Source organism: Streptomyces sp. NPDC048441 (assembly GCF_043200235.1).
Taxonomy (GTDB): Bacteria; Actinomycetota; Actinomycetes; order Streptomycetales; family Streptomycetaceae; genus Streptomyces.
In genome coordinates this window covers 482969-540639 of record NZ_JBICXM010000004.1, presented here as the reverse complement: position 1 = coordinate 540639, position 57671 = coordinate 482969, and the positions used below count along the sequence as shown (strand labels likewise).

Here is a 57671-nt window from a genome sequence, read left to right as displayed (position 1 = left end):
TGGTGGCGAGCTGGGGGGACGTACCGGTGAAGTCGACGGTCGCCGAGCGTGCTTCGCGGTCCACCGAGACGTGGACCCGGATGACGGCTCCCGAGTCGGTTGGATAGGCGAACTCGCCCTCTTCCAGGGCGTCGATGACACGGCGTACCGCTTCCTCGGCGTTGTCCTGGACGTGCCTCATGTACGCCTGGACGACATCGAGCCCGAAGTTCTCGATCATGCGGGCTACTTCGTCGACGCCCTTCTGGTTGGCGGCGATCTGGGCGCGCAGGTCGGCGAGGTTGGTGGCCGGGTTGCGGGAGGGGTACGGGGCGTCGGTGAGCAGGCTCAGGGTCTCGGCCTCGCGGAAGCGACCGCCCTCCACAAGAAGCCAGTTGTCGAAGAGGATGCCTTCCTCCTCGATGGTGCGGCTGTTCGCGGGCATGGAGCCGGGGGCGATGCCGCCGATCTCGGCGTGATGCCCGCGCGAGGCCACGTAGAAGAGGATCCGCTGCCCCCGCTCCCCCGCAGTGTCGAAGACCGGGGTGATGACCGTGACGTCAGGGAGGTGGGTCCCTCCGTGGTACGGGTCGTTGACGGCGTAGGTGTCCCCGGGGCGCATACTCGCGCCACGCCGTTGGATCACCTCCTTCACGCTGGTGCCCATGGAGCCCAAGTGCACCGGGATGTGCGGGGCGTTGGCGACCAGGTTGCCGTCCGGGTCGAAGAGCGCGCAGGAGAAATCGAGCCTCTCCTTGATGTTGACCGACTGGGCCGTGGACTCCAGGCGGGCGCCCATCTGTTCGGCGATCGACATGAAGAGGTTGTTGAAGACTTCGAGGAGTACGGGGTCGGCCTCGGTGCTCGCGCTGGAACCCTCGGGCACCGCCACACGTTCCATGACCAGGTGTCCCTCGCGTGTGATGGCCGCCTGCCAGCCGTCGTCCACGATCGTCGTGGCGCTGGCCTCGGTGATGATCGCGGGTCCGGTGACGGTCTCGCCGGGCGGCAGTTCCTCGCGCCGGTGCAGGAGGACGTCGCGCCAGATGCCGCCCGTGTGCAGGCTGACGGTCTCCGGGGTGCCCTGCCGGGTGGCGACGACAAGCGTGGAGAGGTCGGGCTGCTCGGTCAGTCCTGTGGCCTCCACGGAGAGGGCCTCGACGACGACAGGGCGGTCCAGGGTGAAGGAGTAGGTGGTGCGGTGGTTCTCTTCGAAGACGCGGGTCATGGTGTCCGGCTCCGTGAGCTCCACGGTGAGCGTGGTGTCGGTGCCGTCGTAGCGCAGTTGGGCGCGTCGGGTGACGCGGATGCGTTCCTCGGGCACGTCCTCCGCGCGGAGTTCGGCGCGGGCCGCTTCCTCGAGGTCGTCGGCGGTCTTCAGGACGTGGGGCATCGCGGACGGTTCGAGGCGGGCCTCCACGGACTGTTCGCGCATCGCGGTGGTGTCGGCGAGGCCGATGCCGAGCGCGGACAGCACGCCTGCCATCGGTGGTACGAGGACGGTGCGGATGCCGAGCGAGTCGGCGACCATGCAGGCGTGCTGGCCGCCCGCGCCGCCGAATGTCGTGAGGGCGTAGCGGGTGACGTCGTGGCCTTTCTGGACCGAGATCCGCTTGACGGCGGAGGCGATATTGGCGACCGCGATCCGTAGATAGCCCTCGGCGACCTGCTCGGGAGTGCGGTCGTCGCCGGTGCGGTCCCTGATGTCGCGGGCCAAGACCGCGAAGCGGTCGCGTACGAGTGTCTCGTCGAGCGGCTGATCGCCGTTCGGCCCGAATACCCGGGGGAAGTGGGCGGGCTGGACGCGGCCGAGCGCGACGTTCGCGTCGGTGACCGTGAGCGGGCCGCCGCCCCGGTAGCTCGCCGGGCCCGGTGTCGCGCCCGCCGAGTCGGGTCCCACGCGGTATCGGCTCCCGTCGAAGTGCAGCACGGAGCCGCCACCCGACGCGACCGTGTGGATGTCCAGCATCGGCGCACGAAGCCGCACGCCCGCGATCTGGGTGGTGAAGACCCGCTCGTACTCGCCCGCGTAGTGCGACACGTCCGTGGATGTGCCGCCCATGTCGAAGCCGATGACGCGGTCGAAGCCCGCACGGTGCGACATGCGGGCCATGCCGACGATGCCGCCAGCGGGCCCGGACAGGATCGCGTCCTTGCCACGGAACTGGCCCGCTTCGGTGAGGCCGCCGTTCGACTGCATGAACATCAGCCGCACGCCCCGGAGTTCATCGGCGACGTGCTGGACGTAGCGGTGCAGGACGGGCGAGAGATACGCGTCGACGACGGCCGTGTCCCCGCGCGGGACCAGTTTCATCAGAGGGCTGACCTCACTGGAGAGTGAGACCTGCGGAAAGCCTGTGCGGTCCGCGAGTCCACCGATGGCCCGCTCGTGGGCGGGGTACAGATGGCTGTGCATACAGACGACCGCCACGGCCCGGATGCCGTCTTCGTAGGCCTGGCGCAGTGGCGCGGCGAGCTGCTCCAGGTCGGGGGCGCGCACGACGTCCCCTTCCGCGGTGACGCGTTCGTCGACCTCGATGACCTGGTCGTACAGCAGCTCCGGGAGGACGATCTCGCGGGCGAAGATCTGCGGGCGGTTCTGATAGGCGATGCGCAGGGCGTCGCCGAAGCCGCGGGTGATCACCAGAGCGGTGGGCTCGCCCTTGCGCTCCAGGAGGGCGTTGGTGGCGACGGTGGTGCCCATGCGGACGGCGTCGATGCGTACGTCTGCCGGGTCGTCGGGTACGCCAGGGGCGGCGCCCAGGAGTTCACGAATGCCCGCGACGGCCGCGTCGGCGTAGCGGGACGGATTGTCCGACAGGAGCTTGTGCGTGAGCAGGTGCCCGTCGGGACGCCGCCCGACGACGTCCGTGAAGGTGCCGCCCCTGTCGACCCAGAACTGCCAGCCAGTCACGTCTCACTCCCGCTTCCGCGCTGTTCAGAGCGCCCGGAGGCCGTTGATCACGTCGCGCAGAATACTCTCGTCGGGCAGTTCCGCCGGGGGTACGGGACGTGTCACGTGCACCAGTTCGTCGTCGACCAGATCGCCGATGAGGACGCGGATCACTCCGATGGGAAGGTCGAGTTCGGCCGCCAGTTCGGCGACCGACTGAGGGCTGTCACGGCAGAGCCCGACGATGTCCACATGCTCCGGAGACAGCGTCCTGTCGGCCTCCGGGTCACCGGCGCGGGCCTCCGCGATGACGACCGCGATCAGATCGAGGCGGTGCTGGGCCGGGCTCGTGGTGCGGCCGCGTGTCATCGCGTACGGGCGCACCACGGGCCCGGCGTCGTCGTCGAACCAGCGAGGCGTCCCCTGTGTCCCTTGACCGTCTTCGCTCATACCCTCCCGCTACCCTCCCGTGGTCAGGTCGGTGCGTGGCGCCGTACCCAGATGCACACCCACCCTCTTGACCAGCAGCGTCATCTCGTAGGCGACCAGACCTACGTCGGAGTCCGCGTCCGCGAGGACGGCGAGACAGCTGCCGTCGCCGGCAGCCGTGACGAAGAGGAACGCGTCGTCGAGCTCGACCACGGTCTGGCGGACCCGGCCCGCATCGAAGTGGCGCCCGACGCCCTTGGCGAGGCTGTGGAAGCCGGAGGCGACAGCCGCGAGGTGCTCGCTGTCCTCCCTGGTCAGATCCTTCGATACGCCGGTGGGCAGACCATCGCCGGAGAGCACGAGCGCCTTGCGGATGCTGGCGACCCGCTGCACCAAGTCGTCGAGGAGCCAGTTCAGCTCTCCCGATCCCCCGGATGTGGCGGTACGTGCGTCGGCCTTCGGTGCGGTCATCGACCGTCCCCCTCAGATGTGGTTCCTGGTGCTGTGCCGTCGGAGGCGTCTTCGCCCGCGGCGTTCTCTTCACGGCCACGCTGCCAGCCACGCTGGAGCGAAGCCATCCGGCTGCGAACCTCATCGGCGTCGCGCTCTTCCGGCCTGGTCGTGGCCGGGGCCGAGTCGCGTTCCGTGCGGTGCTCCGGCCCGTCCTTCAGCTGCGGGGCGAGGTTGGCCTGACGGACGCGCCGTGGCAGTCCGCCGGGGGCTGTGGTGGACACCCGGTCGGCGTCCGGTGACGTCCCGGTGCCGGTCCTGGGCTCCGGGCGGGGCTGGGGCTCCGCCCGCCGGTTGCGCCTGGGGAGGTCCGGCGGCGGGTCGCCGGCCGAGGTGACGTCATGATGCGGCGGCGAGAGGTCGGGCCAGGCGGACTGCGGCTCGGGGCGGCGCGGCAGGTCCACTGCCTCGGCTGCGCTGCGGCCGCTGGTCCTGTCCACCACGCTTTCCCTGTCCACCGCGCCGCCCTGAGGACGTCCCGCAGAGGCCCCTGAGCGCTCCGGGCGCTCCGGGTCCTCGTCGGCGTCCCCTGCCGCCCCCCGGGGCCTCGTGTGCGTCACGGGGCGGCCGTGCGAGGAGACCAGCTTCGGGGTCCTGCGGCGGGGCAGCGCCACGGGGTCCCCATGGTCGCCGGATTCGCCTGAGCCGCCGGAGTCACTGCCGCTCGAGTCACCGAAGCCGCTGCCGCCTGGTGCCGAGTCGTCGGAGCGGGTGGGTTCGCGCTCGCCCGTCTCCCGCTCGTCGCGGGCCTGCTGGTGCTGTTCGTCCCCCGGGACCCCGGCCATGCGGCGGCGCGGGCGGAAGAGGCCGCCGCGCTCGCTGTCGTCGTCGCCGATCGCGCCGGGGAAGGGGTCCAGGCCCGCCATGCCGACCGGCGCCTCCAGCTCGACGGGGCCGTCGAGGAGGGACGCGGGCAACCCGGGCAGCTGTACGGGAACTTGGCCGAGCGCGGCTTTCCTGTCCCCTGCGCTGTCGCGGCCCACGGCCTCCTTGGGCTGCGGCCGGTCTAGGCGGAATCCGATGCCGTTCGTGTCCGGTACGTCGTCCGTGAGCAGCGTCTCCGGGATGAACACGACGGCGGTGGTCCCGCCGTACGGAGAGGGCTGCAAGGAGACGCGTACGCGCTGCCGCTGGGCGAGTCGGCTCACTACGAAGAGGCCGAGTCTGTCGGTGTCGGAGAGTTCGAACTCCGGTGTCTCCGCGAGGCGCAGGTTGGCGTCCAGGAGTGCGTCGGCCGCCATGCCGAGACCCCGGTCGTGGATCTCCAGAGTGAAGCCGTTGGCAACGTGCTCGCCGAGGACTTGCACCGCGGTGTGCGGGGGCGAGAACACCGTGGCGTTCTCCAGGAGTTCGGCCATCAGGTGGGTGAGGTCGGCGACCGCGGGCCCGGTGACGGCGATGCGCGGCAGGCGGCGCACCTCGATGCGTTCGTAGTCCTCGACCTCGGCGACGGCAGCGCGGACGACGTCCATGAGCTGGACGGGCTTGCGCCACTGCCGGGACGGGGCGGCGCCGGACAGGATCACGAGGCCCTCGGCGTGCCGCCTCATGCGGGTGGTGAGGTGGTCGAGGCGGAAGAGGTCGGCGAGTTCGTCGGTGTCCTCGGTCCTGCGCTCCATCGTGTCGAGCAGGGTGAGCTGCTTGTGAAGGAGCACCTGGCTGCGCCGGGCGAGGTTGACGAACACCTCGGAGACGCCGCGGCGCAGGTCGGCCTGTTTGACGGTGGCCTCGACCGCGGCGCGCTGCAGCGTGTTGAGTGCCTGGCCGACCTGGCCGATCTCGTCCTTCTCGTACGTGAGGCGGGGAGCTTCGGTCTCGACGTCCACCTGTTCGCCCGCCGCCAGGCGGCGCAGCACGCCGGGCAGCCGGACGCCGGACGCCTCGTGGGCCTCCAGGCGCAGGCGGCGCAGGTCGCGGATGAGGCTGCGGCCGATGCGCATGGACATGAAGATCGAGAACAGCAGCGCGAGCAGGCCGAACACGCCCGCCACGGCGACCCGGATGATCACGCCGACGGCAACCGGCTCGACCCGGTCCTGGAAGCGGTCGCCCGCCGCCTTGTCGCGCTCGGCGAGATCCTTGAGCGCCTTGCCCGAAGCGGAGTCCCAGCGCGCCGACGTGACGACGTGCGGCGTACCGGGCGCGGCCTCGATGACGTCCTTCTCGGCGCCCCTCAGCTGCGTCGTCTCGGCGCCGTTCCAGTAGCGCTCGTACGTGGCGCGTTCGTCCTCGGGCAGCTGGGCGAGGTTGACCTCGTACAGGAGCGTGCGCTGGGCCCTGAGGTCGGAGATCTCCCGGATCTCCTTCTTGGTGAGGCGGCGCGCGACCAGTGCGGAACCGAGCAACGCGTCCTCTCGGGAGAGCAGTTCACGCGCGCGTGACACCCCGACGAGCGCCCGGCGCTGCTCGTCCATCGTCACGTCGTCGAGACCGTGGAGGGTCATCAGGAAGCCGTAGCAGGGATCGATCAGCTTCGTATACATCTTCAGGGCGCCGGCCCGGGTGATCGTGCCTTCCTCGACCGTGCGGCGCAGCGACTCGATGCCCTCGAAGGAGTCGAGGAGAGAGGCGAGCCGGTCCGCCGACTGTCCGGTGACCTCGTCCCGTACATCCGGGTCGGCCGCGTTGTCCACGACCTTGGCCACCGTGTCATCGGTGGCCGTACGGCTGCGGCGCAGTGCGGCGAGCGCGTCGGACGCGCGGGGGTCGGCGAGATAGACGAGGGTCTGGCGGCGTTCCTGCTGGACGACCCGGGCGGTGTCCTCGATCGGGTAGCCGATCTTGTCGACGACGTTCGAGGCGTCGATGAGGTCCTTGGCCGACTGGCCGGTGAGATAGGTGGCGAAACCCCACATCGCGGTCAGGGAAATGAGCGGCACCAGCAGCAATGCCACGATCTTCCGGCGGATGGACTTCCCGCGAAAGCGCATGGCCTCCCCCAGATCGGCCCCCTTCGGCCACGCAATGGCCAGGGGCACACATGTGCGTCAACAAACGGCGTGAGCCTACTACTGACCCAGGAGCAACTCGAAGGCGCGTCCGGACGGAATTCAGCCGTGACGTGAAACGGACGTCCCTAGTTGTCCCTCCAATTCGGGAGATTGCATCCCGCGTGTGGCACATGCCACTCGGCACAATCACCCCTACCGATCGACCCAGTTGGCCGGATCTCTTCGCTCTCCCGAAACCGCTCGGGAATCTTCCCGGCCCCTCGTTCGTCTTTCAGTGCGGGAGTTGGGGACAGCGGGCACCAGAGACCGCAGGGCGTGCCGAGGTGGCGTAAAGCTGCGTATACCGGGCAGCCAATGGGAGAGCGGGACCGCCGACATCTCAGCGAGCGGCATCGGGGGGAGTGACGAGTTGATGGGCACGGCAGAGCGCCGACAAGCGCCTGAGGAGCGGTACGAGGCATCCGGGCGTCCGTACGGCGAGAGCGGCAGGGATCTGTGGGTCGAGGAGCCGGCGAGCAGGCGCCGGTTGCCCGATCCGGTGCGCACGGCAGCGGTGCGGGCCGTCATCATCGTGGCGCTGACCCTCATACAGGCGATGACGGCGTTCCTGAGCGCCCTTGCGGGATCCTGGCTGTCCTTCCCGATGGTGCTCAGCAGCGTGGCCAGCACGGTGGTGGCCACCTGGGGCGTCCTCGATGTGTGGGTGACCCGCCAGGTGTGGAACCAGCGGCACGGGGTGATCTCGGTGCCGAGCAGCACGGCGCGTCAGCTGCGACGCGAGCGGCGCCGGGCCCGTCGGCAGGCTCGGGTGGCCGCGCGGGGCGAGGGACGCATACGGAGGCGGGGCGGAGCGGGGCAGTTGTCGCACTCCTAGGAGTTGTTGCACTCCTAGGAGTCGTCGCCCTCCTCAGGGTTGTCGACCTCCCAGGAGTCACGCACCCTGGCCTCAGACCCCCGCGGGCACCCCTGCCGGCGCCGGTACCGCCGTCGGCTCGGCCGCATCCGCCTTCAGTTCGCGCCGCTTCCGCATGAACGGACGCGGCCGGTCGATCGCGAGCACCGCCGTGGTGCGCCCTTCTCGCTCGTACGCGGCGAGGAAGCTCCCGTCGTCCGGCGCCCCTTCGAGGATGCGCACGGTGTCATCGACGTGCCGCCGTCCCGCGAACTGGATACGGGAGCCGTACTGGTCGGACCAGAAGTACGGGAGCGGGCGGACCGTCTCGACGGTGTGGCCTGCCAACAAGTTCCGGACGGCGACGCGCGGTTGCTCCGTGGCGCTCGTCCAGTGCTCGGCCCGCGTGGCGCCCACGCGGGCGACATCGCCCACAGCGACGACGTGCGGAAGGCTGGTGACACAGCCGTCGTCGCAGAGGACTCCGTCGGCCAGGGCGAGGGTCGAGCCCGCGAGCCAGCCGGTGTTGGGGGCTGCCCCGATGCCGACGACGACCACGTCGGCGGGGATCATCCGGCCGTCGGACAGCTCCACTGCGGTGACGCCGGTGATGGGGGCGGTGGTGTCGCCGGTGATGTCCTTGTTGCCGGGGACGCCGGTCGCGCCGCCATGCAGCGCGGCCACGCCGGTGCCGGTCAGCAGCTCCGTGCCCCCGCGCTTGTGCAGTCCGGCGCACACCGCCGCCATGTCCGCGCCGAGTTGCGGGAGAAGCGGCAGCGGGGCCGCCTCGACGACCGTCACGTCGTGCCCGAGCGCCACGCACGAGGACGCGGTCTCGGCGCCGATGAACCCGCCGCCGATCACCACGACCCGCAGCGGGCCGATGGTCAGCTCCGCGCGCAGGGCGCGGGCGTCGTCCAGGGTGCGCAAGGTGTGGACCCCTGCCAGGGGCGGCCCCGGCAGCCGACGCGCGGACGCGCCGGTCGCGATGACCACCCCATCGCTCGCGACGGTCCTGCCGTCTTCGAGGACCACGGTGCGAGCGCGCGGGTCAAGACCGCGGGCGCGCACCCCGAGCAGCCACTCGGCGGCGATCTCGGCCGTCTCCTCGCCGTCGGACAGGGCGAGTTGATCCTCATCCGCCTTGCCGGTCAGGAAGTCCTTGGAGAGCGGCGGCCTGTCGTACGGTGGGTGCGGCTCGTCGCCGATGATCACGAGCCGTCCGTCGAATCCCTGGGCGCGCAGCTCGCGCGCCGCGTACAGCCCGGCGAGCGAGGCGCCCACCACGGTAATGGTCCTCATGCGGCGGAACCCTCCTCGGCCACCAGGTGGACATGGATCGTGCCGTCATCGACGCTCACCCGGTGGGTGCGCACGGCGCGGCGGGCGGGCAGGCAGGTCGGCCGCCCGGTACGGAGATCGAATGAGGCGGCGTGCAGCGGGCATTCGACCAGACAGCCCTCGAGCCACCCCTCCGAGAGAGAGGCGTCCTGGTGGCTACAGGTGTCGTCGATGGCGTAGATCTCGCCCTCGGCGTTGAACACCGCGATGGGTGGCGTGGTGTCGATGCGGACGGATTCGCCCGCGGGGAGGTCTTCTAGGCGGCAGACGGGAATCATGGGCCCCCCTCTTGATCTCTCTCGGCCCGGTCCTGACGCCTTCCCGGCACAGGACCCTTCGGTAACATGATGTTTCGCATGGCGCACGAGGGAGCGCTATACGCAACAGAATCCGGTCGGGATGCCCATCACGTCAAGGGCTTCCCGAAGACGCGGCTTCAACGGGCCGCCAGGTGGTGAGAGTGGACATATGACCGGTACGCGGAAACAGCCTGATCAGAACGAGAAGCCGCGCGAGAACCGGCCCGAGAACCAGCCCGAGCCACGCGAGAAACAGCCGAAAGCCGCACCGGGATCCGTCCAGTCCGTGGACCGCGCGGTCAGCGTCCTGGAGATACTCGCCCGACTCGGCGAGGCCGGAGTCACCGAGATCGCCGACGAGCTGGGGGTGCACAAGTCGACGGCGTTCCGGCTGCTCGGAGTCCTGGAGAACCGGGGCCTCGTGGGCCAGGCCAAGGACCGCGGGAAGTACTTCCTGGGGGCCGGCGTACTCCGCCTCGCGGGGGCGGCGGCAGTGCGTCTGGACATCTCCCAGGAGGGTGGCCCCGTCTGCCGCGATCTCGCCGACGAACTGGGCGAGACCGTCAACATCGCGATCATCGACGAGGACGCCGCGGTCAACATCATGCAGGCCCGCGGCCCCTCGTCGGTGACCGCGCAGAACTGGCTCGGCAGGCGCACCCCGCTGCACGCCACCTCCAGCGGCAAGATCCTCCTGGCCCACCTCCCGACGACTCTGCGCGAGGGCCTGATCGCGCGTACGCTGCCGCGCCTGACCGAGCACACGGTGACCGGAACGGTGGCGCTGCGCGGCGAGCTCGAGGTCGTCGTCGACCGGGGGTACGCCATCGCCGTGGAGGAGCTCGAAGTGGGCCTGGCCGCCGTCGCCGCACCGGTGCGGGCGCACGACGGCAAGGTGATCGGGGCGCTCAGCACGTCAGGGCCCGTGTACCGCCTGACCGAGGACCGCCTCACCGAGCTCGCCAAGCGCACGGTCGCCGCCGCACTCGAGCTGTCGCGACGGATGGGCTACGGCTTCTGACGGGCCGCCGCTAGACGCCTGATACGAGGGCGGAGCCAGGGATTCCCGGCTCCGCCCTCCTTGCGTGTGCCAGTGCGTGTGCCAGTGCGTGTGTCGGTCACGTTTCGCTGTGCCCAGGTGATTTGCGAAGGCTTAACTCCCACCCCTTGACGACCTCTTGATGGCGTTCCCACTATGTCTCTCATAGCGCAACCCGTCGTGCAGTGCGCAACAGCAGAGGAGCCTGGCCGTGCCACACGAGGTCCGTGCCGTCGTCGCCACGAAGAAGGGCGCACCCGTCGAGGTGCAGACGATCGTCGTGCCAGATCCAGGACCGGGAGAGGTCCTCGTCTCTGTGCAGGCCTGCGGGGTCTGCCACACGGATCTGCACTACCGGGAAGGCGCGATCAACGACGACTTCCCGTTCCTGCTCGGCCATGAGGCCGCCGGTACCGTCGAGGCGGTCGGCGCCGACGTCACCGACCTCTCCCCCGGCGACTATGTGGTGCTCGCCTGGCGCGCCCCCTGCGGAGCCTGCCGCTCCTGTCTGCGCGGTCGCCCCTGGTACTGCTTCGACTCCCGTAACGCCGCCCAGCCCATGACCCTCCTGGACGGCACCCCCCTGAGTCCCGCCCTCGGCATCGGCGCCTTCGCCGAGAAGACCCTGGTCGCCGCCGGGCAGGCGGTGAAAGTGGACCCGGCGGCACGCCCCGAGGCCGCCGGTCTCATCGGCTGCGGGGTGATGGCCGGATACGGGGCCGCCGTGAACACCGGCGGGGTGGGACGCGGCGACACCGTGGCTGTCATCGGCTGCGGGGGCGTCGGCAACGCCGCGATCGCCGGGGCCTCCCTCGCGGGAGCGCGCCGCGTCATCGCCGTCGACATCGACGAGGCCAAGCTCGACGGGGCGACCCGGTTCGGCGCCACGCACACCGTCAACTCCCGTCGCACGGACCCGGTCGACGCGGTCCGCGAGCTCACCGGCGGTTTCGGGGTCGACGTGGCGATCGACGCGGTCGGCACCCCGTCGACGTACAAACAGGCCTTCTACATGCGCGATCACGCGGGTGTGCTCGTGCAGGTCGGTGTGCCCGACCCGCGGATGACGATCGATCTGCCGCTGATCGATCTGTTCTCGCGCGGGGGCGCCCTCAAGTCCTCCTGGTACGGCGACTGTCTGCCGACGCGGGACTTCCCGATCCTCGTCGACCAGTATCTGAGCCGCAGGCTCGACCTCGGCGGGTTCGTCTCCGAGACCATCACGCTCGACCAGGTCGAGGAGTCGTTCGGCAGGATGCACCGCGGTGAGGTCCTGCGTTCGGTGGTGGTCCTGTGAGCGACACCGCCTCCGCGCCGCAGGCCGACGCTCCGGCGCTCCAGGCCGAATCCCCGACACCCCGCGTCGTCATCGTCGGCGCAGGCATCGTCGGCTGTTCCCTCGCCGACGAGCTGACCGCCCGCGGCTGGACCAACGTCACCGTCCTCGAACAGGGCCCGCTGGCCGCCCCGGGCGGTTCCACTTCGCACGCCCCCGGTCTGGTCTTCCAGACCGGCCCTTCCAAGACCCTGACCACGTTCGCCACGTACACGATTCAGAAGTTCGGGGCGCTCGAAGTGGACGGCCTGTCCTGCTTCAACCCCGTCGGTGGCCTCGAACTCGCCACCACGCCCGAGCGCTTGGCCGACCTGCACCGCAAGGCCGGATACGCCGCCTCCTGGGGCATCCGCGCGGATCTGGTCGGACCCTCACGGTGCAAGGAGATGTGGCCGCTCATCGACGAGGGCAAGGTCCTGGGCGGTCTGCACACCCCCGACGACGGGCTCGCCCGCGCCGTGCTCGCCTGCCGTGCGCAGATCGAGCGGGCACGCGCGCGTGGAGCGCGTTTTCTCGACCGGCACACCGTGACCGGCGTGGAGCAGGAGGACGGCCGCGTCACCGCCGTCGTCACCGACCGGGGCACCTTCCCCGCCGACCACGTCGTATCGGCGGCGGGCTTCTGGGGTCCGGTGATCAGCCGGATGGCCGGTGTCGACATACCCCTGCTCCCGCTCGCCCACCAGTACGCGAAGACGGAGCCGCTCCCCGAGCTCGCGGGCGTCAACGACCCGCGCGCGGAGGCTTCGAAGCCGATCCTCCGCTTCCAGGACCGCGATCTGTACTTCCGTGAGCACACCGACCGCATCGGCATCGGTTCGTACGCCCACCGCCCGCTGCCCGTGGACGCGTTCACGGTCCCGGCGTACGACGACGCGAAGGAGATGCCGTCCTCTTACCCCTTCACCGAGGAGGATTTCGCGCCGAGTTGGGAGGACTGCCGCTGGCTGCTGCCCCCACTGCGGGACGCCGAGATCGCGGAGGGATTCAACGGAGTCTTCTCCTTCACGCCGGACGGGATGCCGGTCCTCGGCGAGTCCCGTGCCCTGCGCGGCTTCTGGCTGGCCGAGGCGGTGTGGGTGACGCACTCCGCGGGCGTGGCCAAGGCGGTCGCCGAGTGGATGGTCGACGGGCAGCCCTCCATCGACGTGCACGACTGCGACCTCACGCGCTTCGAGGATGCCCAGCGCTCCCCTTCGTACGTCGCCGACCGCGGGGCACAGCAGTTCGTCGAGGTCTACGACGTGCTCCATCCGTTGCAGCCCATGGAGCAGCCGCGCCCCCTGCGGGTCAGCCCCTTCTATGCTCGGCAGCAGGAGTTGGGCGCCGTCTTCCTTGAGGGCGGCGGCTGGGAGCGCCCGCACTGGTACGAGGCGAACGCCCCGCTCCTCGCGGACGTCGAGGTCCCCGAACGCGACGCCTGGTCGGCCCGCTACTGGTCGCCGATCGCGGCCGCGGAGGCCAAGGCGACCCGCGAGAAGGTCGCCCTCTACGACATGACGCCGCTGCGCCGCCTGGAGGTGTCAGGCCCCGGAGCGCTCACCTTCCTCCAGCGCATGACCTCCAACAACCTGGCGAAGAAGCCAGGTGCGGTGACGTACACCCTCCTCCTCGACGAGTCGGGCGGCATCCGCTCCGACCTGACAGTGGCCCGTCTCGCCCCGGACCGCTTCCAGGTCGGCGCCAACAGTCCGGCCGACCTGGACTGGCTCCTCCGGCACGCCCCCGGAGACGTCCAGCTGCGCGACATCACCTCCGGCACCTGCTGTATCGGCGTCTGGGGCCCGCTCGCCCGCGCTCTCGTCCAGCCGCTCACCCGCGACGACTTCTCGCACGAGGCGTTCGGCTACTTCAAGGCGAAGGAGACGTACATCGGGCATGTGCCCGTGACGGCGATGCGCCTCTCGTACGTCGGTGAGCTGGGCTGGGAGCTCTACGCGAGCGCCGATACCGGGCTCCGGCTCTGGGACACGCTGTGGGAGGCGGGGCAGGAGCACGGCGTGATCGCGGCCGGCCGGTCCGCCTTCAACAGCCTGCGCCTGGAGAAGGGTTACCGCGCCTGGGGTCACGACATGACCACCGAACACAACCCCTACGAGGCGGGCGTCGGCTTCGCGGTCCGCATGGACCGGGGCGACTTCCTGGGCCGTGCCGCGCTCGAACAACTCGGCGCCCCCGCCCGGAAGCTGACCGCCCTGCTCCTCGACGACCCGGCCGCCGTCGTCCTCGGCAAAGAGCCGGTCTACGTAGACGGGGTCCCGGCCGGTTACGTCACCAGCGCCTCGTACGGCTACACGCTGGGCCGTTGCGTCGCCTACGCGTGGCTCCCACAGCTGGAGACGGGCGCGGGCGTGCACATCGAGTACTTCGGCGAGAAGGTGCCCGCCACGGTCGCCGAGGAGCCGTTGTTCGACCCGAAGATGACCCGCATCCGCCGCTAGAGGCCCATCAGCCGCTGTATTGGAGGAAGCCCTGTGTCCCCCACCTATGACGTGATCGTGATCGGTCTCGGCGGCATGGGCAGCGCCGCCGCCCACCATCTGTCCGCGCGTGGCGCCCGTGTCCTCGGCCTGGAGAAGTTCGGGCCCGTGCACAACCGCGGGTCCAGCCACGGGGGTTCGCGCATCACCCGGCAGTCCTACTTCGAGGACCCCGCGTACGTCCCGCTCCTCCTGCGCTCGTACGAACTCTACGCACGCCTGGAGCGCGACACCGGGCGCGAGATCGCCACCCTGTGCGGCGGCGTGATGCTCGGCCGCCCCGAGAGCCGCACCGTCTCCGGATCGCTGCTCTCCGCACAGCAGTGGGACCTCCCGCACGAGATGCTCGACGCCCCCGGGATACGCCGCCGCTTCCCGACGCTCAGCCCGCGCGACGACGAGGTCGCGCTGTACGAGGCGCGGGCCGGCCTCGTCCGCCCCGAGAACACCGTCGCCGCACATCTTCAGCTCGCCACGCGGCAGGGCGCCGACCTGCACTTCGAGGAGCCGATGACGCGCTGGGAGCCGTATCGGGACGGCGTCCGCGTGCACACCGCCGAAGACACCTACACGGCGGGCCAGCTGGTGATCTGTCCGGGAGCCTGGGCGCCGCAGCTGCTCACCGACATCGGGGTGCCGTTCACCATCGAGCGGCAGGTCATGTACTGGTTCCAGCCGACCGGCGGCGTGCACCCCTTCCTGCCGCAGAACCACCCGATCTACATCTGGGAGGACGCCGACGACGTGCAGGTCTACGGCTTCCCGGCGATCGACGGCCCGGATCTCGGCGCGAAGGTCGCCTTCTTCCGCAAGGGCACCGCGTGCACTCCGGAGACCATCGAGCGCACGGTCCACGCGCATGAGGTCGAGGCGATGGCCGGGCACATGGCACGCCATATCCCGTCCCTGCCGGGGCAGTTCCTCAAGGCCGCGACCTGTATGTACTCCAACTCGCCCGACGAACACTTCGTCATCGCCCGCCACCCGGCCCACCCGGATTCGGTCACCGTCGCGGCCGGATTCTCCGGGCACGGCTTCAAGTTCGTGCCGGTCGTCGGCGAGATCGTCGCCGATCTGGCGCTGCGGGGCGCCACCGAGCACCCCATCGAGCTCTTCGACCCCAGCCGCCTTGCCGCCGCGCCCGCTTGAGCCGCCGCGCCCGCTTGAGGAGTACGCCACCGTGACGACGACCCCTGAGGCCCCGTCCACCGCCAGCCTGATCACCACGCTGCCGGGCCACTTCTACACCGACCCGGAGATCTTCCGGCAGGAGCAGGAACGTGTCTTCGAGTCCCTCTGGTTCTGCGCGGTGCGCTCCGCCGACCTCGACAAACCCGGCGCCTTCCGGACCGTCCAGATCGGCCGCGAGAGCGTACTGATCACCCGCTCGCGGTCCGGGGGCCTGCGCGCCTTCCTCAACATCTGCCGCCATCGCGGCGCCCGCCTCTGCACACAGGAGTCGGGCGAGGTGCGTCGCGCACTCCAATGCCCGTACCACGCATGGACGTACAACCTCGAAGGCAAGCTGATCGCCGCGCCGAACCTGGTGAAGATGCCCGACGTCGACCGCACAGAGTACGGCCTGGTCAAGGTCGCGCTGCGGGAGTGGCTCGGCTATGCCTGGGTTTGTCTGGCCGACGAACCGTCCTCCTTCGAAGAGACCGTCATCGGTGCGGCCGTGGAGCGTCTCGGCAACTCGGCGTCCATCGAAAATTACGGAACCGAAGGACTCGCCCTCGGCAAGCGCGTCACGTACGACGTGCGCGCCAACTGGAAGCTGATCGTCGAGAACTTCATGGAGTGCTATCACTGCGCGACCATCCACCCCGAACTGACGGAGGTCCTTCCGGAGTTCGCTGACGGGTTCGCCGCCCAGTACTACGTAGGGCACGGCGCATCCTTCGGTGAGGAGGTCAGCGGTTTCACCGTCGACGGCAGCTCGGGCTTCGGCCGTCTGCCCGAGATCGCCGACGACCAGGACCGCCGCTACTACGCGATCACCATCAAGCCGACCGTCTTCATCAACCTCGTCCCCGACCATGTGATCCTGCACCGCATGTTCCCGCTGGCCGAGGACCGTACGGTAGTCGAGTGCGACTGGCTGTACACACCCGAGGTCGTCGCGTCCGGCGTCGACCTCGACAAGTCCGTGGAGCTCTTCCACCGCGTCAACGAGCAGGACTTCGAGGCCTGTGAGCGCACCCAGCCCGCGATGGCGTCACGCGCCTATCGCGGAGGCGGGGTGCTGGTGCCGACCGAGCATCACATCGGGCAGTTCCACGAGTGGCTGACCGGTCGGCTCGCCTAGGACTCACTAGCCTCGGACTTACGAGGTCGAGGCGGCAGGGCGCTTGTACATCCGCGTCGCCGTGATCTCCCCGTGCACGGTCTCCTCGCCCGGGTCCTGCTGCGGCAGGCCCGGCCTGAGGTGTTCTTCGACGCTGATGTACTTCAGGCCCGCACGCAGGTCCGCGTCGTTCCGCAACCGGATGACCAGCGGGAACTCGGCCAGCGCGGTCGTGTCGAACAGCCCTGTCGTGTAGAGCAGTTGCACGCCGAGCGCGTCCGACACGGCCCGCTGGAGCTCCAGGAGGTACGTGGCGTTGGCGCGGCCGATGGGATTGTCGAGGAAGAGCGTGCCCGCGTGGCGGTGCTTGTCACGGCCCCGGTCGTTGCTGCGCAGGGCGGCCATCGTGCAGTACAGGGCGATGGCGGCGGTGAGCAGCTGGCCGCCGGAGAAGACGTCGCCCATCTGGCCGACCGGCACGCGCTCGGCGCGCAGGACGGCGTCCGGCTTGAGGATCTCGACGGCGATGCCGCGCGGCTCCAGGGCGGCCTGAACTCCGCGCAGCAGCAGGGACATGCCGTCCCGCCGCATGTCGGAGTTCTTCTTGACGGCGGCCCGTGTGGCGTCGTCGATGACCTCGCCGAGGCGCTCGGTCAGAGTCGCCTGGTCGGGCTCTTCGAAGCGGACGCGCAGGAACTCCTGGCCCGACCACTCCCCCAGGCCCTCGGGCAGCTGCGAAAGCCGCTGTGCCGACCTGAGCGTGGCGAGCGAGGACTCCACGAGCCCGCGGAGCCGGTCCACGATGCTGTCGCGGTTGCGCTCGAGCTGCTCCAGCTCGTCGGTGAGCACGCGCAGGCGGGGCGCGAAGGCGTCGGCCCACTTCTTGGCGTGCTCCGGAAGGGCGGATGCGGGCAGTTCGCGGATCTGCTGGCGGGCGGGGGTGCGCACCTGCTCGTAGCGGGTGGAGTTCGCGTGCCGTACGAGGATGTCACTGGCCTCGCGGACAGCGGCCTCGGCGGAAGAGAGGTCGGCGGCGCAGCCACGCAGGGAGCGGCGGGCCTCGGCCGCGGACTGGCGGGCCTCTTCGAGGGAGCCGGGGTAGGGCTCGGGCTCTTCGGTCGTCTCTTCCTCGTGGTGCTGCTCGCGCAGCAGGTCGCGCAGGAGGGCCGCCGTCTCGTCGAAGCCTCCGGCGGCGTCCTCCGTGGCGCGGTGGGCGTGCAGGAGGGTGGCGTGCGCGTCCTTGGCCTGGCTCAGCGCATCGGTGTGGGCGGCCAGTTCGCCGGTGGCGGTGCGCAGGAGGGTCTGCGCCTGCTCGGCGTCGGCGGGGACAAGCTCTTCGGGGAGCTCGGTGTGCGCGTCGCCGTCCTGCGGGGCGAGCCGCTCGGCCTCGCCGCGGAGCCTGCCGAGCTGCTCGCTCGCGGTGGATGCGCGGGTCTCGATGAGCTGGACCTGGGCTTCCGCGCGCGCGGATGCGGCCTGCCGGGAAGGACCGTCGGAGCCGTCCGTGCCCTCAAGGAGCAGGGCGGCACGGGTGCGGACCTTGTTGCTGAGCCGGTCGAGTTCGGCGAGTGCACTGCTCTCGTCGCTCTCGGCGCGGGCCTGTTCGGCGCGCAGGTCGGCGCCGACGCCGACCTTTTCGTAGAGCTGGGACGCGGCGCGGTAGGCCTCGCGGAGTGCGGGCAGGGAGGTCTTGGGGGCGCCGGTGTCCTCCGGCAGCTCCTCGGGGGCGCCTGCGATCTCGGCGCGCTCGGCGCGCAGGGTACGCGCGGTGCGGCGGGCGTCGTCGGCAGCGCGCTGGGCGGCTCGGCGGTCCTCGTCGGCGGCGCGTGCACGATCCAGGCACGTCTGGGCGCGGGACTCCGACTCGACGGCGTCGTCGGCGAGTTCACGCAGCTTGGTCTGCCAGCCCGCGCGCTCGCGCAGGCGGAACGCGAGCCCCGCGAGGGCGTCGGCGACGCGTCGTGCGCGCTGGGTGGCTTCCTGCCGCTCATCACGCGCGCGTGCCCCTTCGGCCGCCGCCTCGTCGGCCTCGGCGCGGACCGAACGAACTTCGGCGAGCTCGGTCTCGGCCTCCTCGGCGAAGGCACGGGCGCTCCGTGCGGCGACGGCGAGCTCGTCGAGCCGCCCTGCCGGGCAGCCGCCGCGCCAGGAGGCGAGCCGTGCGGCGAGCTCACGGTCCTTGGCGAGCCGGACGGCGAGCGCCCTGATCTCCTCGTCGCGCTGCGCCGCCCGCGCGCGGAGCGTCTGCCGCTCCTCGTCGGCGGCATGCTCGTCGTGCATGGCGGGGTTCGGCGGTACGAGGAAGACATCACCGCCCTGTGCGTCTTCACCGGGGGTCGGGGCGAGGAGGGCGGCAGCTGTGCCCACGGCCACGGCTGACCGGGGCAGCAGGGCGGCGCCGGCGAGCGCTTCGCGGGCCCGTGCGTGCGTGGCGGGGTCGGTGATAACGACGCCGTCGACCAGCTCGGGCCGGGCGGCGAGCACGCGCGCGTGGTCGGCGGGGTCGACGGCCTGGGCGAGATAGCGCCAGCCGGGCAGGGCGGGGATGCCGTGCTCGCCGAGGAACTCGACGGTGGCCAAGACGTCAGGCCCCGGCGGGAGCAGCCCGCCGTCACCGAGGGCGCCCAGGATCCGGGCGTCGTCGGCGGCGGCGGTGCGCAGTTCGAAGAGCTGCCGCTCGGCGGAGGCGACGCCGTCTTCGAGGAGCGTGCGGAGGTCGTCGGCGCTGCGGTCCAGCTCCGGGATGGAGAGGGTGTCTTCGGTCACGGAGTGCGGGCCGGTGCCGGGTCCCCCGTCCCCATCGGCCGGACCTGCGCCGTGCCGAGGCTGCGGCACCCCGCCCAGGGAGCCGGCCCCCGGCAGACCGAGCAGCTCGGCCAGGCGTTCGTCCCCCGCGATCGACTCCGCGGCCCCGCGCTCCGCGTCGTACGCGTGCTCGGCGGCGTCCGCAGCGTCCGACGCGCGGGCCGCGGTGAGTTCGGCACGGGCCTCGGCCGCGGCGGCCTCCTTGGCGTGCTCGGCGGCGCGCAGGGACGTCTCGCGGGCGGTGTCCCAGGCGGCCACCGTGGTCTTCTCGGCATCGCTGGCGGCCAGTGCCGCGCGCGCCGGGTCGGCGTCCGGCGCGGTGTCGTCGAGCCACCCCGCGCGGACCGCCTCAGCGGTCTCCTGCTCGACCTCGGTGAGGCGCTGACGCAGGTGCCCGGCCTCGCTGCGGGCGCGCTGTGCCTCGGTCGCGGCGGCGGTGGCGTCCCGGTGGGCGACTTCGCCGGTCTCCTGGAGCGCCGCCGAGCGCTCCTCCTCTTCGTTCGCGACTGACTCGGCGCCTTCGGCTGCGGTGTGCAGGACTCGTACGAGATCGGCCGCCGCCTTGGCGCGTGCGGCGAGCGCGGGGGCCGCGTCCCGCTCGGCCTCCAGGATCGCGGAGGCCACGCGCGCGGAGCGGTCGGCGGCCGCACGGTGGCGCAGAACGGCCTCTGCGGCTTGCCACGCGGAGTGCAGCTGGCGTGCGTCGGCGAGCTCACGGCGCTGCGCGGCGGCTGCCTTCTCGGCGACGGTGAGCGCCAACGATGCGTGCCGGAAGGCGAGTTCGGCGGAGATCAGCGCGCACCTGCCGCGTGCCTCCTCCGCCGTGGTGACGGTGTGCGCGGCGGCGGTGACCCGCTCGGCGAGCTCCCCGGCGCGGCCCCGCTCGGCGACACCACGCGCGGAGAAGCGGCGGGCGAGCGTCCTTGTGCGCCGCTCGGCACCGGCATGGACGTCACGCGCGCGTGAGCGCGTGTCGGCGGCGTCGACGATCCGCCCGAGCAGGTCGACGGAGCCCGCGGTGAAGTCGCGTTCGGCGATGAGTTCGGAGCGGCGCCCCAGCTTGTTGCCGAAGCCGTGGACGAGGTCGGCGAGGCCGTCCGTGTCGCGCGTGTCCGTGACGGCGCGCAGCAGCAGGTCGGTGAAGTCGGAGTCCTTCTTGACGGCGAAGAGGCCCGCCGCCTCGCCCTCGTCCGCGTTCATCTCGCGCTGGTAGCGGAAGAGTTCGGGGTCGAGGCCCAGGTCGCCGAGGTGTTCGATCCAGCGGTCGTGGGTCTCCTCCCAGTGCACTTCGAGGTGGGGGTACACCTTGGCCGCGTCGGTCAGCGCATCCCGGAAGCCCTTCATGGTGCGCCGCCGCCCCTGCGCGCCCGACACGCCCTCTACGGACGGCCGTACGGCGGTGGCCTCGGCGACCGGCAGCGAGTCCAGGCTCATGCCGGGGCCCGGCCGGAAGGAGTACCAGGCCTCGGCGAACTTCCGCGGGTCGTTCGAGACCTGCCGGCCACGCCATTCGCTGACCTTGCCGACGACGACGCACTCGCCGGTCAGCGTGTGCTGCCATTCCAGGGCGACATGGCCGCAGTCGTCGGCGAGGAGGAACTTCCGCAGGACTCCGGAGCTCGCGCCGCCCAGCGTGTTCCGGTGGCCCGGCAGCATCACCGAGAAGATCAGCTTGAGCAGGACGGATTTGCCGCCGCCGTTCTCCAGGAAGAGCACGCCCGCGGGCGCCGGGCGGCGTGGGGGACCTACCGGCTCGTCCTCGAAGAACTCCGCCTGGGCGGGCGCGGGGTCGGGCACCTCAGCGCCGACGCCGCGCAGGTCAAGCACGGTGTCGGCGTAGCGCGCACCGGCGGGGCCGATGGAGTAGAGGCGGACCCGGGACAGCTCGTACATGGCGGCGGACTCTCGTCGTAAGTCGTGCGGAGAAGCAGGAAGGTGCGGGGTGACACCGGGAGTGGCGTCAGGCGGTGGCGTCAGGAGTGGAAGGGCAGACCCGCGTCGGCGGCCAGTTCCAGATCGTCGGTGTCATCAGGGGGCAGCAGGGTCGCGGACCCGTCCGTGACGGGCACGATGCCGAGCTCGATGAGCTCGGCCATGGCGGCGCCGCCCGCCATGTCGCGCACCTGCAACTGATAGCGGGCCGTAGTGCGGTACGTCCCCCCAGAGTCGTCTCCCGTGCGTTGCAGGAACCCGGATTCGGTGAGGAACGTGACGGCCTTGCCGATGATGCCGGTGGTCGATCCGGCGAGACGGCGGGCGTCCTTGGTAGCGCCCGTCGAGCTCCGCCGCGCCCAGATCCGCCAGGCGGCCTCCAGGCTGGGAGCGTCGGTCGCCGGGTCGGTGTTCTCGCCCTGTTCGTCGGCGCGCTCCTCCAGGCGGTGGCAGGCCTGGCGTACGAAGGCGTCGACTCCATTGACCGTGACCCGGCCGATGTACCCGTCGTCGGCGAGGTCCTCGGGGCGGGGGAACGCCAGGGCGGCGACGGCGAGATGTGCGAGGCCGTGCAGGAAGCGGTCGGTGGAGTCGGCGGTCGTACGGCGTGCGTAGTCCCCCATGCGGACGGCGAACACGGAGTCCTCGGCGGCCGTCACGGCCATCCCCGCGCGCGGGGACACCTCCAGGACGACGAGGCCGAGCCCGGCGGCGACGGCGTCGGCGAGCCGTGCGAAGGGCGGGTCCTCGCGATGCCGGCGCAGCAGCTCGGCGTACTCCTGGTCGCGGGCGGGCTGGAGCTTGGGCTGCAGTCCGAAGGCGACCAGGCGCGCGGCGTCGGCGGCGTCGGCCGGGGTGATGGCGGCGGTCGCGGCGGGCGCTGCCGGTGACTCCGGCTCGACCCACGCGGCGTGCTCTGCGGGGTGCTCGGTCACGGCTTGTGCTCCTTGCGGCGGTCGTCCGGGAGGGTCTTGAGAGGCGGGAGGGTCTTGAGGGGGTCGGGAGTGCTCACGCGGCCTCCGTCCGTCCTGCCGCCATCCCGGCGGCGTCGAGGAGCGCGGTGCCCACGATGAGGTCGGCGCCGCCGAACTCCGGATCGTCCAGTTCGGTGCCGTCGTCCACGGCGAACAGGAGCTTCTCCTCGCCCTGGCGGTAGGCGGTGCCGACCGGTGGGCTCGCGGCGTGGACCGCCAGGAGAGCGACCAGGTAGGGCAGTTCGGTGTCGCGGCGGCGGGCGTCGGCGAGCAGTCCGGAGAGGCGCCTCGGCGCGTCGGACGGCAGGTCGAGCAGCTCCATGGCACTGGCGAGTTGCGCCTCGCTGAACCGGCTGTCGTCGGGGGTGGCGATGAGGTCGGGCTCGGGCATCTCCACGCCCAGGTGCTCCCGCTCCAGCGGCGGCGTGAGCAGTATGTCGACGAGGTCCCCCATACGAACGGAGACGGGCGTGCGCAGCCCCGTCCCGCGCGCGAAGAAGGCGTCCGTCACGCGGCTCGCCTGCTCGACGGGGAGCGGCAGGAGGGGCGCGACGAGCTGGCCGTACAGATCAAGACCGGTCCGCGCGGTGGGCGTCGCGAAGGCCTGACGGTCCTGCTCGGCACGGAACAGCGGCCCCGCGTCGAGGAGCCGGGACTGCAGCTGCGTATGGCGGCGGATGCAGTCCTTGACGATGTCGACGAGCTCGGCGGCGCGGCGCTTCTGCTCGGGATCCTCGGATTCGTCGCGTGCCTTGCGGATGTTGGTCAGGATCGCGTTCTCGTGGCGATACCGGTCGGCCACGTGGTCGAGCGCCTCGGCGATCATGTCGGGGACGGCTTGGAGCCAGTCCACCGCGCGGACGTTTCGCCGGGTGGCGTCGAGTGCCCTGCGGAGGGTCTCCGAATACTGCACGGTGCGATAGCGCGCCTGCTCGGCCGCGAGCTGGGCATCGGCGAGACGGCCGCGGCTGATCAGCACCTCGAGCTTCACCTCGGCGGCGATCTGGGCGCTCGTGACGTCGGTGTCGAGGGCGCCCACGAGGACGTTGACCGCCTCGTCCGTCGTACGGAGATAGACACTTCCCCCATAGCCGGGGACTTCTTCGATCAGCTTGAAGTCGTAGTCCCTGCGCACATAGGTGCCGTCGGGCGCGAAAGTGCCGTACACCGCGCGGAAGCCGCGGTCGACGCTGCCGACGTTGATCAGGTTCTCCAGGACCCAGCGGGCCACGCGCTCATGCTCGGCCACGGGGCGCCGGGGGGCCTGGGCGGCGACGCGCGGGAGCAGCCTGGCCACTATCTGCTCATGATCGGCGCCGGTGTCGAAGTCCATGTTCAGTGTGACGAGGTCGATGGCGGAGAGGGCCACCTCCGCCATCGCGTACACCGAATACTCGCCCGCGAGGTTGGCCTTGCGCACGTCGAGGTCGTGCAGCGGCGCCGTGCAGGCGAGCGCGCGGAGCCGCCGCGCCAGGCCCTCGTCGGCGGCCGGGCCCAGGGCGGGCCTCGGCCCCGCGCTGAGCTGGGGCGGAGCGGTGTCCGAAACGGCAGGCGAAGTCACGGTGCACAGACTAGATCCTCGGTCTGACAACGGTCGAAACGGCGCAGATCTGACAGCGTCGGACCGAGGCCCGCACAGGGCTCAGGAGCCTGCCCGCTCGCCCTCCGCCACGCGCTGGCCGTAGGCCTCGACGAGGCCGAGGCGCGAGTCGTCCAGGTAGACCGCGAGCAGCCGCTCGGCCTCCACCGCGTCCCCGGCCTGAAGGGTCCCCAGGATCTGCCGATTGCGTACGAGATACGGCTCGTGCAGCCGCCGTGGATCGTCCACCACATGGAAGGCCAGGCGCAGTTCGGCGAAGACGCTGCGCATCACCTCGTCGGTGCGGGCGCTTCCGGCGAGGGCGACCAGCTCGCGGTGGAAGTGGATGTTGGCCGTGGAGACGCCCTTCCACTGCCGCTCGCGGGCGGCCTTCGTGCCCTCCGCGACGGCGTTCGCGAGTCCGTCCAGCGTGAAGGGCGGGTCGCCGAGTCCGCGGACGACCGCGCATTCGACGAGGCGCCGGGTGCGGTAGATGTCCTCCACGTCTTCAATCGTGAGAACTCGGACAAATACCCCGCGATTGAGCTGGTGCACGAGCAGTCGTTCGTGCGTGAGGAGGCGGAAGGCCTCGCGCAGCGTGTTGCGCGAGACGCCGAGCGCGCCGCCGATGCTGTCCTCCGAGAGCCGTGCCCCCGGCGGGAAATAGCCCTCCGCTATGCGACTCCGGAGGATGTCCGAGACCCGCTCCGCGGTGCTGGTGCGCCCAAGAAGCGCACGGTCGTCGGCCAGTCCGCTCGCGTCAGCCATTCCCTCAGCCATGCCCGGATTCAATCGCAGATAAGAGAACGAGACAACATGGGTATTGAAGGATCGTTCAACGATCCTCTAACTTGTCGGGCACGGCTCAGCACAGTCCGCGCGTCCCCCTCCTGCGAGGTGCCCATGAGCACTCCCCCTCCACCGCCGCCCGTTTCTCCCGTTTCGACCGAAGTGCGTCCCGTAGACGGCGAACTCCCCCATGACGACGGCGCGTTCGGCTGGATGCGCGCCCTCGGCCCGCGCGGTCGCCGCGCCTTCGCGGGCGCTTTCGGCGGCTACGCCCTCGACTCCTACGACTACTTCACGCTGCCGCTGAGCATGGTCGCGATCGCCGCGTACTTCGGCCTGGACAGCGGCCAGACCGGCCTGCTCACCACGGTCACGCTGGTCGTCTCCGCCATTGGCGGCGCGATCGCCGGGGTGGTCGCGGACCGGATCGGCCGGGTCAAGGCGCTGATGATCACGGTCGTCACGTACGCGGTCTTCACCGTCGCCTGCGGCTTCGCCCCCAACTACGAGACCCTGCTGGTCTTCCGCGCCCTCCAGGGCCTCGGTTTCGGCGGCGAATGGGCGGTCGGCGCGATACTGGTCGCCGAGTACGCCACCGCCAAGAATCGCGGCCGCACGCTCGGCGGAATCCAGAGCGCCTGGGCGATCGGCTGGGCTCTCGCGGTGATTGTCTACACCGTGGTGTTCCAGTTCGTGGACGAGGACATCGCCTGGCGCATGCTGTTCTGGACCGGCGCGCTGCCTGCCCTGCTCGTCGTCTACGTGCGCCGCAATGTGCACGACGCCCCCGAAGCGGCCGCCGAACGCCAGAGGAGCTCCGACAAGGGGTCGTTCACGGCGATCTTCAGGCCGGGTCTCCTGCGCATCACGCTCTTCGCGGTCCTGCTGTCCACCGGCGTCCAGGGCGGCTACTACACGCTCGCCACCTGGGTACCCACCTACCTCAAGAGCGAGCGCGGACTCACGGTGGTCGGCACGGGCGGGTACCTCGCGTTCCTGATCTCCGGGGCCTTCATCGGCTATCTGGCCGGCGGCTATCTCACCGATGTGCTCGGCCGTAAACGGAACATCACGCTCTTCGCGTTCCTCTCCGCGGCCAGCATCCTCGCGTACACGAACATTCCGGACGGGGCCAACGGCCTTCTCCTTGTGCTCGGTTTCCCGCTCGGCTTCTGTATGTCGGCCATCTTCAGCGGCTTCGGCTCGTTCCTCAGCGAGCTCTATCCGGCCGCCGTGCGCGGCACCGGGCAGGGATTCACGTACAACACCGGTCGTGCCGTGGGCGCCGTCTTCCCCACGATGGTCGGCTTCCTGGCCGACAGCTGGGGCGTGGGCGGCGCCCTGGTCTTCGGTGCGATCGGCTACGCGATCGCCGTCCTCGCCCTCCTCGGGCTGCCCGAGACACGCGGGAAGGAGCTGGCATGAGCCTCACGAGCACAGTGCCGGGGAACCCCAAGGAGGCCCGCGCGCTCTTCCGTTCGGGCGTGAGCGGGCCGACCGCGGGCTGGGCGGCCGGGCACACCCAGGCCAATCTGATCGCCGTCCCCGCCGACTGGGCGTACGACATGCTCCTGTTCTGCCAGCGCAACCCGAAGCCCTGCCCGGTCCTTGACGTCACGGACGAGGGCTCCTGGACCACACCGCTCGCTCCCGGTGCCGATCTCCGCACGGATCTGCCGCGCTACCGGGTGTGGGAGGCCGGCGACCTGGTGGCCGAGCCCACGGACGTGGCCGGGCACTGGCGCGACGACCTGGTGTCGTTCCTCATCGGGTGCAGCTTCACCTTCGAGTGGGCGCTCACCGAGTCGGGGGTGCCGATGCGCCACATCGAGCAGGGCCGCAACGTCTCCATGTACGTCTCCGAGCGCCCCTGCCGCCCCGCGGGCCGTCTGCACGGCCCCATGGTGGTGTCGATGCGCCACGTGCCGCCGGAGCATCTCGCCGCAGCGATCAGGGAGACCGCCCTGCTGCCCGCCGTGCACGGCAGTCCGGTGCACTGCGGCGACCCGGCGGGGCTCGGCATCGACGATCTCGACCGTCCCGATTTCGGTGATCCGGTGGCCGCCGAGCCTGGTGACATCCCGGTGTTCTGGGCGTGCGGGGTGACGCCGCAGGCGGCGGTGATGGCCTCGCGGCCGCCGTTCGCGATCACTCACGCGCCGGGCCAGATGTTCATCACCGACGCCAGGGACGAGCAGTACCGGGTGGCCTGAGCAGGCCACCGGACGGAAACAGGAGAACCACCCGCATGACCGATGCCGTGATCGATCTCAACGCCGACCTCGGTGAGGGCTTCGGCCGCTGGCGCCTGACCGACGACGAGGAACTGCTCTCCGTCGTCACCAGCGCCAACGTGGCCTGCGGCTTCCACGCGGGGGACGCGCCCACCATGCGCCGCGTCTGCGAGCAGGCCGCCGCACGCGGGGTACGGATCGGGGCCCAGGTCTCCTACCGCGATCTGGCGGGCTTCGGGCGTCGCGCGATGGACGTGCCCGCCGATGAGCTCGCGGCCGAAGTGGCGTACCAGATCGGCGCCTTGGAGGTCTTCGCGCGGGCGGCGGGCACGCGCGTGTCGTACGTGAAGCCGCACGGCGCGCTCTACAACCGCGTCGTCCACGACGAGGACCAGGCGCGTGCCGTCGTGGAAGGAGTCCTGCTCGCGGATGACGAGCTGCCTGTCCTCGGGTTGCCCGGATCACGCTTCCTCAAGGTCGCCGAGAAGGCCGGACTTCCCGTCGTCACCGAGGCGTTCGCGGACCGGGCGTACACCCCGGAGGGCACACTCGTGCCACGCGGCAGCGACGGTGCGGTGATCACCGAGGAGGACGTCGTCGTCGACCGCTCCGTGGACATGGCCCGGTACGGGGTCGTCACCGCGCGGGGCGGACAGCGGATCGACGTCCGCGCGCGGTCGTTGTGCCTGCACGGCGACACCCCCGGGGCGGTCGCCCTCGCCCGGGAGGTCCGGGCGCGGCTCGCGGCGGCCGGTGTCCGGGTGGAGGCCTTCGCGTGAGAGTACTTCCGGTCGGCGACCTGGCGCTGCTCGTCGAACTCGCCGACGGTGACGAGGCGCAGGCGCTCCACGCCGAGCTGCTGCGCCGCAGGGCCGCGGGCCTTATCCGGGTAAGGGAGATCGTGCCCGCGGCCCGCACAGTGCTCCTGGACGGCCTTGACGACCTCGACCGCGTCGGAGCGGAGCTTACGGCCCTGGACATCCCGCCGCTGTCGGCGCGTGCGGAGGCGGTACTGGAGATCCCCGTCCGCTACGACGGGCCTGACCTGGTGGATGTGGCGGCGCGCTGGAGGGTGCCCGTGACGGAGGTGGCGCGGATTCACTCGGCGGCCGAATTCCGGGTCGCCTTCTGCGGGTTCGCGCCCGGCTTCGGGTATCTGACCGGGCTTCCGGAGCACTACGGAGTACCCCGGCGGGACACGCCGCGCACGGCCGTCCCGGCGGGAAGCGTCGCCCTGGCGGGGCCGTACACAGGCATGTATCCGCGCACTTCACCCGGCGGCTGGCAGCTGATCGGCACGACGGATGCCGTGCTGTGGGACCACGCGCGCGTGCCTGCCGCGCTGCTCACTCCTGGCGTGCGGGTGCGCTTCGTCCCCGTATCGGACGCACGATGACGGACCGGGCTCTCGCCGTCGTACGGGCCGGTGCGCTGACCACGGTGCAGGACCAGGGTCGCCCCGGCCACGCCCATCTCGGTGTGCCGCGCTCCGGAGCTCTGGACCTGTCCGCGGCCCGCCTCGCCAACCGCCTCGTCGGCAACCCCTCCGAGGCGGCCGTCCTGGAGACCACCCTCAACGGCTGTTCCGTAAGGCCGCGTTGCGCGGTGACGGTGGCGGTCGTCGGTGCGCCCTGCGCGGTAACGGTCGACGGCCGTCCTGTGACGTGGGGCGCGCCCGTGCGGGTGGCGGCCGGGGCGCTGCTCGATGTCGGAGCAGCCGTCTCCGGAGTACGTTGCTATGTCGCGTTCGGCGGTGGAGTGACCGCCGACCCGGTCCTCGCGAGCCGCTCCACGGATCTGCTCTCCGGCCTCGGCCCGCCGCCGCTCGTGGACGGTGCCGTCCTCCCCCTGGGGAGCACCGTCGCGCCCCACGCGCGCGTGGACGCGGTTCCGCATCCGGCGCCACCGCGGGAGTTGGTCCTGCGGGTGATGCCCGGTCCGCGCGCCGACTGGTTCACGCCCGCCGCGATGCGGACGCTCACCACGCGCGCGTACCGCGTGTCGTCGGCGAGCAACCGTATCGGTCTGCGCACCGAAGGCCCCTCCCTGGAGCGGGCGTTCACCGGCGAGCTCCCCAGTGAGGGCATGGTCCTCGGTGCCGTCCAGGTGCCCCCGGACGGGCGGCCCGTGGTGTTCCTCGCCGACCATCCGACGACCGGGGGCTACCCCGTGATCGCGGTGGTCAGGGAGGCGGATCTCGGCGCCGCCGCCCAGGCGGCACCGGGCACGCCGGTGCGTTTCGTACCGGCGGGACGGTGGTGCGGCGTTGAGGCAGTGCGGCGTTGAGGTCCACTACGCCGCGTCCGGCTGCTCGGCGGCCGAGAGCGTGGCGAGGGCCGCCGCCACCGCGTGGCTTGCGCTCAGGTCGAGCCGGGCGCTGCTGCCCCGCACCTGGTGGCGCACCTCGTCGGCCGCGAGGGTGAGTAGCTGAGGCAGCAGATCGGTGCACCTGCGTGCCACCCAGCCGGTGCCGGCGGTAGCCAGCCACCACAGGCTCGCCGACCTGGCGGGCAGCGGCAGTTGGGGTTCGCACGAGGGTGGGCTGCCTGCCGCGAGGCCCCGTGCCGCGAGCAGCGCGTGGAAGCGGGCGGCGACCAGTCGGTGCCCTCGCTCTCCGGGGTGCAGGCGGTCCGCGCTCCACAGGGCGCGGTCGCCGACCCACTCGTCCTCCGCCAGATGCAGATGGACAGCTCCGTAGCGCTCGGACAGCGCGTGCACGACGGCGTTGACCGCGCGCTGCCGCCGGGCCAGCGGGCGGGCGAGGGCGCCGGGGAGGCCGAGCATGGCTCCGGGGTCGGGGAGGCAGGCGGTGAGCAGGTGCGCGCCTTGCCTTGTGGCGGCGGCGTAGATCTGGTCAAGGCGGGCTGCCACGGCCTGGATGTCGAATGTGCAGCGGAGGGTGTCGTTGACGCCGATGATGACGGACACCAGGTCGGGCCGCAGCACCAGCGCCTCCGGCAGCTGGCGGTTCAGCACGTCGGCGGTCTGGGAGCCGCTGACCGCCACGTTGTGGAACTCGACGTCCCGCTCGGGCGGGGCCAGTCCCGTGGCAAGGAGCGCGGCCCATCCTCGCCAGCCGTCTGCCACCGGGTCACCTATGCCCTCGGTGAGGGAGTCGCCCATGGCTACGAACCGGAGCGGGCTCACGAGGCCCGTCCCTCGGGGTGCGCCCTTTCGCCTGGTGAATCGGCGCTCGGCACCAGGGTTGTGCCTACCTGTCCCGCCTTGTGAGACGCCTGCCCACAGCTCTGATGGCTACCCGCAGAAGCCTCATGCGCCCCCAAGAACGCCCCCACCGCCCCCTCCCACCCAAAGCACTCGGCACGCGCGCGTGCCGCCTGCCTGCGGGCACGCTCAGGGCGTGCGAGCAAGGTCTGCACGGCGGTCGCGAAACCCTCCCCACTGTCCTTCGCCGCCGCGCCCGCCCCGCCCACGATCTCCGGCAGCGCCGACGACGCGCTGGACACCACCGGCGTACCGCAGGCCAGCGCCTCCAGGGCCGCGAGACCGAACGTCTCGCAGGGGCCCGGTGCCAGGCAGACGTCCGCCGCGGCTTGGAGCGCCCCCAGGGACCTGCGGTCCGCGACATGCCCCAGGAACGTCACCGGCAGCCGCCGCTCACGTGCTCGCAGCTCCAGCCTGGCGCGCAACGGCCCGTCCCCCGCGACCACCAGCACCGCGGGCACACCCCGGCCACGGAGCACCGCCAAGGCGTCGAGCGCCGTGCCGGGCCGCTTCTCCACGGAGAGCCGGGAGCACAGCACCAGAAGCACCTCCGCCCCGCCCGCGTGACGGGCACGCACACGTGGATCACGCAGTTCTGGACGGCAGACAGCCAGGTCGACGCCGAGTGGAGCGCGTACGACATTGCGCGCCCCTATGCGGATGAACTCGCGCTCGGCCCACTCCGTGGTGCACACGACACGCGCGTACGCGTGCGCGGTACGGGAGTTGAGCGCGTCGGCCGCGCGCACGGCGGCCTCCTGGGGCAGGCCCCAGGACCTCAGGACGCCGTCCGTCGTCTCGTGGGAGACCATCACGGCCGGGACCCTGCGATGCCGCGCCCACGCACCGGTCCAGCGCAGTGTCGTGCGGTCGGAGACTTCGATGCGGTCGGGGGCGAGGCCCTCCAGGAGCCGCGCCACCCTTCGGCGGTCCGTGAGGACGCGGTAGCCGCCCGTACCGGGCAGCAGAGTGCCCGGCAGCGTCACGACGCGGCCCTGGTCGGTGTCGCGGACCCCGGCCCGCTCGCCGGGCACGATCAGCACGGGGTCGTGCCCGGCCGCCAGGTAACCGCGCCCCAACTCCCGCAGCGCGGTGCGCAGTCCGCCCGACGAGGGGGCGACGAAGTTGGCGAGACGGACGATCCGCAGCGACGCGGAACCCGGCCCGCCGGGCCGTACCGCGGTCTTCCTGTACTGGGCCGCCCTCATGCCGCCACCACCGTCCGTGCGGCGAGCACCTCGGAATAGTGGCCGACGAGTTGCTCGCCGACGGCCTCCCAGGTCCGCCCTTGGACGGCCGCACGCCCGGCCGCCCCGTACGCCGCTCGCAGCCCCGGATCGGCGGCGAGCGCCCAGACCGCGTCCCGCACCGCGAGAGCGTCCTGGGGCGGCACGAGGACCCCGGTGCGGCCCGTGGCGACGAGGTCCATGGGACCGCCGGCCGCGGGCGCGACCACCGGCACACCACTGGCCATGGCCTCCTGCACGGTCTGGCAGAACGTCTCGTAAGGCCCGGTGTGCACGAAGAGGTCCAGCGAGGCGAAGATCCGGGCGAGTTCGTCCCCGGTGCGGCGCCCCAGCATGACCGAGCCCGGCAGCCGGTCCCGCACAGAAGCCTCACTCGGCCCGTCGCCGACGACGACCACCCGGACGCCCTCCAGACCGCACACCCCGGCGAGGAGCTCGACCTGCTTCTCGGGAGCGAGGCGCCCTACGTAGCCGACGATCAGCTCACCGTTCGGCGCGAGTTCCCGGCGTACGGCCTCGTCCCGGTGGGCGGGCCTGAACCGGGTGGTGTCCACGCCCCTCGGCCACAGCCGCACCCGTGGCACCCCGTGCGCCACGAGATCGCGCAGGGCGGCCGACGACGGGGCGAGGGTGCGGTCGGCCGCGGCGTGGACGGCACGGATGCGCCGCCAGGCGGTGGACTCCCCCATCCCCATGTACGTACGCGCGTAGCCGCCCAAATCGGTCTGGTAGACGGCGACGGCGGGAATGCCCTGGCGCGCGGCGGCGGCCATGCCGCGCACGCCGAGGACGAACGGGCTGGCCAGATGGACGATTTCGGCCCGGTGCGCGCTCAGCGCGGCGGACAGGCGCCGACTCGGCAGGGCCACCCTGACCTGCGGATATCCGGGAAGTGGGAGTGAGGGGACACGGATGACGGGGCAGGGCGCACTGGCATCGGTGGCGGCGTAGGACCCGGCCGCGGGGGCCGGGGCGATGACGAGGGGGTCGTGACCGCGGGCGGCGAGCTGCCGGGCGGTCTGCAGGGCGCAGTGCGCCACGCCGTTGACGTCGGGAGGGAAGGATTCGGTGACGATGACGACACGCATACCCGTGTTGTCGTCGCGCGGGGCGTGGGCACGTCAACGTGGATCTTTCCTGGCGGGGAACGTCCCATGAGCGTTCCCCTCCGCACGCCCCTGGCCGAGCGCGCTCCCGGCTACACCTCGGCCGCGTCGGGTCCGATTCTGCTCCGTACCGCGGTCTGCACCTCGTCCTCCTCGGCGGGGTCCGCGGCGAGCCTTCTGAGCTGGGTGACCACGCGGGCGTCGCCGGTCTCCGCGTGTCGTGCGGCGACCTCGCGGGTGGACTCCTCGCAGTCCCACAGGCATTCGACGGCGAATCCGGCGGCGAAGGACGGATCGGTGGCGGCGAGCGCGCGGGCAGCGCGACCTCGCAGGTGGGACGAGGCGGTTTCGCGGTAGACGTGCCGAAGGACGGGAGCCGCGCAGGCGATGCCGAGCCGTCCCGCTCCATCGACGAGCGTCCAGAGGGTCGGCGCGTCCGGGCCGTCGCCGCGGACCGCTTCCCGCAGCGCGGAGAGGACGAGGTGGCTGTCCTGGGCGCCGCCTCTGCAGGCGAGGACCCGTCCGGCGGCGGCGCCGAGCGCGTCGGGCCGGTAGGCCCAGCGGCGGGCCCGCTCCACGGCGGCGACGCTGCGCATCCGCTCGAAGGCCTCGGCCGCGGCGTCCACGACGGCTTGTGAGGGGCTCTGGACGGCGTACTCGATCAGATCGAACACATCGGGGTCGTGCGTGTCCGCGAGGTAGCGCAGAGCCGTGCCGCGCGCCCCGTCGGAGCCGTTTCGGGCCGCTTCGAGGATCTCGGCACGGTCGTCGGGCCCGGCGACGGCGCTCAGGCAGCGAGCGGCGGGCACGTGCAGGGCGGCACCACGCTCGAGCCCTTCCTGCGCCCAGTCGAAGACGGCCTGGACGCTCCAGCCCGGCCGCGGCCCCGCCGGGCGCATCTGGCGCTGCCAGCGGTCGAAGGAGCCCTGCTCCCGCGCGGCCCGCACCCGGGCGCCGACGGCCTCTCGAGGGTCTTCTTCCCACAGCCGCCAGGGCCGGGGTTCGTAGGCGTCGCGTACGACGGCGGCCAGTTCGGCCTCGCCCTCCGCGTCCCGGGGGAATCTGGCGAGCACGGGCACGGCGAGTGCGCGCAGACCCGCGTCGTCGTCCCGCAGTGCGAGCTCGTCCAGGGCCCACGCCCAATTGGTGCCGGACGCCGCGTACCGCCGCAGCAGTTCGAGGGCGTCCCGCCTGCCGTAGGAGGCGAGGTGCCCGAGGACCGCGAGTGCGAGGCCGGTGCGGGAGTCGTCCGTGTCCAGGACGTCTTCGGAGTCGAAGAGATGCCGCCCGATCTCGTCGATCCCGCCGTCGAGATCGAGGTAGAGCCTGGCGTAGTACAGCGAGCGGTTCTCCACCTGCCAGTCGTGGCGTGGATCGTGGAGCACGCAGGTCTCGAGGGCGGCGAGCGCCTCGGAGCGGGGTGCGGTGAGTGCGTGCAGCGTGCCGTCGCCGCGGCCCCGCTGGAGCAGGCCGAGCAGCGTACCGCTGGGCGCTATGACCGGATCGAACATGGGAAACAGCCTCACATCAAGCGTCGACGCAACCGGGAATCGTGAATTACCTGGCCGTGCGCCAACACGTCGGGCCGCCCGCCGTCTCTTGCTTGCTGTAGACCATCTTCCTCTGCCTCTCGTCGGTGGCCCGTAGGGATCCCGGACGAAAGGTCCGGGGGCGAGCCGCTCACGGCCCGCGCGGTGCGGCAACACCTGCCCCGCCGTCGCGTCCGTGAATCACTTCGTCATGATGACCCAGCGGTTCAGCCCGCCGCGACCACATTTCCAGCGCCCCCGTCGTTGCTGGTCAGCTACCCAGCTCAGGCCGCCCCGAACAGGTCGAGCAGCTCCGTCTTGGCGAACATCCGGGCGGTGTCCACCGCCGACGGCGTGCCCGCGGCCGGATCCGCTCCGCCGTCGAGCAGCACCCGGATCACCGCGCCCTCGCCCTTGAAGACAGCACCGGCGAGCGGCGTCTGCCCCCGGTCGTTGGCGCGGTTGGCGTCACCGCCCCGCTCCAGGAGGGCACGGACCGCTTCCGCGTGGCCGTGGTAGGCGGCGAGCATGACGAGGGAGTCGCCGCTGTCGTTGGTGAGGTTCGCCGGGACTCCTGCGTCCACGTACGCGGCGAGCGCCGCGGTGTCGCCCTGGCGCGCCAGATCGAAGATCTTGGTCGCGAGCTCCACGACCTCCGGGTCGGGGGCTTCACTCATGGAACCGGACCGCCTTTCGACTAGGGGATGACTACGGGGTGACTGGGGGCGTACGGCGTCCAGTGCGGCCGTACGAGTGAATCGACAGGGTACTGCCCGTCCGGGTACATGGCCGGGCCCGCCCGCGGCAATGATCACGACAGGACCCGTTCACCCTCCGGACCCGCGCTCGGGCGGCCCAACAGGTATCCGCCATTCGAGGGAAATTCTCAATAATTCCCCCATTTGCACCTTTTATCGTATGGATACATGCTGTGAACCTGGAACAACTCATGGTGACTGTCCCCACCAACCAGGAGAACCCTCATGATCCTGTCCATCTCAGGTGTCGTGCTGCTCGGAATCATCGTCTTTCTCTTCTTCCGCAAGGACGGCCTCAAGGCGTCCCACGCCTTGGTCGCCGCGCTCTTCGGCTTCTTCCTCGCGGGCACCGCCATCGCCCCGAGCATCAAGGCCGGCAGCGCGAGCCTGGCGAGCCTTCTCGGCGGGATCAAGTTCTGACGCCCCCTGCCCTCCGTAGTACTTCGTTCGCATGTAGTACTCCGTTCGCACCATCTGGAGACTGACGTGGCTCGGCGCCCCCTCCCCCGCATCCTGAGCAACGGCACCGCCTCGATCGCCCGCAGCCGGGAGTTCGCGCGGTCGGCCGCCGACAGCGCCACCGACGTCCTCCACCCGCTGATCACGATCACTCGTGGACTGCGCCGCCTTGCAGCCGCCGGGCGGCGCCGGTGGGCCGACACCCCCAAGGACCGGCGCGGGCCGCTGCTCTTCCTGGTGGCCTCCGTCGTCCTGGTCGTGGCCCTCATTCCGTACGGCCCGCTGCTCGCCGCCATCTGCCTGATGGCGGCCGCAGCGTGGACAGGACGGGAGCGCACGACCCCCGCGCCGACCGGCCCTGACGAGGCACAGACACAGCGGTTGCAGTCCCTCTACGAAGCGCTCGTTCCGTACTTCTCCGTCCCCGAGGACCCCGCACCGCTCTTCGCACACGGCGGCGAGTGGGACAAGGCCCTCACGTCGTACGAGTTCGACGACACCGGGCGCGTCTCCCATCTGGTGGTGCGCTACCCCGCGTACTTCACGGACGGCGAGGCCGAATCGCGCGCCCGGATCGAGCAGCTCCTGCACGCGAAGTCGGGCCGTGGCCGCGAGTACCTCTTCGAGTGGGACGAGGAGGGCAACCAGCTCACGGTGAACGTGCTGCCCCCGCTGCCCACCGACATCGCCGCCCAGCGGTTCGTCACGGCCCCCGGCGAGACCGTGCTCGGCTTCACCGATCCCACCGGAGTCCAGCGCACCCTCCCCGTGGCGGACGGCGACGAACAGCGCGACGTGCCCCCCGTCGTCTGGCGCACGGGACCCCGCTCCACCGAGCCGCACCTCCTGGTGGTCGGCGAACCCGGCAGCGGCACCACGACCCTGCTGCGCTCCATCGCCCTACAGGCCCTGTGCCACGGCGACGTCGTCATCGTCGAGGGCAGCGGCATCGGCGACTACGCCTGCCTGACCGGCCGCGACGGCGTCCTGGCCATCGAGTGCGGGCTCGCCGGGGCCCTGGCGAGCCTGGAGTGGGCCGCGCACGAGACGGAGCGGCGCCTCATCTCCGCCAACCGCGCCCGGCAGGCGGGCCACGCCGTCCCTGACGACACCAAGCGCCCCCTGTGGATCCTCCTGGACCGCCCCAGCGTGCTGGGTCACCTGGCGGCCGCCGACGGCCGCAAGGACCCTCAGTCGCTGCTCCAGGTGCCGCTGCGGCACGGCAGGGCGGCCAATGTCACGGTCGTCGTGGCCGACCAGTTCGACAGCCTGGAGGCCCTCAGCGATCCGGTGCGCCAGCACACCCGCGCGCGCGTGGTCCTCGGCGCCACGACGCTCGACCAGGTCGAGGACATCCTCGGGGTGCCGCCCCACACGACGCCCACGTCCGACGTCCCGCCCGGCCGCGGCTACGCCCGGCTCGGCACGGGTCCGGTGCACCGGCTCCAGGTGCCCGCGACGCCCGATCCGTACGACGACGCGACGAGCGAGTCGCACCGGCAAGCGGTGGTGGAGCTGCTGCCCGCGAGAAGCACCCCTGCTGGCGTCGGCACCGGCACAGAACCCGATGCCGACGCCGATGCCGACACCGTGCCCACGGAACCCGACGCGACCCCGGAGCCCGTGCCCGCCGAAGGCTGACGCTCAGGCCACGAACGCTCGCGGTGTCTCCACGCCCGACCCGGCTCCCGTCCCCACAAGACGAGCCGCCGCCGCGAGCCGCACAGCGGCCTCGTCCGCCACCGCGCCACCCACGGTGAACGGCAGCCGCACATACCCCTCGAAGGCCCCGTCCACGCCGAACCGCGGCCCTGACGGAACCCGGACCCCGACTCGCTCGCCCACCTCGGCAAGACGTGAGCCGGAGAGGCCCCCGGCGCGCGCCCACAGGGTGAGACCGCCCGCCGGTACCGCGAACTCCCAGTCGGGCAGTTCGCGGCGGACGGCGGCGACCAGGGCGTCGCGGTTCTCGCGGGCCTGGGTCCTGCGCACCTCGACGGCCGACTCCCAGCCGCCGGTGCTCATGAGCCAGTTCACGGCAAGCTGCTCCAGGACGGGGGTGCCCATGTCGGCGTACGCGCGTGCCGAGACCAGGCTGCGGATCACGTCGGGCGCGGCCCGCACCCAGCCGATGCGCATGCCCGCCCAGAAGGCCTTGCTCGCCGAGCCGACCGTGATGACGGTCGAGCCCGCGGGGTCGAACCCGCAGACGGGGCGCGGCATCGGCAGGTCGTCGTCGAGCTGAAGTTCGATCATGGTCTCGTCGACGACGAGGACCGTTCCCGCGGAGCGCGCGGCGTCGACGAGCTTGCGTCGCTGGTCCTCGTCGGCCAGGGCGCCCGTGGGGTTGTGGAAATCGGCGACCACGTAGGCGAGCCGCGGCGCGGCGTCGCGAAGCACCTGGCGCCAGCGGTCCATGTCCCAGCCTTCGAGCCCTTCGGCCATGGCGACGGGGACGAGACGGGCGCCCGTCTCGCGCATGAGCTGGAGGATGTTGGCGTACGAGGGCGACTCGACGGCGATGCGTTCACCGCGCGGCGCGAAGAGATGGCAGATCGCGTCGATGGCCCCCATGGCGCCGGTCGTGACCATGATCTGTTCGGGCATCGTCGGGATGCCGCGTGCGGTGTAGCGCTCGGCGAGCATCTGACGCAGGGTGGGCAGGCCCGCCGGGAAGTCGCCGTGGGTGTGCGCGTACGGGGGGAGTTCCTCCAGGGCGCCCTGGACGGAGCGGGTGAGCCAGGGCTCGGGCGCGGGCGGCGCCGCGCAGCCCAGGTCGATCATGGAGCCGAGTGCCTCGGGCGGCAGGGGTTCGAGACCGCGCGCGGGCAGGGGGTTCCCTGCCGGGACGGCGGTCCAACTGCCCGCTCCCCTACGGGACTCCAGGAACCCTTCGGTGCGCAGCGCCTCGTACGCGGCGGCGACCGTGGTCCGGCTCACGGTGAGGGACACGGCGAGCTCGCGCTCGGCGGGCAGGCGGGCGGCCACGGGGACGCGGCCTTCGAGGACGAGCATCCGAATGCCGTCGGCGAGGGCGCGGTAGGCCGGCGGGCGCCTGGTGCCGGGGCCCGCGGGGCGCGTCTGCTGAGAGGTGAGCAGCCGGGCGAGCTGTGTGGCGCCCACCGCCGAAGTCCACTGAGCCATGATTCCCAGTCCACCTTCCTGGAATTGGCCATGGTTGGCATCCCTTTACAAGCCACAGAGTGTCATGCGTCAGGCCACTACCACCAGCAGGGGGATCCCTTGTCCACGACCGAGCCACCGACGACTGGTCGGCCACCATCGGTGAAGCCTCACCTCACCCGTCGGCTGATCCAGCTGTACGTCGGTCTCGCGCTGTACGGCGCGAGCTCCGCGCTCCTGGTGGTGTCAGGGCTCGGCCTCGAGCCGTGGAACGTGCTGCACCAAGGGCTCGCCGAGCTGACGGGGATGTCCATCGGCGTCGTCTCGATCTTCATCGGTGCCGCGGTCCTGCTCCTCTGGATCCCGCTCAAGCAGCGCCCCGGCCTCGGCACGGTGTCCAACGTCTTCGTCGTCGGCCTGGCGATGGACGGCACTCTCGCCCTGCTGCCGGACGCGCACACTCTCATCGTCCGGATCCCCCTCCTCGTGGCCGGGATCGTCCTGAACGGTCTGGCGACCGGGCTCTACATCTCGGCGAAGTTCGGTCCTGGACCGCGGGACGGCCTGATGACGGGCCTGCACCAGCGCACCGGACGCTCGATCCGGCTGATGCGGACCCTGGTCGAGGTGGCGGTGGTCGCCACCGGCTTCGCGTTCGGCGGCACGGTGGGCATCGGCACGGTCCTCTACGCCCTTGCGATCGGCCCGCTGGCCCAGTTCTTCCTGCGCTTCTTCGCCGTCCCCGCTCCATCCGAGCGAGGCATCGTGGCCGCCGGCGGTCAACCGGAGCGGGCGATACTGCAGCGGTGACCACGCGCATACGCCACCCCTACCTCGACCACCCGGGACCGCTCGCCTTCGCCCACCGCGGCGGCGCTGCGGACGGCCTGGAGAACACCGCCGCCGCGTTCCGGCACGCCGTCGGTCTGGGGTTCCGCTACATCGAGACGGATGTGCACGCCACGTCGGACGGCAAGCTCGTCGCCTTCCACGACGCGACGCTTGACCGGGTGACGGACGGGGCCGGGCGGATCAGCGATCTCCCCTGGAGCGACGTGCGCCACGCGCGCGTGGCGGGCAGTGAGCCGGTACCCCTCTTCGAAGAGCTCCTGGAGTCGTTCCCGGACGTCCGCTGGAACGTGGATGTGAAGGCCGAGCCCGCCCTTCTCCCTCTCCTGGATCTGCTGCGCCGCACCGGCGCCTGGGACCGCGTGTGCGTCGGCTCCTTCTCCGAGGCCCGCGTGGCCAGGGCCCAGCGGCTCGCGGGACCGCGCCTGGCCACCTCGTTCGGTACGCGGGGTGTGGCGAGCCTGCGGCTGAGTTCGTTCGGCGTCCCCGCCGCGGTGCGCCGCTCCGCGGTGTGCGCACAGGTTCCCGAGGCGCACGCCGGGATCCGGGTGGTGGACCGCCGTTTCGTACGCGCGGCCCACGCGCGCGGGCTCCAGGTGCACGTCTGGACGGTCAATGACGCGGAACGCATGGCCGCTCTGCTCGACCTCGGAGTGGATGGCATCATCTCTGATCACATCGAGACGCTGCGTGAGGTGCTGAAGGACCGGGGAGCCTGGGCCTGACCGCCTTCAGGGCGGCAGCGGACCACGGGGATCAGCGAGGGGGCACGGGTGGGCACCGACACCGTGCGGGCGGCAACGACCGACGAAACGACCGAGCGACGGCGCGAGCAGCGCGGCTGGTACGTCTACGACTGGGCGTGCTCCGTCTACTCGACGAGCGTCCTGACCGTGTTCCTCGGCCCCTACTTGACGGAGATCGCCAAGTCGGCCGCCGACAAGGACGGATACGTCCACCCGCTGGGCATCCCGGTCAGCGCCGGGTCCTTCTTCGCGTACGCGGTCTCGGCGTCGGTGATCGTGTCCATCCTGGTCATGCCGCTCGCGGGCGCCGCGGCCGACCGCAGCGGCCGCAAGAAGCCGCTGCTCGCGACGGCCGCCTACCTGGGGGCCGCAGCGACGGCGGGCATGTTCTTCCTGGCGGGCGACCGCTATCTCCTCGGCGGCTTCCTGCTGATCGTCGCCAATGCCTCGCTCGCCGTCTCGATGGTGCTCTACAACGCGTATCTGCCCCAGATCGCCCCTCCGGAGGAGCGTGACGCGGTCTCGTCGCGCGGCTGGGCGTTCGGCTACGCGGCGGGCGCGCTCGTCCTGGTGGCGAATCTGATCCTGTTCCTGGCCCATGACACCTTCGGTGTCTCCGAGTCGACGGCCGTGCGCATCTGTCTGGCGTCGGCGGGCGTCTGGTGGGGCGCCTTCACGCTCGTGCCGCTGCGGCGGCTGCGCGACCGCAACACACCGCGTCCGGAAGCGTCGGCACGTGGCTGGCGGCAGCTGGCGTCGACGGTGCGCGACATGCGCCGCCACCCGCACACCCTCTCCTTCCTGCTCGCCTACCTCGTCTACAACGACGGCGTACAGACGGTGATCTCGCAGGCGTCCGTCTACGGCTCCGAAGAGCTCGGCCTCGACCAGTCCACCCTGATCGTGGCGGTACTCCTCGTGCAGGTGCTCGCGGTGGCGGGGGCGCTCGCCATGGGGCGTCTGGCACGGACGTACGGCGCCAAGCGCACCATCCTCGGCTCGCTCGTCGCCTGGACGGTGACGATCGGGGCCGGGTACTTCCTGCCCGCGGGGGCTCCGGTGTGGTTCTTCGTCCTCGCGGCGGGGATCGGTCTGGTGCTCGGCGGTTCACAGGCGCTCTCGCGGTCCCTGTTCTCGCATCTGGTGCCCGCGGGCAAGGAGGCCGAGTACTTCTCCGCGTACGAGATCAGCGACCGCGGCATGGCCTGGCTCGGGCCGCTGGTCTTCGGCCTGACGTACCAGCTCACGGGGAGCTATCGGGACGCGATCGTCTCGCTCGTGGCCTTCTTCGTGATCGGTTTCGCGCTGCTCGCACGGGTGCCTGTACGGCAAGCGGTGCGCGACGCGGGGAATCCCGTACCCGACAGGATTTAGCAACTGAAGCCAAAGGGCGGTAGTGTACGCGTTTGGCTTACCAGGCGGACCGTTACTGCGCGCTGAAGATTCAGAATCGCAGGGTGACATCTACTGCTAGATGTGACAAACCGGGCGCTGGTGGGTACAACAAGGGGCGGCATACGACGGCGACGCATGACCCTTAACGGGAATCTTTACCGCCGACCGGACGTTGACCGGATGACGACGACAGCGACACCTGTCCTGTGGGCGACAAGCCCGGGAGGCACGATTCATGAGTGAGCGAGCTCTTCGCGGTACGCGCCTCGTGGTGACCAGCTACGAGACCGACCGCGGCATCGACTTGGCTCCGCGCCAGGCCGTGGAGTACGCATGCCAGAACGGACATCGTTTTGAGATGCCCTTCTCGGTAGAGGCGGAAATCCCTGCGGAGTGGGAGTGCAAGGTCTGCGGGGTCCAGGCACTCCTTGTAGACGGCGATGGACCTGAGGAGAAGAAGGGGAAGCCTGCGCGAACGCACTGGGACATGCTCATGGAGCGACGTACTCGAGAAGAACTCGAGGAGGTCCTGGAGGAGCGCCTTGCGGTTCTCCGTTCAGGAGCCATGAACATCGCGGTGCATCCGCGGGACAGCCGCAAGTCCGCCTGACGGCGAACTGACGGCGAACTGAACAACACCGCACACGAAGGCCGGGGCCACTGCTCAGCAGTGGCCCCGGCCTTCGTGCTGTCCTGACCTGCTCTCGGCCACCAGAGAGGGGCGGCGAGAGAGGGGCGGCGAGAGAGGGGCGGCGAGCCGCTCAGCGCGGCGGCAGCTGCGGGTCGTCCGGGTGCGCGCCACGATCCTGCCGCTCGTCGTCCCTGATGACCTCGCCCTGGACGACCTTGCCGTCCGGACGGTGCATACGCGCCTGCTGGAAGGCGTCGCCGAGACCGCTCCCCGTCGTGGCCTCGCGGACTTTGCGCTCGAAGGTCTTCTCCGCGAAACGGCTGACGGCCTTCTGGACGGGCGGCACGAGGAGGAGCAGTCCCAGGGCGTCGGAGATCATCCCCGGCAGGATGATCAGCAGGCCGCCCAGCATCGTCAGGGCGTTGCCGCCGCCCCGCTCGGAGGGATGCGGCGCCAGACCGCTCTGCTGCTGTTGCACAGCCTCGCTCAGCTCGCGGAAGGCCCGGCGCCCTGCGTACTTGATGACCGCGCCACCAAGCACGAACCCGGCCACGAGCAGCAGGAACACCGTAAGACCGCCCGCGGCGCCCGCCACGACGGTGAGCAGCCAGATCTCCAGGACCAGCCACGCGGCGATGCCGAGCGGCAGGAACCTCAGGACGCGGGAGCGCGGGGGCCGGGCGGGTCTGGTGGGCGGTACGCCATTCGTCATGGCTCCAGTGTGCCTGGGCCCGGCTCAGACCGGCATAAGGGGATGATCAACAGGATCACATCAGGCGAGGTCGAGCGAGGCCGCCGCACGGCCCCTCAGGGCTTCTTGCGGTCCATCACGCGACCGACCCGCTCCCCCACGCCCCACGCGGTGACCCGCCACAGCGCCTCGGCGACGATGTCCTTGCTCATCTTGCTGTCGCCGAGCTCCCGCTCGACGAACGTGATCGGCACCTCGACGACGTGATAGCCCGACTTGATCGCCCGGCGCGCGAGGTCGACCTGGAAGCAGTAGCCCTGCGAGGCGACCTCGCTGAGGCCGATGCCTTCGAGGGTCTCGCGGCGGAAGGCGCGGTAGCCGCCCGTCACGTCGCGGATCGGCACGTCGAGCATCAGGCGTGAGTACGTACTGCCGCCGCGCGAGATGAGCTGGCGGTACTTGGGCCAGTTCACGATCCGTCCGCCCGGCACCCAGCGCGAGCCGAGGACGAGGTCGGCGCCCTTGAGCGCGGTGAGCAGCCGGGGCAGCTCCTCGGGCTGGTGGGAGCCGTCGGCGTCCATCTCGACGACCACTCCGTAGTCGTTGTCCAGGCCCCACTGGAAGCCCGCGAGATAGGCCGCGCCGAGGCCTTCCTTGCCCTTGCGGTGCAGGACGTGGACCTGGTCGTCCTCGACCGCGAGCTCATCGGCGATCTTGCCGGTGCCGTCGGGGCTGTTGTCGTCGGCGACGAGGATGTGCGCCTCGGGCACGGCAACCCGGACACGGCCGACGATGGACTGGATGTTCTCCGCCTCGTTGTAGGTCGGAATGATCACCAAGGCCATGCCGAGCGGGCCGAACTGCCTCGCCTGGTCCCCGTTTCCGGAGACCCCACCGCCGTCGTTCAAAACTGCCCCTTCGTTCGTACGCAGAGGACCACCATAGTGGCCGCCTCCCGCAGAGCCACGACGGCACGGGCGGTTGAGGGGAGTACTGCGGATCGGGGCCCGGCACCCTTCGGGCCGACCTGGGGCCCGCTGGCTGCGGGTCGACCGAGAGCCGTTGTCTACTGAGCGTCCGGGCCCCACCCGGGTCACACCTGCCGGCCCGGTGGAACGTTCCCTCGCGTCCGAAGCGCGGGCGCTGGACCTGGCTCCCAGTGGCGGTGCGCCGGTGCGGCACACCACCCATGGCCCAGCGGCGTTCGACGATCGCGTGGAGATTCTCCGGTCGGACGTCCTGTGGTGGACCCGGCCGAACCTACCGGCCGACGGCGGCGTTCTGTCAATAGCCGTTTGACCTGGGGCGATTCCACAGACTGGCAGGTCAGTGCGGAGGATACGCAGGTCGTACGACGGCAGAACGGGCCGCGATCGGCGGTACGCACCGCCGGGACATCACTCGTCCGGCCCTACGAAGACCGTCTTTCCGAAGACCACCGTGCGCAGACAGACGGGGAGTTCAGCGCCCGGCGTCAGGTCGGGCAGACCGGGCGTGCCGGAGCGCGGATCGGTCGACCAGCGCGCGACCCGGTCGTCGGGGGCCTGGACCACGAGGTCTTCGGTACGCCACACGGCGTAGTCGGCGGGCGCCCCCGGCACCAGAACACCCGCGTCGTCCCGGCCGATGGCCCGCCAGCCGCCCCGGGTATGTGCGGTGAACGCGGCGCGCACCGAGACGCGGTGCTCGAGGGTCTGATGGAACGCGGCGGCCCGCACGGTGCCCCAGGGGTCGAGCGGGGTGACCGGGCTGTCGGAGCCGAAGGCGAGCGGGACGCCGGTGCGCAGGAGGGCGGCGTACGGGTTGAGGGTGCGGGCCCGTTCGGCACCGAGGCGCTGGACGTACATGCCGTCGTCGCCGCCCCACAGGGCGTCGAAGGCGGGCTGCACGGACGCGGTGAGGCCGAGTTCGGCGAAGGCGGCGATCGTCTCCGGGGTGAGCATCTCCGCGTGCTCCACACGGTGCCTCGCGGCGCGGACGCGGGCCAGGCCGACCTTCTCGGCGGCGGCGCGGATGCCGTCGACGACGGCGCTCACGGCGGCGTCGCCGATGGCGTGGAAGCCCGCCTGGACCCCCGCCTCGGTGCAGGCGATGACGTGCGCGGTGACGGCGGCGGCGTCCAGGTACGCGGTGCCGGTGTGGGCGGCGTCGGCGTACGGCTCGTGCAGGCAGGCCGTGTGCGAGCCGAGCGCCCCGTCGACGAAGAGATCGCCCGCGGCACCGATGGCACCCAGTTCCTTTGCACGGGCGACGCCTTCGTCACCCTGCTGCGCCCAGTAGCCGACGACCCGGGGACCGGCCTCGTCGGCGGCGAGGCGAAGGAGCCCTGTGAGGTCGTCCTCGCTGGAGATCTCGGGGCCCGCGCACTCGTGCACGGAGCCGATACCGAGGGACGCGGCCCGCTTCAGGGCCGCGCGCTGGGCTTCCGATCGCTGCCGCGGGGTGAGCGCGCCGAGCGCGGCGGCGCGCACCGCGTGGTGGGCGTCGGCGGTCAGCGGCGCGTCCGGGTGGAAGCCGGTGCGCCCGGTGATGCCGGGGACGAGGTCGAGCAGTGCGGTGGTGACGACGGCCGAGTGGACGTCGACGCGGGAGAGGTAGAGGGGACGGCCACCGGTGGCGTCGTCGAGCTCCGCGCGCGTGGGCGGGCGACCGCCGGTCCAGCGGGCGGCGTCCCATCCGTGGCCGAGAAGGACGCGGTCGTGCGGGCGTGCGGCGACGTGTTCGCGTACGAGAGCCAGTGCCTCGCCGAGGGAGCGCGCACCCGTCAGATCGAGTCCCGTCAGGGCGAGTCCGGTCGATGTGGTGTGCACGTGCGCATCAGTGAACGCCGGGGTGACGAGGGCTCCTTCGAGGTCGACGACCTCGTCCACGCCGTCGGCGAACGCGTCGGCGGCGCCTTCCGACCCGACCCAGGCGACGTGCCCGCGTTCGACGACCATGGCCGTGGCGAACGGATCGGCGGGGCTGTGGACGTCTCCGCCGCGCAGCAGCACGGTGCGGTGGCCCTCAGGGCCGTTCTGGGGGGTGGTGCTCTCGCTCATGGGACCAGTCTGGCCCCTCTTGGCGTACGCCCCGCGCAGGGGTCCCCCGAGAGCGGCTCAGACCTGCGGGGGCCTCGCCTCGTACGGCGTGGAGAGCACGACCGTCGTACGGGTGGAGACGCCCGCGAGCGCGCGCAGGCGGCTCAGCAGGTGCTCGAGCTCGAGCGGGGTGGCCACCCGCACCTTGAGGATGTAGTTCTCGTCGCCCGCCACGCTGTGGCATGCCTCGATCTCCGGGACGCCGGCGAGGCGTTCGGCGATGTCGTCGGGTGCGCTGGGGTCGAACGGCTTCACCGAGATGAACGCCGTGAGCGGAAGGCCGACGGCCTCCGGGTCCACGACCGCTCCATAGCCACGGATGACGCCGCGCTGCTCCAGGCGGCGCACACGCTGGTGCACGGCCGATGTGGACAGGCCCGTGGCCTTGCCCAGGTCGGTGTAGCTCATCCGCCCGTCCTTGACGAGCAGCTGCACAATTTGTCGGTCCAGCTCCTCCATGCGCTGAACCTACAGGGCTCTTGATCCCTCCGGATACCCGTCGGCACTGCGGCGGCATCTTCGCCGGGCATGTGACGAACGCCACATACCTGTGACCGTGTCCAATGGGATGCCACGATTACCCCTACGACGGGACGGGAAGTGCTTGCTGTGGTCGAGGCCGCAGCGCCTTCTCGGCCCACCCAAGGGGGAGAATCCCATGCAGAACTTGAAGCGCCCCGGTCGCTCTGCCCGTAGCAAGCAGCAGCGCTCCGATGAATCCGCGTCGGCACTCGTATCGGAGGGCGTCGAACCGGGTGAATCCGAGTTCGACGCGTACGACACCTTCGAGATGTACCGAGTGACATGCCCCGACTGCGCGCAGCCGATCGCGCTCCTCGCCGACGAGGACGTACTGCCCGAGCACGCCCTCTGCGCCACTCCGTGGAACCCGTTCGGTCTCACGGTGTGCACGGGGACGGGTCGCGCCGCGGCCGACGCGCAGCCCGCGGACGAGACGATGGAGGCTCAGGAGCAGGAGATGGGCCTGCTGTTGACGCTCCCTCAGGGACTCGACTGGCGGACGCAGCCCTTCTCGCACGCCGGCGGCCAGAGCTCGCGCCCGCGTCGCGTGCCCGAGCAGGATCACCGTTCCGCGGCCTGACGCCTACCAGTAGCTGCCCTGCACCATCGCCGTGAGGCTGGCGTGGTGCAGGATCAGCATGTCCGGATCCACGGGCACGGCGACCTCGCCGAAGTGCACCTGCCGGTAGGCGACGCGCAACATCACGATGGCGTGCCGCAGCGCCGCGTACAGCGTGTGGAAGTCCATGGACCGCGGTGTGTGGCCGGTGAGTTGGGCGTAGCGCTCCTCGACGCGGTCGCGGTGCAGGAAGCCGGGCAGGCCGTCCTGTCCGAAGCTCACCGTCAGGTCCTGGAAGAAGCGGTGCAGATAGACCATCCATCCGATGTCTACCTCGCGGGGTGCGAGCGCCGCCATCTCCCAGTCGAGCACGGCCGCGGGTTCGAAGCCGTCGTAGATGACATTGCCGATGCGCGCGTCACCCCAGTTGAGGACGGTCTCACCCTCGACCTCGGGCCACCACTCCTCGAGCCGCTCGAAAGCGCTCTCGATGAGAGGTGAGCGGGGCAGGTCGTCCACCACCCAGTCGTAGTAGGCGCGTTGGGCGTCGACGTGGCGGCGCAGCGGGCTGCCCTCGCCGGGCAGGGCCAGGAACTCGGCCTCTTTGACGGGCACTTGGTCGTGGAGGTGGGCGATCAGGCGGATCGACGCTTCCTCCAGGCGCGCGCGTTCGGCGTCACTCGCGGAGTACAGCCAATTCCCCTCGTATGTATAGGGCATGACGTCCGGCGGCACGCGCCCCTCGACCCGCTCCATGACGAAGAAGGGCGCGCCGAGCGGCCCCGGGTCCTCCTCGAGCCAGAGCACGCGCGGCACGGGCAGGTCGGTGTGCTCGGCGACGAGCCGCATCGTGCGGTGCTGGCGCGGCAGGTCGTAGACCGGGAAGATCGTGTAAGCCGCAGGGTCCGCGGCCACGCGCAACGCGCAGGCCCGCAGCGGTGGTTGGGGGTGCTCGATGTCGAAGAGCAGGGTCTCGCTCGACATGCCGTTGGACTCGGGCACCCGCACACCGGTGGCCTTGGCGCCGGGGAGCCGCGTGTCGAGCCAGGCCGTGAGCCTGCGGGCGAGCTCATCGGGTTCACGGGTGGAGGTACGGGGGCGGGGCTGACGGGGTGCGTTCGCCATCTCAGGGCTCCTCTCAGGGCGCTACCGAGTCTCAGGGCGCTACCGAGTCGAAGCCGGTGAAGCCGCTCGGGTCGTGGCGGCCGAAGCTGCCGTGCTCGAAAATGCCATACCCCGTCTGCCCGTTGAGGGTGAAGCGGGCCGCGTGGTCGATGACTCCGTACGCGGCCATGGGGTGCGCCGCCGGGTCCGACAGGTCGTACGTACGACGGTCGGTCCAGTCGCGCCCCTGCCAGGTGCCGTGCTGCCAGTCGTCCGCGGGCGGGTAACCGGCGCCCACGGCGAGCGGCAGGGACGTCAGGACCTCGACGCCGAGCTCCAGCGGCTTGCGCCCATCGGGATCGGTGAGGTGGATGACGGCGCGCTCGGGATGGCGGGTGCCTGAGCGGTAGGTGATGTCGGCCTGGGGCCAGCCGAGTTGGCGGTCGCGCTGCCCCGGCCGTACGAGCGTCGCTTCGTTGAGGGTGCGGTAGCCGTCCGCATCCTCCTGGGCGATGACCATCAGGAAGCGGTCGTCGAAGCGCACCGGGTTCCAGATCCAGTGGAATCCCTCGGTGCCGAACTCCTCTTCAAGACGCCCGCGTTCCTCGCCGGGGATCGGCCGTACGCCCCAACTCCGGTCGCGAGTGGCGGTCCACTCCCCCGCCGTCACCGGAATCTCCTCGCCACCGACGCGGATCGTCCCCGCGCAGCCGCCCGCCTGGACGAAGCGGCGGCCTTCGAGCGAGAGCCGGTCGCCGCGCCGCTGGATGTGGTGCGGCTCCCAGAGGGCGGGGAATCCGGCGGTCCACGTGATGTCGTACGAGAGGGATTCGGGGTCGTCGGGATCGGCGGCGCACGTCAGGCGCAGCCTGCGCAGCGGCTCCTCGACGGTGATGGTCAGCGGGCCGACGGAGAGGTTCATCCGGTCGTCGCCCAGCGCGTCCGATGCGCGTACAGCATGGAGCGTATCTCCTCTGCGCAGAGTGGCGTAGGCGTCGATCACACCGACGTTCGGGTAGACGCCGAGCCCGAGGATGAGGAGCGCGCGTCCCTCATGGTCGAAGAGGTGGAAGATGCAGCGGTCGTAGGCGTTGCGGTCGCCCGTCGCGACCTGCTTCATGGAGAGCGGCACCTGGTGGATCGGGTACTCGTCGAGCGGAACGGGACGGTCGTCTGCCACGGCAAACCTCCCTGGGCGCACGGCAGTTGGTGGACGCCGGGCAAACGACAGGCCCCGACGCGAAGTTGACGGTACGTCAGACAATGCGACGGAGCCAGACACGTGCCGCCCCGCATTCACGGCGCCTTCGACCGCCCGCGGCTGGTGCGGACGCACAGATCGCGGGAGCGGACGGCCCGCCGTCACCCGGGGAAGCCGCGAACTCACGCTCGAATCCGACGGGTGGTGACTTGTCCCCCGCACCGCGCGTTGGCCCCGTATGACCACCCCCACGCCGACCCCCACCGCCCACCAGCCGACCGGCCGCCGGAGGCGCACCCTCCTGACGGCTCCCCCTTCGTCGGCAGAATCGGTTCCCCAGCCCCCTCAGCCGCCACCCCAGCGCCCTCAGCCGGCCCAGCACACCCAGGCTCCACAGCGCCCCCAGCCGCCGCAGCCCCAGCCGCCGCATGTGCAGGATCCGCCCATCTACCGCGCCCTGATCCGGCACTGGGCCGAGCGGGGCAAGACCCTGCCGGGGCGCCACGACCCGGAGTGGGTGCGCCTCGCGGCGCCTCCGGTCAGGCTCGGCCAGTTCAGCGCGAGTCGGGACTCGCGAGGTGAGTTCAGCGCGAGTCGGGACCCACGAGGTGACGGGCGATGACCATCCGCTGGATCTGATTGGTGCCCTCGACGATCTGGAGCACCTTGGCCTCGCGCATCAAACGCTCCACGGGGAAGTCCGCGGTGTACCCATAGCCGCCGAGGACCTGCACGGCGTCCGTCGTGACCTTCATCGCGGCGTCGGTGCACAGCAGCTTGGCCATGGCCGCCTGCTTGGAGAACGGCCTGCCGGCGTCCCGCAGACGCGCCGCCGCCAGGTAGAGCGCCCGGCCCGCCTCGATCTGCGTCGCCATGTCCGCGAGCATGAACCGCAGGCCCTGGAAGTCGGCGATCGGCCGCCCGAACTGCCGCCGCTCGGTGGCATAGCGCAGGGCCTCGTCAAGGGCCGCCTGGGCAACGCCGATCGCGCAGGCCGCGATGCCGAGCCGCCCGCCGTCGAGCGCGGAGAGCGCGATCGCGAAGCCCTGGCCCTCCTCACCGATGCGGCGCGCGTCGGAGACCCGTACCCCGTCGAAGTGGATCTGGGCGGTGGGCGAGCCCTTCATGCCCATCTTCTTCTCGGGAAGTGCCGCGCTCAGGCCCTCGGCGTCGCCCGGCACCAGGAACGCGGAGATGCCTCGGGCGCCTTCGCCGCCGGTGCGGGCCAGAACGGTGTAGAAGTCGGCGACTCCGCCGTGCGTGATCCACGCCTTCGTACCGGTGATCACCCAGTGGTCGCCATCTCGCACGGCCTTCGTCGACAGGGACGCGGCGTCGGACCCTGCCGCGGGCTCCGAGAGGCAGTACGCCCCGAGCAGACCGCCGCCGAGCATCGCGGGGAGGTGCTCGGCCTGCTGTTCCTTGGTTCCGTAGCCCGCGAGCGCGTGGCAGGACAGGGAGTGGACGCTGACGCCGAGGCCGACGGTGAGCCGGGCGGCGGCGAGCTCTTCCAGGACCTGGAGATAGACCTCGTACGGCTGGTCGCCACCGCCGAATTCGGAGGCGTACGGAAGCCCGAGCAGTCCGGAATCGGAGAGCAGGGTGAAGACGGCGCGCGGAAAGTGCCCCGCGTCCTCCTCCTCGGCCGCGCGGGGAGTGATCTCCCGCTGGACGAGGTCACGGACGAGCGAGAGCAGGTCCCGGGCCTCTTCCGTAGGCAACTGACGGTCGACCGGCTGCTGCGGGGTTCGCTCAGGCATGGCGGCGCATTCCTCCCTTTCGGCACTGCGGCGGACGCGCGGGGTGATGCGGCGCCACCGTGTCTCACGGCCCTGCCGATGGTGCCCTTCCGGGTCGCGGAAGGTGCTGTGACCAGCGGCTGTGGCGCGTTGAGTATGCCCGATCAGTGGCGGCCAGTCACTAGTTAACGACCGCTCACTTAAAAGATAACCGACGGCCGCAAGGCGGCCGTTGAAATTGGTCCGAACCATTGACCCACTGGTCTAGTCCTCCTAGAGTCCAGCCGAGCGCTTTTCCGCGTTCATGCCAATTCAACGTTCACTGACGTCACCTGGCACCCGCAGGTCAGACGTCACCTGGCACCCGCAGGTCAACAGCACCATGTCCCCCCATGTGCACTCTCCCCCACAAGGAGAAACGATGCTCAGACCGCACCTCCCCCGCGCCTCCTTCAAGGCGCTCATCGCCTCCGCATGTTGCGCCGTGCTCGGCGCGGGACTGCTCGCCGGCGCGGGCAGCGCAGCCGCCGGGCAGGACAGTGGGTCCACCAAGGCCGCGAGCTCCGAGGCCGCGGCCGGTTCCAAGGTCGTCGGATACTTCACCGAATGGGGTGTCTACGACCGGAACTACCACGTCAAGAACATCGAGACGTCCGGCTCGGCCGACAAGCTCACGCACATCAACTACGCCTTCGGCAACGTCCAGGGCGGCAAGTGCACCACGGGCGACGCGTACGCGGCGACCGACAAGGCATACACCGCCGACCAGTCAGTCGACGGCGTGGCCGACACCTGGGACCAGGACCTGCGCGGCAACTTCAACCAGCTGCGCAAGCTCAAGAAGCTCCACCCGAACCTCAAGGTCCTGTGGTCCTTCGGCGGCTGGACCTGGTCCGGCGGCTTCACCGAGGCCGCCAAGAACCCCGCGGCGTTCGCCCAGTCCTGCTACGACCTCGTCGAGAACTCCAAGTGGGCCGATGTCTTCGACGGCATCGACATCGACTGGGAGTACCCGAACGCCTGTGGTCTGACCTGTGACACCAGTGGGCGCGCGGCGTACAAGGACGTGATGTCCGCGGTGCGTTCGAAGTTCGGCGGGGACAACCTCGTGACCTCGGCCATCCCGGCCGACGCGGAGGAGGGCGGCAAGATCGACGCCGCCGACTACGCGGGCGCCGCCCAGTACGTCGACTGGTACAACCCGATGACGTACGACTACTTCGGCGCCTGGGACGCGAAGGGCCCGACCGCCCCGCACTCGCCGCTGAAGGCGTACGAGGGTGCACCGAAGGCGAGCTGGAACACCGAGTCCACGATCAAGAAGCTCCAGGGCCTCGGTGTCCCGTCCGACAAGCTGCTGCTCGGCATCGGCTTCTACGGCCGCGGCTGGACGGGCGTCACACAGAAGGAGCCCGGTGGCACCGCGACCGGAGCCGCCGCGGGCAAGTACGAGGCGGGTATCGACGACTACAAGGAACTTAAAGCCAAGTGCCCGGCCAACGGCACCGTCGGCGGGACCGCGTACGCCCACTGCGGATCCGACTGGTGGAGCTATGACACCCCGGCGACCATCGCGGGGAAGATGGACTACAAGAACCAGGCGGGGCTCGGCGGCACGTTCTTCTGGGAGCTGAGCGGTGACACCGCGAACGGCGAGCTGATCAAGGCCATCAACTGATCTTCGCTACTGGCTGGTTGGGGGCGGGAGTCTTCGGACTCCCGCCCCTTCCTCGTACTCCGTGCGCTCCGTGTGTTCCTCATGGCCGTGGCGGGGCCGGGAAGGACGGCTCGAAGTCCTCGATGGTGCGCAGGGTGTCACCGAGGGTCCGCACGAGCAGCTCGCACACCGTGTCGCGCGTCAGCTCCTGGTGGCCCACCCAGTCGAGCGTGATGCCCTCGACGCTGCACAGCCAGCCGAGGAGCGCGGTGCGTGCGAGGCGCGGGATCTCCTTGCGGCCGTACGCACCTTCGGCGATGGCGGCGATCATCGCCTCGCGCACACCGTCCCGTACGGCATGTACCTCGGTATCGAACCCGACGCCACCGCTGATGATGGTGCGGTACGCCGCCTGGTGGTGCTCGGCATAACGGAGATAGCCGTCGATGGTGCGCTGCACCCGCTCCACGGGCGGCAGGTCGTCGTGGCGTCCGGCGCGGGCGACCAGTTCGGACACGGAGTCCTCGATGATCGCGAGGTAGTAGCCGCGTTTGGACTTGAAGTAGTAGTAGATCAGCCCTTTGGCGACGCCCGCCTGCTTCGCGATGTCGTCCATCGACAGGGCGTCGTAGGACGTGTCGGCGAACAGCTTCCGGCCGATGCTGATGAGTTCGGCGCGGCGCGCCACGGAGCGGTCGGTGCCGCGCTGTTGACTATTATTCAATTTCGGCCCTAGTCTCCAACTGCCTCGGGATGTCCGCAGTATGGCAGAACCGTGCCACCTGCGATTCGGCTCCCGAAGGCGCTTCACGCACTCCCCTTACGCACGCTTGAGCACGCGGTACGACGTACGGGAGGAAACCAGTGGGCGCAGCACGCAACGCTTCACGCGAGGGCAGAACCTCCTGGAAGAAGACGGCCGTCGTGGCCCTGCCGGCCGTCCTGGCCGTCGGCGCGATGGCCTCCGTGATGGCCGAGGGGGCGCTCGCCGCCTCGTTCGCCGTCTCGGGCACCAGCTTCCAGGTGTCATCCGGCAAGCTCAGCAGCAAGGGCCTGTCGTCCTACGTACAGACCGACCGGGACGTCGACGGCAAGGGGCACCCGGTGGCGCTCCTCGGGATCGGCGACGCGACACTGTCCGACATCTGCCAGGCCGCCGAGGTCAAGACCCCGGTGGGCACCGTGGTGTTCAAGCTGACGGCGGGCGGTTCGGCGGGCGAGGTCACCGCCAGCAATCTCATCATCGACGGCGAGGACCTGAACGGCGACGCCCGCTTCGGCACCGCCGAGATCGGCCGGGACGCCTCGACACTCGACGAAGTGCCGGGAGTCAAGGGCGAGAAGGGGAAGTTCGGGCTACAGGCCGGGGACATCACCGTCTCCGGCGTGAAGTCGCACGCCTGGTCGGCGACCGGCGGGAACTTCCGGCTCAAGGGCATGAAGGTCGACGTCAGCATCGGCGGCAAGAAGTGCTTCTGACCGGCGGCCGGAGAGCCGGGGTCAGGGCATGGGGCAGGGACGGCGGCGGCTGGCTCGACGAACGCCTTCCGCTGCGGGAGCCGCGCCGGGTGCTGCGCAGATGGCGGCGCACCCGGCCCTTCTGGGGCGGTCTGCTGCTGATCCTGGGCGGCGCCGAACTGCTCCTCGTGCCCCTTTCGCCGCTGACGGTCCTGGTCAGTCTGGGGCTCGGCGGGCTCGCGGCGATCGGCATCGGGCTCGCGCTTGTCGCCGCCGGGATCTTCCTGTGGCTCCTGCCGCACGCCCATCACTATGTGAGCGTCAACGCCCTGATCCTTTCGGTGCTTTCGTTCGCGGCGACCAATCTCGGCGGGTTCCTGGTGGGCATGGTGCTCGGCATCGCGGGCAGCGCGATGGGCTTCGGCTGGACGCCGGTGCCGGAGGACGCGGAGGAGGGCCCCGAGCGGCCGAAGGTGCGGGACGGGCAGGGCACACGGACGCTCGGTGTGCTGCTTCCGGTGATCATCATCGGGGCGACGCTGTGGGGCGGCACTCCGGCGAAGGCGGCGCCCGGCGACGCGGTCGTCACACCGAGGACACCGCCGACGGTCACCACCACGCTCTTCTCGCCGCAGGGCTTCCTCCTGGCCGGCGTACGCGAGATCCCCACGGCCGACGGGCCGTTGAAGGTCATGGTGCTGAAGATGAAGGCCGCCTCGCTCACCGACTACCGGCTGAAGACGCGCGACGGCAGCCGTGAACTCGCCCTGGGCGCCGACACCTTGGACCTGAGCGGCTCCGTCACGCTCTATCTGACGAAGTTCAAGGGCTGCCTGGAAGGGCTGCTCTGCCTGACCTTCACGCCCGACAAGCTGCCGGTGCCTCCCGTAGTGCCGCCGTTCGCCTTCATGACCGACGTGGAGGCCGAACAGGCCCTGGTCACATCGGACTTGATCGTCGCGGGCGGACTCACCCTGAAGGCATCGGCATGAAGGTATCGGCATGATCCAGATTCAGTCCGCACTCTTCTGGGCGTACGCGATCGGCGCGACGTTCGCGCTCTCTGCGGGGCGGCAGCTCCAGGTGTGGGAGCGGATCAACGCGGGCGAGGGGCCGCGGACGCGCAGCCGCGCCGCCAATCCGTATCTCGCGCTCACGGCGCTCTTCGCCGCGGTCCTGATGGTGCCGACGGGGCTCTTCCTGCTGTGGCAGAACCCGGCGTGGGCGACGATGCATGTCGCGGGCGGGCACGACGGGGTGTGGGCGGGGTTCGTGCTCTTCTACGCGGGCGGGATTCCCGTCGCCGCGATCATCGGCTTCCTTGTGGCGCAGGGGCTCGTCCTGGTGGGGGCGGGCTACTGGGCGTATCTCCAGTGTGTGGGCGGGTACTTCCTGCTCTTCGGGACACTGATCCACGGCTGGGACGGCAGGGGGTACGAGCGGTTCTTCTCGCCAGGCGCGCGGGACTTCGCGAACTGGCGACAGGACAGCGTCGTCAATCACGTACTGGACTTCCTGACGTCCGGGACGTTCCTCGCGCTGCTCGTCTTCGGCGCGGCCGTGATCGGCACGATGCTGCTGACCGAGATCGGCTGGCTGATGGAGGGCTGGTCACTGCCGGGCGCGGACGAGGACCGCAAGGTGCACCGGTTCCTGGCGATCGCCATCGCGGCGGCCGGGGTCTACGGCCTGCCGTTCGTCGGCGCGCTGATCGCGAGCGTCCTCGTCCGCCTCCTGGGCGGCTGGATCGGCCTCCCGCTGTTCGCGGTCCTGGCGGGGCTCACGCTGCTGTCGGGGCGGTCGCCGGTGCGGTGGCTCTACGGCCTGGTGGGGGTGCCGCATCGGCACTGGCGGGCGGATCTCGAACGGGACGAGGACCCTTACGAGACCGAGACCGAGACCGAGACCGAGACGGAGACCGAGACCGAGACCGGGGTCACATCAGACCGGTCTGCGTGACGAGCATCGCGAGCACGACGACGAGCGTCCAGCCGAGGATGTGCTCGAGCACCTTCGGCCCGTCTTCCTTGGGGCCCCCGGTGCGGGTCGTGGCACGGGCCGTGGCACGGGTCTGTGCGGTGGCGTTGACGGTGGTCGCTGTCATGGCATCACTCGATACGTATGCGTCGCGTCCGACGACACGACGTCCGGCAGTGGACTCCCCCCACTGACCCATCCACCATGCCAGCAGGACCGGCTCGTGCGAGAGAGATGTTGGTCACCCACAACTGCGGCGGGATGCCGTGCGTCTAAAGCTGTACGTCCCTCAGGACGACCGTTCGCGCACCATCCCGACCGAAGGGTTCCCGATGAGCACGTACCGGACTCCTCGCCGCAGAGCGCGGCTCGCGCTCGCGGCCGCCGTCGCCGTGACGGCGGCTCTTACCGCCGGCCCGGTCTCCCAGGCCGCACCGTCCGCATCGGGGAAACCGATGCCGGGCGCGCCCGGCCTGGGCGACCCGATGTTCCCGCTGGACGGTAACGGCGGATACCGGGTCGACCGCTACACCCTGGACTTCGACTGGCAGGCCCCGAAGACCCCCTTCGAGGCGACGACGACGATCAAGGCCACCGCCACCCAGTCGCTCTCCCGCTTCAACCTGGACTTCGGTGGCAACACACTGCACGGCGTGACGGTCGACGGCTCGGCAGCGGGCACGTCCCGCGACGGTGACGAGCTGACGGTCACGCCCAAGTCCCCGATCGCCAAGGGCCGTACGTTCACCGCCAAGATCACGTACACCGCCGACCCGACCCAGACGCGGCACCGCGACGACGCCATCGAGGACTACGGCTGGATACCCACCGCCGACGGCACGGTGGTCTATCCGCAGCCGAACGGCGCGCGGCTGATCTTCCCGGGGAACGACCACCCCAGCCAGCGGGCGCCGATCACCTTCCGCATCACCACGCCGAAGGATCTGACGGCGGTCGCCAACGGCAAGCTGGTCGACCGTGCGGAGCGTCCCGGTGACCGGGTGCGCTGGACGTACGACTCCGAACAGCCGCTGTCCACGCAGCTGGTGCAGATGGCGGTCGGCAAGTTCAAGCTGGTGGACGGCAAGGGCCCCGACGGTCTGGCGCTCCGGGACGTCGTCCCGGACGCACTGGTCGAGCCGACGGCGGAGTACCGCAAACTCACCCCCGACCACCTCACCTGGCTCCAGAAGAAGCTCGGCCCCTACCCCTTCAACCGCTACGGCCTCCTGGTCGGCGACACCGACCTGGGCGTCGCCCTGGAGACCCAGACGCTCTCGCTCATCCCGAAGGCCGACCTCCTGGGCACGAAGGTCGACGCCGAGCGGAACATGGTGCACGAGCTGACCCACCAGTGGTTCGGCGACAGCGTGGCCCTGGCGAGCTGGTCCGACCTGTGGGTGAGCGAGGGGCACGCCCGCTTCTACGAGCGGATGTACTCGCAGGAGCACGGCGGCGACAGCTTCGAGGCCGCCATGAAGACCGCGTACGCGGCGCACGACCAGTGGCGCAAGGACTACGGCGCCCCCGCCGAGCCGACCGAGCCGAACCTCTTCAAGCGTATGCGGTACGACGGCTCGGCCCTGGTCCTGTACGCCCTGCGGGAGCAGGTCGGCGACGCGACGTTCCAGAAGATCGAGCGGGCCTGGGTGAGCGGCTTCCGGGGGAAGACGGCGAGCACCCAGCAGTACATCGACCTGGCCTCGAAGGTGGCGGGCCAGGACCTGGAGGGCTTCCTGCACCCGTGGCTGTACGGCTCGAAGACGCCGCCGATGCCGGGGCATCCGGACTGGGTGGTGACTCCGGCGACGTGATCCGGGCGGGCACCACACGGAGGGGGCTCCTGATCTGCGCGGGGGCCTCCTC

At 70.9% G+C, this 57671-nt stretch carries 48 protein-coding genes (1 of these 48 cut by a window edge); 23 read left to right on the top strand and 25 right to left on the bottom strand.

What is annotated here, in order from left to right; genetic code table 11:
• The 4 genes in view from ACGFSB_RS13625 to ACGFSB_RS13610 are tightly spaced (at most 24 nt apart) and all read right to left on the bottom strand, a layout consistent with a single transcriptional unit that may run on beyond the window.
• A protein-coding gene (locus ACGFSB_RS13625; RefSeq protein WP_393398016.1) for a hydantoinase B/oxoprolinase family protein crosses the window boundary here: on the bottom strand, positions 1–2893 show its 5' portion. 803 nt of this gene lie to the left of the window's left edge; 2893 of the gene's 3696 nt are visible here — the first part of the coding sequence; it begins with the start codon at positions 2891–2893; its stop codon lies beyond the left edge, outside the window.
• Positions 2894–2917: 24 nt separating this feature from the next.
• Positions 2918–3322, bottom strand: a complete 405-nt coding sequence (locus ACGFSB_RS13620; RefSeq protein WP_361192081.1) for a DUF742 domain-containing protein — start codon at positions 3320–3322, stop codon at positions 2918–2920.
• A 9-nt stretch (positions 3323–3331) separates the two neighbouring features.
• Entirely contained in the window at positions 3332–3772 is a 441-nt protein-coding gene (locus tag ACGFSB_RS13615) for a roadblock/LC7 domain-containing protein (RefSeq protein ID WP_393398014.1), read from the bottom strand.
• Positions 3769–6741: a nitrate- and nitrite sensing domain-containing protein gene (locus tag ACGFSB_RS13610; protein ID WP_393398012.1), complete on the bottom strand. Its 2973-nt coding sequence runs from the start codon at positions 6739–6741 to the stop codon at positions 3769–3771. The genes ACGFSB_RS13615 and ACGFSB_RS13610 overlap by 4 nt, the downstream gene beginning before the upstream one ends.
• A 433-nt stretch (positions 6742–7174) precedes the next feature.
• On the opposite strand from ACGFSB_RS13610, the gene ACGFSB_RS13605 reads away from it, so the two are divergent.
• Complete coding sequence (locus ACGFSB_RS13605; RefSeq protein WP_393398010.1) at positions 7175–7636, top strand: hypothetical protein; 462 nt, start codon at positions 7175–7177, stop codon at positions 7634–7636.
• A 72-nt stretch (positions 7637–7708) separates the two neighbouring features.
• On the opposite strand, the gene ACGFSB_RS13600 is transcribed toward ACGFSB_RS13605, so the two are convergent.
• Together ACGFSB_RS13600 and ACGFSB_RS13595 are read right to left on the bottom strand one after the other, a co-directional pair.
• On the bottom strand, positions 7709–8956 hold the full coding sequence (locus ACGFSB_RS13600; protein ID WP_393398008.1) for an NAD(P)/FAD-dependent oxidoreductase: 1248 nt from the start codon (positions 8954–8956) through the stop codon (positions 7709–7711).
• Entirely contained in the window at positions 8953–9273 is a 321-nt protein-coding gene (locus ACGFSB_RS13595; protein ID WP_393398006.1) for a bifunctional 3-phenylpropionate/cinnamic acid dioxygenase ferredoxin subunit, read from the bottom strand. Before ACGFSB_RS13595 ends, ACGFSB_RS13600 begins: the two co-directional genes overlap by 4 nt.
• 190 nt (positions 9274–9463) lie before the next feature.
• On the opposite strand from ACGFSB_RS13595, the gene ACGFSB_RS13590 reads away from it, so the two are divergent.
• The 5 genes from ACGFSB_RS13590 (at position 9464) to ACGFSB_RS13570 (ending at position 16457) form a co-directional block, all read left to right on the top strand.
• Positions 9464–10315 (top strand): IclR family transcriptional regulator, encoded by an 852-nt coding sequence (locus ACGFSB_RS13590; RefSeq protein WP_393398004.1) that lies wholly within the window; start codon positions 9464–9466, stop codon positions 10313–10315.
• 229 nt (positions 10316–10544) lie between these two features.
• The gene (locus ACGFSB_RS13585) at positions 10545–11630 is read left to right on the top strand and encodes an S-(hydroxymethyl)mycothiol dehydrogenase (RefSeq protein WP_393398002.1); all 1086 of its coding nucleotides are present in this window, start codon (positions 10545–10547) and stop codon (positions 11628–11630) included.
• Complete coding sequence (locus tag ACGFSB_RS13580; protein ID WP_393398000.1) at positions 11627–14110, top strand: FAD-dependent oxidoreductase; 2484 nt, start codon at positions 11627–11629, stop codon at positions 14108–14110. Before ACGFSB_RS13585 ends, ACGFSB_RS13580 begins: the two co-directional genes overlap by 4 nt.
• A 33-nt stretch (positions 14111–14143) precedes the next feature.
• Positions 14144–15298, top strand: coding sequence for an N-methyl-L-tryptophan oxidase (gene solA / locus ACGFSB_RS13575; protein WP_393397998.1), 1155 nt, complete (start codon positions 14144–14146; stop codon positions 15296–15298).
• Between the two features lie 31 nt (positions 15299–15329).
• Entirely contained in the window at positions 15330–16457 is a 1128-nt protein-coding gene (locus tag ACGFSB_RS13570; RefSeq protein WP_393397996.1) for an aromatic ring-hydroxylating dioxygenase subunit alpha, read from the top strand.
• Positions 16458–16475: 18 nt separating this feature from the next.
• On the opposite strand, the gene ACGFSB_RS13565 is transcribed toward ACGFSB_RS13570, so the two are convergent.
• The 4 genes from ACGFSB_RS13565 to ACGFSB_RS13550 form a co-directional block, all read right to left on the bottom strand.
• Positions 16476–21134, bottom strand: coding sequence for a hypothetical protein (locus ACGFSB_RS13565; RefSeq protein ID WP_393397994.1), 4659 nt, complete (start codon positions 21132–21134; stop codon positions 16476–16478).
• An 80-nt stretch (positions 21135–21214) separates the two neighbouring features.
• Positions 21215–22108 (bottom strand): hypothetical protein, encoded by an 894-nt coding sequence (locus ACGFSB_RS13560; RefSeq protein WP_393397992.1) that lies wholly within the window; start codon positions 22106–22108, stop codon positions 21215–21217.
• A 73-nt stretch (positions 22109–22181) separates the two neighbouring features.
• Positions 22182–23708, bottom strand: a complete 1527-nt coding sequence (locus ACGFSB_RS13555; RefSeq protein ID WP_393397990.1) for a hypothetical protein — start codon at positions 23706–23708, stop codon at positions 22182–22184.
• A gap of 81 nt (positions 23709–23789) precedes the next feature.
• On the bottom strand, positions 23790–24506 hold the full coding sequence (locus ACGFSB_RS13550; RefSeq protein ID WP_393397988.1) for a GntR family transcriptional regulator: 717 nt from the start codon (positions 24504–24506) through the stop codon (positions 23790–23792).
• Between the two features lie 123 nt (positions 24507–24629).
• Here ACGFSB_RS13550 and ACGFSB_RS13545 point away from each other — a divergent pair, with 123 nt between their 5' ends.
• The 5 genes from ACGFSB_RS13545 to ACGFSB_RS13525 are packed head-to-tail and all read left to right on the top strand — an operon-like array spanning position 24630 to position 29035.
• Positions 24630–25940: an MFS transporter gene (locus ACGFSB_RS13545; RefSeq protein ID WP_393397986.1), complete on the top strand. Its 1311-nt coding sequence runs from the start codon at positions 24630–24632 to the stop codon at positions 25938–25940.
• Positions 25937–26728 (top strand): putative hydro-lyase, encoded by a 792-nt coding sequence (locus ACGFSB_RS13540; protein WP_393397984.1) that lies wholly within the window; start codon positions 25937–25939, stop codon positions 26726–26728. Before ACGFSB_RS13545 ends, ACGFSB_RS13540 begins: the two co-directional genes overlap by 4 nt.
• A gap of 35 nt (positions 26729–26763) precedes the next feature.
• Positions 26764–27528, top strand: a complete 765-nt coding sequence (locus ACGFSB_RS13535; RefSeq protein WP_393397982.1) for a LamB/YcsF family protein — start codon at positions 26764–26766, stop codon at positions 27526–27528.
• Positions 27525–28145, top strand: coding sequence for an allophanate hydrolase subunit 1 (locus ACGFSB_RS13530; protein ID WP_393397980.1), 621 nt, complete (start codon positions 27525–27527; stop codon positions 28143–28145). The genes ACGFSB_RS13535 and ACGFSB_RS13530 overlap by 4 nt, the downstream gene beginning before the upstream one ends.
• Complete coding sequence (locus ACGFSB_RS13525) at positions 28142–29035, top strand: biotin-dependent carboxyltransferase family protein (RefSeq protein WP_393397978.1); 894 nt, start codon at positions 28142–28144, stop codon at positions 29033–29035. The genes ACGFSB_RS13530 and ACGFSB_RS13525 overlap by 4 nt, the downstream gene beginning before the upstream one ends.
• A gap of 6 nt (positions 29036–29041) precedes the next feature.
• Here the strand turns inward: ACGFSB_RS13525 and ACGFSB_RS13520 are convergent, their stop codons facing one another.
• The 5 genes from ACGFSB_RS13520 to ACGFSB_RS13500 form a co-directional block, all read right to left on the bottom strand.
• Complete coding sequence (locus ACGFSB_RS13520; RefSeq protein WP_393397976.1) at positions 29042–29896, bottom strand: SGNH/GDSL hydrolase family protein; 855 nt, start codon at positions 29894–29896, stop codon at positions 29042–29044.
• Positions 29893–31182 carry a glycosyltransferase gene (locus ACGFSB_RS13515; RefSeq protein ID WP_393397974.1) on the bottom strand — a complete coding sequence of 430 codons (1290 nt, stop codon included), beginning with the start codon at positions 31180–31182 and terminating at the stop codon, positions 29893–29895. Before ACGFSB_RS13515 ends, ACGFSB_RS13520 begins: the two co-directional genes overlap by 4 nt.
• On the bottom strand, positions 31179–32309 hold the full coding sequence (locus ACGFSB_RS13510) for a glycosyltransferase family 4 protein (RefSeq protein ID WP_393397972.1): 1131 nt from the start codon (positions 32307–32309) through the stop codon (positions 31179–31181). The genes ACGFSB_RS13515 and ACGFSB_RS13510 overlap by 4 nt, the downstream gene beginning before the upstream one ends.
• 110 nt (positions 32310–32419) lie before the next feature.
• Complete coding sequence (locus tag ACGFSB_RS13505; RefSeq protein ID WP_393397970.1) at positions 32420–33838, bottom strand: HEAT repeat domain-containing protein; 1419 nt, start codon at positions 33836–33838, stop codon at positions 32420–32422.
• A 302-nt stretch (positions 33839–34140) separates the two neighbouring features.
• Positions 34141–34533 (bottom strand): ankyrin repeat domain-containing protein, encoded by a 393-nt coding sequence (locus tag ACGFSB_RS13500; protein ID WP_393397968.1) that lies wholly within the window; start codon positions 34531–34533, stop codon positions 34141–34143.
• 306 nt (positions 34534–34839) lie between these two features.
• On the opposite strand from ACGFSB_RS13500, the gene ACGFSB_RS13495 reads away from it, so the two are divergent.
• The gene (locus ACGFSB_RS13495; RefSeq protein ID WP_393397966.1) at positions 34840–35034 is read left to right on the top strand and encodes a hypothetical protein; all 195 of its coding nucleotides are present in this window, start codon (positions 34840–34842) and stop codon (positions 35032–35034) included.
• Between the two features lie 66 nt (positions 35035–35100).
• Positions 35101–36714 carry a hypothetical protein gene (locus tag ACGFSB_RS13490; RefSeq protein ID WP_393397964.1) on the top strand — a complete coding sequence of 538 codons (1614 nt, stop codon included), beginning with the start codon at positions 35101–35103 and terminating at the stop codon, positions 36712–36714.
• A gap of 3 nt (positions 36715–36717) precedes the next feature.
• Here ACGFSB_RS13490 and ACGFSB_RS13485 read toward each other — a convergent pair whose 3' ends face one another.
• Positions 36718–38217 (bottom strand): PLP-dependent aminotransferase family protein, encoded by a 1500-nt coding sequence (locus ACGFSB_RS13485; RefSeq protein WP_393397962.1) that lies wholly within the window; start codon positions 38215–38217, stop codon positions 36718–36720.
• 141 nt (positions 38218–38358) lie between these two features.
• Between ACGFSB_RS13485 and ACGFSB_RS13480 the strand changes: the two genes are divergently transcribed.
• The 4 genes from ACGFSB_RS13480 to ACGFSB_RS13465 all read left to right on the top strand — a co-directional run bounded on the left by ACGFSB_RS13480 (position 38359) and on the right by ACGFSB_RS13465 (position 41796).
• A complete protein-coding gene (locus ACGFSB_RS13480) occupies positions 38359–39006 on the top strand; it encodes a YitT family protein (protein ID WP_393397960.1) in 648 nt (215 codons plus the stop codon).
• Positions 39003–39770, top strand: a complete 768-nt coding sequence (locus ACGFSB_RS13475; protein ID WP_393397958.1) for a glycerophosphodiester phosphodiesterase — start codon at positions 39003–39005, stop codon at positions 39768–39770. The genes ACGFSB_RS13480 and ACGFSB_RS13475 overlap by 4 nt, the downstream gene beginning before the upstream one ends.
• A 48-nt stretch (positions 39771–39818) precedes the next feature.
• Positions 39819–41165: an MFS transporter gene (locus ACGFSB_RS13470; RefSeq protein ID WP_393397956.1), complete on the top strand. Its 1347-nt coding sequence runs from the start codon at positions 39819–39821 to the stop codon at positions 41163–41165.
• A gap of 256 nt (positions 41166–41421) precedes the next feature.
• Entirely contained in the window at positions 41422–41796 is a 375-nt protein-coding gene (locus tag ACGFSB_RS13465; protein ID WP_393397954.1) for an RNA polymerase-binding protein RbpA, read from the top strand.
• A gap of 151 nt (positions 41797–41947) precedes the next feature.
• Here ACGFSB_RS13465 and fxsA read toward each other — a convergent pair whose 3' ends face one another.
• The 4 genes from fxsA to ACGFSB_RS13445 form a co-directional block, all read right to left on the bottom strand.
• On the bottom strand, positions 41948–42529 hold the full coding sequence (fxsA, locus tag ACGFSB_RS13460; protein ID WP_393397952.1) for an FxsA family membrane protein: 582 nt from the start codon (positions 42527–42529) through the stop codon (positions 41948–41950).
• Positions 42530–42624: 95 nt separating this feature from the next.
• Complete coding sequence (locus ACGFSB_RS13455; RefSeq protein WP_393397950.1) at positions 42625–43416, bottom strand: polyprenol monophosphomannose synthase; 792 nt, start codon at positions 43414–43416, stop codon at positions 42625–42627.
• A 489-nt stretch (positions 43417–43905) separates the two neighbouring features.
• On the bottom strand, positions 43906–45549 hold the full coding sequence (locus ACGFSB_RS13450; protein WP_393397948.1) for an amidohydrolase: 1644 nt from the start codon (positions 45547–45549) through the stop codon (positions 43906–43908).
• 57 nt (positions 45550–45606) lie between these two features.
• Positions 45607–46047, bottom strand: coding sequence for an Lrp/AsnC family transcriptional regulator (locus tag ACGFSB_RS13445; RefSeq protein WP_249591185.1), 441 nt, complete (start codon positions 46045–46047; stop codon positions 45607–45609).
• 199 nt (positions 46048–46246) lie between these two features.
• On the opposite strand from ACGFSB_RS13445, the gene ACGFSB_RS13440 reads away from it, so the two are divergent.
• Entirely contained in the window at positions 46247–46690 is a 444-nt protein-coding gene (locus ACGFSB_RS13440) for a hypothetical protein (RefSeq protein ID WP_393397945.1), read from the top strand.
• A gap of 3 nt (positions 46691–46693) precedes the next feature.
• On the opposite strand, the gene ACGFSB_RS13435 is transcribed toward ACGFSB_RS13440, so the two are convergent.
• The 3 genes from ACGFSB_RS13435 to ACGFSB_RS13425 all read right to left on the bottom strand — a co-directional run bounded on the left by ACGFSB_RS13435 (position 46694) and on the right by ACGFSB_RS13425 (position 50734).
• Positions 46694–47794, bottom strand: a complete 1101-nt coding sequence (locus tag ACGFSB_RS13435) for a phosphotransferase family protein (protein WP_393397943.1) — start codon at positions 47792–47794, stop codon at positions 46694–46696.
• Positions 47795–47825: 31 nt separating this feature from the next.
• Positions 47826–48953, bottom strand: a complete 1128-nt coding sequence (locus ACGFSB_RS13430; RefSeq protein ID WP_393397941.1) for a hypothetical protein — start codon at positions 48951–48953, stop codon at positions 47826–47828.
• A gap of 605 nt (positions 48954–49558) precedes the next feature.
• Positions 49559–50734, bottom strand: coding sequence for an acyl-CoA dehydrogenase family protein (locus tag ACGFSB_RS13425; RefSeq protein ID WP_393397939.1), 1176 nt, complete (start codon positions 50732–50734; stop codon positions 49559–49561).
• Between the two features lie 400 nt (positions 50735–51134).
• On the opposite strand from ACGFSB_RS13425, the gene ACGFSB_RS13420 reads away from it, so the two are divergent.
• The gene (locus ACGFSB_RS13420; RefSeq protein WP_393397937.1) at positions 51135–52391 is read left to right on the top strand and encodes a glycoside hydrolase family 18 protein; all 1257 of its coding nucleotides are present in this window, start codon (positions 51135–51137) and stop codon (positions 52389–52391) included.
• A gap of 79 nt (positions 52392–52470) precedes the next feature.
• Here ACGFSB_RS13420 and ACGFSB_RS13415 read toward each other — a convergent pair whose 3' ends face one another.
• On the bottom strand, positions 52471–53094 hold the full coding sequence (locus ACGFSB_RS13415; protein ID WP_393397935.1) for a TetR/AcrR family transcriptional regulator: 624 nt from the start codon (positions 53092–53094) through the stop codon (positions 52471–52473).
• A 233-nt stretch (positions 53095–53327) separates the two neighbouring features.
• Here ACGFSB_RS13415 and ACGFSB_RS13410 point away from each other — a divergent pair, with 233 nt between their 5' ends.
• From ACGFSB_RS13410 to ACGFSB_RS13400, 3 genes are read left to right on the top strand one after another with little or no spacing between them, the layout of a single operon-like run.
• Positions 53328–53849, top strand: coding sequence for a DUF6230 family protein (locus tag ACGFSB_RS13410; protein WP_393398087.1), 522 nt, complete (start codon positions 53328–53330; stop codon positions 53847–53849).
• Complete coding sequence (locus ACGFSB_RS13405) at positions 53840–54820, top strand: DUF6114 domain-containing protein (RefSeq protein WP_393397933.1); 981 nt, start codon at positions 53840–53842, stop codon at positions 54818–54820. Before ACGFSB_RS13410 ends, ACGFSB_RS13405 begins: the two co-directional genes overlap by 10 nt.
• 10 nt (positions 54821–54830) lie before the next feature.
• Entirely contained in the window at positions 54831–55787 is a 957-nt protein-coding gene (locus ACGFSB_RS13400; RefSeq protein WP_393397931.1) for a hypothetical protein, read from the top strand.
• On the opposite strand, the gene ACGFSB_RS13395 is transcribed toward ACGFSB_RS13400, so the two are convergent.
• Positions 55765–55932, bottom strand: a complete 168-nt coding sequence (locus tag ACGFSB_RS13395; RefSeq protein WP_393397929.1) for an SCO1431 family membrane protein — start codon at positions 55930–55932, stop codon at positions 55765–55767. The genes ACGFSB_RS13400 and ACGFSB_RS13395 overlap by 23 nt on opposite strands.
• Before the next feature lie 205 nt (positions 55933–56137).
• On the opposite strand from ACGFSB_RS13395, the gene ACGFSB_RS13390 reads away from it, so the two are divergent.
• A complete protein-coding gene (locus ACGFSB_RS13390; protein ID WP_393397927.1) occupies positions 56138–57619 on the top strand; it encodes a M1 family metallopeptidase in 1482 nt (493 codons plus the stop codon).
• Positions 57620–57671: the final 52 nt, after the last annotated feature.

Bases quoted from the DNA above. Each gene is read 5' to 3' on its own strand.
- ACGFSB_RS13620 (WP_361192081.1), bottom strand. From the start codon at position 3,322: ATGAGCGAAGACGGTCAAGGGACACAGGGGACGCCTCGCTGGTTCGAC.
- ACGFSB_RS13615 (WP_393398014.1), bottom strand. From the start codon at position 3,772: ATGACCGCACCGAAGGCCGACGCACGTACCGCCACATCCGGGGGATCG.
- ACGFSB_RS13610 (WP_393398012.1), bottom strand. From the start codon at position 6,741: ATGCGCTTTCGCGGGAAGTCCATCCGCCGGAAGATCGTGGCATTGCTG.
- ACGFSB_RS13605 (WP_393398010.1), top strand. From the start codon at position 7,175: ATGGGCACGGCAGAGCGCCGACAAGCGCCTGAGGAGCGGTACGAGGCA.
- ACGFSB_RS13600 (WP_393398008.1), bottom strand. From the start codon at position 8,956: ATGAGGACCATTACCGTGGTGGGCGCCTCGCTCGCCGGGCTGTACGCG.
- ACGFSB_RS13595 (WP_393398006.1), bottom strand. From the start codon at position 9,273: ATGATTCCCGTCTGCCGCCTAGAAGACCTCCCCGCGGGCGAATCCGTC.
- ACGFSB_RS13590 (WP_393398004.1), top strand. From the start codon at position 9,464: ATGACCGGTACGCGGAAACAGCCTGATCAGAACGAGAAGCCGCGCGAG.
- ACGFSB_RS13565 (WP_393397994.1), bottom strand. From the start codon at position 21,134: ATGTACGAGCTGTCCCGGGTCCGCCTCTACTCCATCGGCCCCGCCGGT.
- ACGFSB_RS13550 (WP_393397988.1), bottom strand. From the start codon at position 24,506: ATGGCTGAGGGAATGGCTGACGCGAGCGGACTGGCCGACGACCGTGCG.
- ACGFSB_RS13545 (WP_393397986.1), top strand. From the start codon at position 24,630: ATGAGCACTCCCCCTCCACCGCCGCCCGTTTCTCCCGTTTCGACCGAA.
- ACGFSB_RS13540 (WP_393397984.1), top strand. From the start codon at position 25,937: ATGAGCCTCACGAGCACAGTGCCGGGGAACCCCAAGGAGGCCCGCGCG.
- ACGFSB_RS13535 (WP_393397982.1), top strand. From the start codon at position 26,764: ATGACCGATGCCGTGATCGATCTCAACGCCGACCTCGGTGAGGGCTTC.
- ACGFSB_RS13525 (WP_393397978.1), top strand. From the start codon at position 28,142: ATGACGGACCGGGCTCTCGCCGTCGTACGGGCCGGTGCGCTGACCACG.
- ACGFSB_RS13515 (WP_393397974.1), bottom strand. From the start codon at position 31,182: ATGAGGGCGGCCCAGTACAGGAAGACCGCGGTACGGCCCGGCGGGCCG.
- ACGFSB_RS13510 (WP_393397972.1), bottom strand. From the start codon at position 32,309: ATGCGTGTCGTCATCGTCACCGAATCCTTCCCTCCCGACGTCAACGGC.
- ACGFSB_RS13505 (WP_393397970.1), bottom strand. From the start codon at position 33,838: ATGTTCGATCCGGTCATAGCGCCCAGCGGTACGCTGCTCGGCCTGCTC.
- ACGFSB_RS13500 (WP_393397968.1), bottom strand. From the start codon at position 34,533: ATGAGTGAAGCCCCCGACCCGGAGGTCGTGGAGCTCGCGACCAAGATC.
- ACGFSB_RS13495 (WP_393397966.1), top strand. From the start codon at position 34,840: ATGATCCTGTCCATCTCAGGTGTCGTGCTGCTCGGAATCATCGTCTTT.
- ACGFSB_RS13485 (WP_393397962.1), bottom strand. From the start codon at position 38,217: ATGGCTCAGTGGACTTCGGCGGTGGGCGCCACACAGCTCGCCCGGCTG.
- ACGFSB_RS13465 (WP_393397954.1), top strand. From the start codon at position 41,422: ATGAGTGAGCGAGCTCTTCGCGGTACGCGCCTCGTGGTGACCAGCTAC.
- fxsA (WP_393397952.1), bottom strand. From the start codon at position 42,529: ATGACGAATGGCGTACCGCCCACCAGACCCGCCCGGCCCCCGCGCTCC.
- ACGFSB_RS13450 (WP_393397948.1), bottom strand. From the start codon at position 45,549: ATGAGCGAGAGCACCACCCCCCAGAACGGCCCTGAGGGCCACCGCACC.
- ACGFSB_RS13445 (WP_249591185.1), bottom strand. From the start codon at position 46,047: ATGGAGGAGCTGGACCGACAAATTGTGCAGCTGCTCGTCAAGGACGGG.
- ACGFSB_RS13440 (WP_393397945.1), top strand. From the start codon at position 46,247: ATGCAGAACTTGAAGCGCCCCGGTCGCTCTGCCCGTAGCAAGCAGCAG.
- ACGFSB_RS13435 (WP_393397943.1), bottom strand. From the start codon at position 47,794: ATGGCGAACGCACCCCGTCAGCCCCGCCCCCGTACCTCCACCCGTGAA.
- ACGFSB_RS13425 (WP_393397939.1), bottom strand. From the start codon at position 50,734: ATGCCTGAGCGAACCCCGCAGCAGCCGGTCGACCGTCAGTTGCCTACG.
- ACGFSB_RS13420 (WP_393397937.1), top strand. From the start codon at position 51,135: ATGCTCAGACCGCACCTCCCCCGCGCCTCCTTCAAGGCGCTCATCGCC.
- ACGFSB_RS13410 (WP_393398087.1), top strand. From the start codon at position 53,328: ATGGCCTCCGTGATGGCCGAGGGGGCGCTCGCCGCCTCGTTCGCCGTC.
- ACGFSB_RS13400 (WP_393397931.1), top strand. From the start codon at position 54,831: ATGATCCAGATTCAGTCCGCACTCTTCTGGGCGTACGCGATCGGCGCG.
- ACGFSB_RS13395 (WP_393397929.1), bottom strand. From the start codon at position 55,932: ATGACAGCGACCACCGTCAACGCCACCGCACAGACCCGTGCCACGGCC.
- ACGFSB_RS13390 (WP_393397927.1), top strand. From the start codon at position 56,138: ATGAGCACGTACCGGACTCCTCGCCGCAGAGCGCGGCTCGCGCTCGCG.